Genomic DNA, 55,533 nt, shown 5'->3' with positions numbered 1-55,533 from the left:
TACGGCAATCACTTCCAGTCCTAAACGCTGGCATTCGATGGCAACTTCTTTACCCAGCTCGCCGGAGCCGAGCAGCATAACGCGAGTGGCGGACGGGCGCAGGGCGGTTCCAATAGTTAACATAGTCTCGTACCTGGATCTGTGGATTTAAGGCGGTCTGATAACGGGTGTGCAGTATATACGAAAACGTTTGCGCGTGCAGGCGGGGGATGGGGCCGGCGATGTTATTGCCAAAAAAATGCATCCGGTGGCTTTTTTTATGCGTGAAATCCGTAATTCCTACTATCTCTGTTATCATCTGCGGTTGATTCGGCGCCAGCCCGTGGGCGCGCCGCCATTCCATTTGTCATATAAGAGTTATCGCCGTGAGCACAGTATCTTTTTCTTCCCTGCCGCTGCCAGCCGAACAGTTGGCCAACCTCAACGAACTGGGGTATGCCGAAATGACGCCGGTGCAGGCCGCCGCGTTGCCCGCCATCCTGAAAGGGCAGGACGTACGAGCCAAAGCAAAAACCGGCAGCGGTAAAACGGCTGCGTTCGGTATCGGCCTGCTGGATAAAATCAATGTTTCCCAGGTGGCGGCACAGGCGTTGATCTTGTGCCCGACACGCGAGTTGGCTGACCAGGTAAGCAAAGAGCTGCGTCGGCTGGCGCGCTTTACCCAGAACATCAAAATTCTGACCCTGTGCGGCGGCCAACCGATGGGGCCACAGCTCGATTCGCTGGTGCATGCGCCGCATATCGTGGTGGGCACACCGGGGCGTCTTCAAGAGCATCTGCGCAAGAAAACGCTGGTGCTGGATGAACTGAAAGTGCTGGTGCTGGACGAAGCCGATCGCATGCTGGACATGGGCTTTGCCGATGATATCGACGATGTGATCAGTTACACCCCGCCGCAGCGCCAGACTCTGTTGTTCTCCGCGACCTACCCGAGCGGCATCGAGCGCATCAGCGCCCGCGTGCAACGTGAACCCTTGAATGTGGAAGTGGACGATGGCGATGATCAGACCTCCATTGAACAACGCTTCTACGAAACCACCCGCGATCAGCGCCCGGCGGTGCTGGTATCCGCCATCCGCCATTACCAACCTTCTTCCTGCGTGGTGTTCTGCAACACCAAACGCGATTGTCAGAGCGTATATGAAGCGCTGGAAGCCCGTGGTATCAGCGTATCGGCGCTGCACGGCGATCTGGAACAGCGCGATCGCGATCAGGTGCTGGTGCGTTTTGCCAACCGCAGTTGCCGGGTGCTGGTAGCGACCGACGTTGCCGCTCGCGGGCTGGATATCAAAGAGCTGGAGCTGGTAGTCAACTATGAGCTGGCGTTTGATCCGGAAGTACACGTACACCGTATTGGCCGTACTGGCCGCGCGGGCCTGAACGGCCTGGCGATCAGTCTGTGTACGCCGCAGGAGATGGAGCGTGCGCATGCGGTCGAGGAGTACCAGCGCAAGGCGGTCAACTGGGCGCCGGTGTCTGAACTGAGCGGTGCTTCCAATACCACGCTGGAGGCCGAAATGGTCACCCTGTGCATCGACGGCGGGCGCAAAGCCAAAATTCGCCCTGGCGACATTCTCGGCGCTTTGACCGGCGACGCCGGGTTGACGGCCGCTGAAGTGGGCAAAATCGACATGTTCCCGGTACACGCCTATGTGGCGATCCGCAAGGCCAGTGCTCGCAAGGCGCTGCAACAGCTTCAGCAGGGCAAAATCAAAGGCAAGAACTGCAAGGTGCGGTTGTTGAAATAATCCGCGTCAGGGGTGTGCTTGCATCCCTGCGTAAAATCACCGTATACTGTATATAAATACAGTATTCTAACCTTTGAGGAATGCACACATGGCGGTCGAAGTAAAATATGTGGTGGTGAGAAACGGTGAGGAAAAGATGACTTTCGCAACCAAGAAAGAAGCCGATGCATACGACAAAATGCTGGACCTGGCGGACAGTCTCGGTGAATGGCTGCAGCAGGCGCCTCTGAACCTGGACGACGAGCAGCGTGAAGGGCTGAGCTTCTTCCTGGCGGAGCATAAAGAGGTGCTGGGGCAGATTCTGCGTGGCGCCGCGCCGGCGGAAGCACCGAAGAAACCGACCAAAGTGAAAACGGAAAAATCCGTCGCTACCTCAAAAGAGGGATCTGCGTCAGAAAAGCAGGCAGCATAATGACTTATGTTGCGGCAATGTGATGAAAAAGGATCTAGAATGACGCGTGGAATAACTTTCTTCAGTCGCTTTGAGCAAGACATTCTGGCCGGGCTCAAGACCATTACTCTCCGGGATGCCAGTGAATCCCACTTTCAGCCCGGTGAGGTATTGCGCGTTAGCCGTAATGAAGACGACGTATTCTTCTGTTTTATTGAAGTGCTGTCAGTCACACCGGTTCACCTGGATGCGCTAACCGAACAGCATGCCAAACAAGAAAATATGTCGCTCAGCGAGCTGAAGCAGGTGATCAAGGAAATCTATCCGGGGCTGGATGAGCTGTTTGTCATCAGCTTTGTAAAACGCTGATCCTTTGCCAGACCTGTTGTGAGCCAGGGGGCAAATACCCATGGATAGTGTCAATCACAACTGGAGGGCATATGAAAAGAACGGGACTGAGTTTGGCCGTAACGCTGTTGGCCATGGCAGGTTTGACGACGGCGGTACAGGCACAAGAGCAACGCACGGCCAAAGTGGCGCAATGCATCGGCCTGCAACCGACAGACGTCGCCGCTCAGGTAAAACGCGATTATCTGCAGAACCGCATCACGCGCTGGGCATCGGATAAAAAGTTGCTGGGCACAGCCACCCCGATAGCCTGGATCAGCCCGGAAGCCATCACCGGCAAGGACGCAGTCTGGCAGGTGCCGTTGACGGTAAGGGGCACCAAACAGGATAAAACCTATAACGTTACCCTTAACTGCAATACGGGTGAAATCACCTACAGCGAACCGCAGTAACGCCACTGCTTTCAGGCTATCGCCTGCCTGAAAACGAATAAACCCGCCTTATCAGCGGGTTTTTTAGTTTTAGCGGTTTGCCTTAGTCAGTGAACGGAATAACCAGTTCACCGGGTTTCACTTCCAACCCTTTTGCCAGCTTCTTCGCCAGCGCTTCGGTCTTGCTGTTATCCGGGTTCAGCACGTAGGCCGGTTTTTGATCGAAGTAGGATTTCAGCGACTGATTCAGGTAAGGGGTCAGCGCCTTCATCACCGTCTGCATTTTTTCCGGCTGCACGCTATAGTCGGTCAGCTCCATGTCCTTCAGGAATACCGCACCTTGTTCACGGTCATAGACCGGCTGCGCCTTTAGCGTCAGTTTCAGGTCCGCGGTCTGCGGGCCGAGGATTGAGCTGATATTCACCTTGGCATCGCCGGAAAGGGTGACCTTACCCGGCTCACTGCGGCCAATCTGGCTTTTTAACTGGGTTAGCACAATATTGGCATCCAACAGCCCCGGTACGCCGATTTGCTTCTGATAATCGTTGTGCTTTTGCAGGTAATCGTTCACTTCCTGCTCGCTGAGCGTGTATTGGGTGAGTTGATTACAACCGGCCAATACGCCGGCGAACAGCAGGGCGGCTGCGCCCATCAGAATCTTCTTCATTTGTGCCTCGTAGCTACTGCCAACAACATGCTGCAGATAATTGATTTGTCATTATAAACGGCTACCGCCTGCGAGGGAAATCGCTGACGGTGGCAAGCAGAATGATAGTGCGCGTGAAAGAGGGTATCACCTATCGGATAACGCTGAAACTGCTCAGCGCCGCAGACGCAGCGCCAGCAACAGCACACCGCCCAGGCAGGCAAGCCCACCCAACGCGGGAAACAGCGGAATGCCCCAAAGCCGTGGCGAAGCGTGCATCAGATAAGGTGCCAGCCCTAGCGCGAAAGCTGCGGTGACAATGGCGATGGCCAACGTGACAGCAGCTCGCTCCAGCGCCTTGCTCAATTGATCGATGTTCTTGATGTTGATGTCGGCACCGATTTGCCCGCGCTTCAAACGGCGCATCAGCAGCCGCAGGGTTTGCGGGATCTCTTCACCGGCATCCAGCGCTTCTGCACCCAACGCCAGCATGCGTCGCTGTACCGCGTCAGGGGAGTAACGCTGCAACATCACCTGCTGAAGCAGGGGTTTCAACGTGGCGATAATATCAAAGTTGGGATCGAGCCGGTGCAGTACGCCGTCAGCGGTGATCAGCGCCTTGAACAGCAGCACCAGGTCCGGCGGCATCGCTAACTGATGCTCACGTGCCATCACCAGCAGATCGGTCAGCGCCTTGCCTAACGTCAGGGTGGAAGAAGTTTGCTTATCGAGGAAGTTCTGCGCCGCCAACTCCAGATCCAACAGATCAAGCGGATCGCTGTCCGACCAGGCAATCAGGGTATTGACGATACCGCCGGATTCGCGTTCAGCGATGGCTTGCAACAGAAGTAACAGTTGGTTGCGACGCCGTTCGGAAAGTTGCCCCACCATGCCGAAATCGATAAAGCCGACGCGATTACCCGCTAGCGCCATGACGTTGCCGGGGTGAGGATCGGCGTGGTAAAGGCGATGCTCCAGCACCATTTTCATAAAGGCTTGTGCGCCGCGCTGGGCCAGCAACGGGCCGTCAAAACCGGCAGTTGCCAACTGTTGCGGGTTCTCCGGCGCGGTGCCGGGCAAGAATTCCTGGACCAGCAAGCGTTTTGACGACCATTGCCAGTAAATTTTTGGAATTGCTACCTCAGGGTGTTGGGTAAAGCATTCGGCAATGCGTTCGCAGTTATTGCCTTCGTGGGTCAGATCCAGCTCGTGATTGAGCGCGGTCGCCAGCGCTCGCACCATCTGGCGCGGGCGGTAACGGGCCAGCGCGGGGCTTTGCTGTTCTACGGTTTCCGCCAGATAAGTCAGCAGGCGCAAATCGGCGTGAATGGTTTTCGCAAGGTTTGGTCGCAGCACCTTGATTACCACCGCTTCACCGCTATGCAGGCGTGCGCGGTAAATTTGCGCCATCGAAGCGGCAGCCAGCGGCGTGCTGTCAAACTCGGCAAACAAGCTGTGCGGATCGCTGCCCAGATCGGCCGTGATTTGCGCTGCCAGCTCGCTCCATGGCAGGGTAGACGCCTGACTGTGCAAGCGATCAAGTTCGTCGGTCCAACTTGAGTCAAGCAGGTCCGAACGGGTAGCCAGAATTTGCCCGAATTTGACAAAGGTCGGGCCCAGAGCTTCCAGCGCGGTGCGCAAACGTTCCGGCAGGGTTTGATTGTCTTGTTGAGCAACGCCACTTTCGGCCCCGCTCAACAGGGAGCCCAGGCCCAGCAGACGAATGATATCCTGCAGTCCGTAGCGGATTAACACCGAGGAAATCTCTTTCAGCCGCGCCCGGTCGCGGGCGGTGACCAATACCATTTTTAGCATAGGCGCGCTATATCCTTATTGCGAAAGGGTTCACTGTTCCATATCGAGCAGCAGTGGAATATCACTGAGTTGCGCCATACGGTTGCGGTAGGCCTCCACGTTTTCCGGCAGCGTGACCCCGGCGACAATCGACAGAGAACGCAGCAGTGGAAACAGCTGAATATCATCTTCCGACAGCGTGCCATTCACCGCATCAGGGGTGATGATCAGGCTGGAAAGCGCCTGGAGATCGGCTTCCAGCTCAGCAATGAGATCGGCGCTGTTGGCCAGGTGTTCGGAGAAATCACCTATCGAAGCCTGCTTTTTGTGGGCAAAGTATTGGCGCGCGCTGTCAGTGGCGAACTCTTCGAAATCGGCATTGGCAATGCGTGGCAACAGTAATTTTGCGGAGTAACCGCCGACCCGTTGCAACCAGTCGGCGATCGCCGGGTTGGTCTTGCCGGTCAGCAGCGGCCGGCCGTCGAGATTATCGACATAGCGTACGATATCCATGCTTTCCGGCAGATAGCTGCCATCATCTTTTTGCAGAATGGGCGCCATTTTCTTGCCAATCATGCTGATGGGCGTGGCTTCATCATCGCTCAGCAAGGTGACGAGGCGGACGGGCAGGTTTTTCAGGCCGAAAATCATGCGGGCTTTAACGCAGAATGGGCAATGATCGTAGATAAACAGTTTCATGCTTGCTCCGGTTTTAGGTTTGAACAGCAATAGTTATCACAGCATACTGAGGCTGTCGCGAAGAGTTGTGTTGGAAGGTGCGTTATTGTGGCGTGGCCCGCGCATTACACGCGGGCCGGGGCAGCGATTATTTTTTTGTGGGCACGGAATTGATGACGTCTATCAGGTGCGTACGCGCCTCTTCCAAATCGATTTTATCGCGGTCGTTGGCTGCGTTGACTATTTGCAACTGTTTGATGATGTCACTCTTCAGCGTCGCATTTTCCGCAATGATGTGGGCCAGGGCTTTTTCTACCAGGGTTGAGCGCGCGTAGATCATGCGCAGGTTCAGTACCATGTGTTCCAACAGTTGCGGTAATTTATCTTCGTCACTCATCGCCAACTTCTCCCGTTTATATTTTTACTATCAGGATAGCAGCTGTGGGTAATTTAGCTGATTTTCTGGCAACTTAGAGAAAAAACTCAGCCGCCGCGCACGATCGCCGGCGCGGCACTGCGCGGATTGAACTGCCAGTACAGAGCGAACAGCGTAATAAAGCCTACGACCCCGAGCAATATCCACGGCAGTTCGGGCATGTTCATTGTCTTGCCTGTGTCGTACATCCAACCGCCGCCGGTGTAACCGAGCGCACCGCCCAGAGCCAGCCCGAGGCGGCTGAATCCCATGTAGCTGCCGCGCGCGCGCGGATCCGCCAGCGAGGCGCTGAGGGTTTCCCGCGCAGGTTCGGCGATGATGGACCCCAGGTAGAAACAGCAGATCAGAGTGAAGACGCCCTGCAGACTGGTCGCCAGGCCGACGGGTAACAGGCTGAGGGTCATCAGCAGCAAGCCCGCCATCAGCCGTTGTTCCAGGCGAAAACGTTTTTCGCTCCAGCGCGCCAGCGGGTAGAGCAATGACAGCGACAGCGCGGCCTCAATGGCGTACATCCATTTTACCGCTGCCGGCGAGCCGGCGATTTCATTGACCACGATAGGCAGCATCAGCATGACCTGAACCGACAGCATGTAGTAACCGGTCAGCGTCAGCACATAAGTCAGGAAACGGCGGTCGCGCAGCACGCGCATCATGCCTTCTTTCATCGGGGCGCGAACGGTGGAAATACGGTAAGCCGGCAGCAACCAGGCGTTCCAACCTGCCGCCAGCACGAAAATGGCCGCGCCAACCCAGCAGACAAAGTGGAAGTCATATTGCAGCAGCCAACTGCCGATCAGGGCGCCAATCACCGCACCGGCGCTGTCTTGCATCATCAGCAGAGAATAAAAACGGCCGCGCTCATGCGGGCGGGTGAGCTTAATCACCAGTGCGGTGCGCGGTGGATCAAACAGGGTGCCGCCGAGTGCGGAAAGGGCGCAAGAGAACCACAGCAGCCAGGGTTCATCGGCCATCGCCATGGTGGCGAAGCCTGCCGCGCGCATCAGCATGCCGGTCACGATCATCGGTTTGGCGCCGAACCGGTCGGCGATTGCGCCGCCGAAGATCCCCAATCCTTGCTGAATCAACTGCCGTAAGCCCAGAGCGACGCCCACCACTACCGCAGCCCAACCGAGTTGATCGACAAAGCGGATCGAAATAAGCGGGAAGACCACAAAAAAACCCAAAACCACTAACAGATTATCGAGTAACAAGAAATATTTACCCAAGCTCCGAGCTTGCGATACCAGAGACATGCTTCACCACGAGCAATTAAGAGGGAGAGGAGTGCAACCCGTCTAGTTTGTACCCAATCTCCGGCTACCGATAGGGGCCGGGTAGATAATATTTTTTTATCGTCAATACGTTACCTGCGCGGCAAAACCGCACGAAAATAGCCGTAAAATGGCTAATCGCTTATTTACTGAGCTGTCGGGATTTTACCTCCGGGGCAGGCTACGGTTATATTAAATGAGGGTAAGTGCGGTTCTGCGCCGGTCGTTGAAAAATAATGGCTCAGGATATGATCGTTACGGGATTATTATCCGGACGCGCCCCAATAAATACTTCTTATCGAACCGTTCTGACCGCGGGGGAAATGATGTTTGGCTACCGCTCTGCATCACCAAAAGTACGTCTCATCACCGACCGACAGGTCGTGCGTTTAGTTCATGAACGCGATGCCTATCGTCTGGCGGAATACTATGCCGAGAACCGGGCTTTCCTGAAACCCTGGGAGCCGGTGCGGGATGAAAGCCATTGTTATCCTTCCGGCTGGCAGGCGCGGCTGGGGATGATCACTGAAATGCAAAAGCAGGGCAGCGCGTACTATTTTATCCTGCTCGATCCGGAAGAAAATGAAGTGCGGGGCGTGGCCAACTTCAGCAACGTGCTGCGCGGTTCGTTTTATGCCTGTTTCCTTGGCTATTCGTTGGCTGAAAAATGGCAGGGGCAGGGCCTGATGTATGAAGCGCTGCAGTCGGCGATCCGCTACATGCTGCGTCAGCAGCGCATGCACCGCATTATGGCCAACTATATGCCGCACAATCAACGCAGCGGCGCGTTGCTCACTCGTCTGGGATTTGAACGTGAAGGTTATGCCAAGGATTATCTGCTCATCGACGGGCAGTGGCAGGATCACGTCCTGACGGCATTCACCAATAAAGAATGGCTACCGCCACGCTGAGGCCAAATCAAATAATGAAATACGAATTAAGCGCTAAAGAAGCCAGAGTGATTGGATGCCTGCTGGAAAAACAGGTCACCACTCCAGATCAGTATCCTCTTTCCCTGAACGGCATCGCCCTGGCGTGCAACCAGAAAACCAACCGCGACCCGGTGATGGATCTGACGGAAAGCGAAGTGCAGCAAGTTCTCGACCTGCTGTTAAAAAAACATTTTCTGCGTACGTTGAGCGGTTTCGGTAACCGGGTGGTCAAGTATGAACACCGTTTTTGCAATTCTGAGTTCGGCCAACTGAAACTGTCTGCCGCCGAACTTGCGGTGATAGCCACGTTATTGCTGCGCGGGGCGCAAACCCCCGGTGAACTGCGTACCCGTACCAATCGCATGCATGAATTCAGCGATGTCTCTGAAGTGGAACAGGTGCTGCAGCAGTTAAGCACTCGTGAGGATGGCCCGTTCGTCGTGCGTTTGGCGCGGGAGCCGGGCAAGCGAGAAAGCCGTTTTATGCATCTGTTCAGCGGCGAGATTGATGAGACGACGGCGGAGGTTGCGCAGATTGATGATGCGGATTTGAGTGAGCGCGTCAGCGTGCTGGAAAGCGAAGTCGCAGAATTGAAACGGCAGCTGCAGGCATTACTGGCCCGGGGGCAGCATGACTAAGTTACGCGTTGGTGTCGTGGGGCTGGGCGGCATCGCGCAAAAAGCCTACTTGCCAATCCTCTCTCTGGCAGCAGATTGGACGCTGGTCGGCGGTTTTTCCCCTAATCAGCAAAAAGCGCAGCCGATATGCGACAGTTATCGCATGGCCTGTTTTTCCAGCCTGGATAGCCTGGCGCAGCAGTGTGACGCGGTATTTGTTCACAGCAGCACAGCCAGCCACTTTCAGGTGATAAGCGAGCTGCTGCGTCATGGCGTGCATGTTTATGTCGATAAACCGCTGGCGGAGACCGTGGAGCAGGGCGAACAGTTGATCGCACTGGCGGAGAAGCAGGGCAAAACGCTGATGGTGGGCTTTAACCGCCGTTTCTCGCCCTTGTATCTTCAGTTGAAACAGGAAATGCAGCAGCCGGCGTCGATTTGCATGGATAAGCACCGGGCGGACAGCGTAGGGCAAAACGGCCTGCGCTTTACCCTGTTGGATGATTATTTGCATGTGGTCGATACCGCGCTGTGGCTGGGAGGAAGCGCGGGGCAGCTACTCAGCGGCCACCTGCGCGCCACAGACGCCGGTGAACTGCTGTTCGCCGAACACCATTTTACCTGTGGCGAAACGCTGGTGACTACCAGCATGCATCGTCGGGCCGGCAGCCAGCGTGAAAGCGTGCAGGCGGTGGCCGAGGGGGCGGTGTATCAGGTGAACGATATGCGGCAATGGTTGCGGGAAGATCCGCAGGGCGTGCTGGAGCAACCGGCTCCGGGTTGGCAGACCACGCTGGCACAGCGCGGTTTCGATGGCGCTATTCGGCACTTTATCGCGTCTGTCAGCAACCAGACCGTGCCGGAAACGGCCGGGGAACAGGCCATCGCCGCTCAACGGGTGATCGAACGGTTGCTGCAGGATGCCGGTTTGTAAGGCAACTCCCCCGCGTGGGGCGCACGTGCTATTGCGGAATGCGCTTATAACTCTATGTAACATATGGCGGTAGCTATTCTGCTGTGGATGCGTAAACTTATCCGCTAGTTTTACGGACGCCTGCTGATGCAGGCGTCGACATTTACGGGACACATCAGACAACCACATGAACCTACTAAAATCACTGGCCGCCGTGAGCTCTATGACGATGTTTTCACGGGTGCTGGGCTTTGCCCGTGACGCCATAGTGGCGCGCGTGTTTGGTGCCGGAATGGCGACGGATGCCTTCTTCGTGGCGTTCAAACTGCCCAACCTGCTGCGCCGTATTTTTGCCGAAGGCGCATTTTCTCAGGCCTTTGTGCCGATCCTGGCCGAATATAAAACTCAGCAGGGTGAGGAGGCGACTCGGACCTTCATCGCCTACGTTTCCGGTTTACTCACGCTGGTGCTGGCGGTGGTCACCGTATTGGGGATGCTGGCTGCCCCTTGGGTGATCTACATTACTGCACCAGGCTTCGTTGATTCGCCGGACAAGTTCGCGCTGACGTCGTCGCTGCTGCGCATCACTTTCCCTTATATTCTGCTGATTTCACTGGCTTCGCTGGTGGGCTCGATCCTCAATACCTGGAACCGTTTTTCGATCCCGGCCTTTGCGCCGACGCTGTTGAACGTCAGCATGATTGGCTTTGCGCTGTTTGCCGCACCTTATTTCAACCCGCCGGTGCTGGCGTTGGCCTGGGCGGTGGTAGTGGGTGGCGTGCTGCAACTGGGCTACCAGCTTCCACACCTGAAAAAAATCGGCATGCTGGTATTGCCGCGCCTCAAGCTGGGCGATGCCGGCGTATGGCGTGTGATGCGCCAGATGGGGCCGGCGATCTTTGGCGTTTCGGTAAGCCAAATATCGCTGATTATCAATACCATTTTCGCCTCGTTTCTGGTCTCGGGCTCGGTATCCTGGATGTACTATGCCGATCGCCTGATGGAGTTTCCTTCCGGTGTGCTGGGCGTAGCCTTGGGGACCATCCTGCTGCCGTCGCTGGCCAGGAGTTTTTCCAGCGGTAATCACGATGAGTATTCGCACCTGATGGATTGGGGGCTGCGTCTGTGCTTCCTGCTGGCGCTGCCTAGCGCTATTGCCTTGGGGATATTGGCCAAACCCCTGACCGTATCGCTGTTCCAGTACGGCAAGTTCAGCGCTTTCGACGCGGCCATGACCCAACGTGCGCTGGTGGCGTACTCGATAGGCTTGATGGGATTGATCGTGGTGAAGGTATTGGCGCCGGGCTTCTATTCGCGACAGGACATCAAAACGCCGGTGAAAATTGCCATTATCACGTTGGTCATGACGCAGGTGATGAATCTGATGTTTATCGGCCCGCTAAAACATGCCGGCCTTTCGCTGTCGATTGGGCTGGGAGCTTGCCTTAACGCTTCGCTGCTGTACTGGCAGTTGCGTAAACAGAAGATTTTCCACCCGCAGCCTGGCTGGGCAAAATTCCTCACCAAACTGGTGATTGCGGTAATCGTGATGTCAGTGGTATTGGTTGGCGTAATGTGGCTGATGCCGGCGTGGGATCAGGGCAATATGCTGGAGCGCCTGCTGCGACTGGCGGTGGTGGTGGTGGCCGGCGTGATCGCCTATTTTGGCGTGTTGGCCGGTTTGGGTTTCCGCCCGCGGGACTTTGCGCGCCGGGTGGCATAAACGGGAATTCCCAACTGCCATTGCACAAAAAAAGGGTCGCCTCGGCGACCCTTTTTCGTCTTCAGACCTTGGCTTACATGCGTTCGACGGTGTCGATACCCAGCGTATCCAGACCGGTTTTCAGCGTTCTGGCGGTCAGCAATGCCAGTTTCAGGCGGCTTTGACGCGCCTCTTCACTGTCTGCATTCAGGATTTGGCAATGTTCGTAGAAGCCGGAGAACAGGCCTGCCAGGTCGTACAGGTAAGTACACATCACGTGCGGGGTACCTTCGCGTGCTACCGTGGTGATAACTTCCTCAAATTGCAGCAGGCGGGTCGCCAGCGCAATCTCACGCTCTTCGGTCATCACCAGCGGCAGGGTCAGGCTGCTCTCATCGAGACCGGCCCGCTTGAATACCGAGGCCACACGGGTATAGGCATACTGCATATAAGGGGCAGTGTTGCCCTCAAACGCCAGCATGTTGTCCCAGTCGAAGATATAGTCGGTAGTACGGCTTTTTGACAGATCGGCGTATTTAACTGCGCCGATACCGACGACATTTGCCAGGTGCTGCATTTCTTCTGCCGGCATATCCGGGTTTTTCTCGGCAATCAGTTTGCCGGCGCGATCGATAGCTTCATCCAGCAGATCGGACAGCCTCACCGTACCGCCCGCACGGGTTTTGAACGGCTTGCCGTCTTTGCCCAGCATCATGCCGAACATATGGTGTTCCAGCGAGAGGGAGTCCGGGATGTAACCGGCTTTACGCACAATGGTCCATGCCTGCATCAGATGCTGATGCTGGCGGGAATCGATGTAATAGAGTACGCGGTCAGCACCCAGCGTTTCGTAGCGGTATTTGGCGCAGGCGATATCGGTGGTGGTGTACAAGTAGCCGCCATCTTTCTTCTGGATGATGACGCCCATAGGTTCGCCGTCTTTATTCTGGTATTCGTCGAGAAAAACCACGGTGGCGCCTTCACTTTCTACCGCCAGCCCCTTGGCTTTCAGATCGGCGACGATGCCCGGTAGCATCGCGTTATACAGGCTCTCGCCCATTACGTCGTCTTCGGTCAGGGTGACATTCAGGCGGTTATAGGTGAGCTGGTTTTGCGCCATGGTAATGTCGACCAGCTTACGCCACATCTTCAGACAGTATTGATCGCCACCCTGTAATTTCACCACGTAGGCGCGGGCGCGTTCGGCGAACTCCGCATCTTCGTCGTAGTGTTTCTTCGCTTCACGATAGAACTGTTCCAGATCGGCCAGGCCCATGTCGCTGGCGTTTTCGTTCTGCATTTTTTCCAGGTAGGCAATCAACATGCCGAACTGGGTGCCCCAATCGCCGACGTGGTTGGCGCGGATCACTTTATGGCCCAGAAACTCCTGAGTCCGTGCAGCGGCGTCGCCGATAATGGTCGAACGCAGGTGGCCGACGTGCATCTCTTTCGCCACGTTGGGCGCGGAGTAGTCGATCACGATAGTTTGTTGTTTAACCGGTGCAATGCCAAGCTTCGGCGCATTCAGCACCTGATCAACCTGTTGCGCAACCCATTCGCCGTTCAGGAAGATATTAATAAAGCCGGGGCCGGCGATTTCTACTTTGCTGGCGATGTCGCCGAGATCAAGCAGCTGTACCACTTTTTCCGCCAACTGGCGTGGTGGCATGCCAAGTTTCTTGGCTACGGACATCACGCCATTGGCCTGGTAGTCGCCAAATTGTGCTTTTGCTGACTGACGGACCTGTGCTTCGCAATCGGCTGGCGCGCCTGCGGCAATCAGCGCCTGGCTGACTTTATCTGAAAGAAGAACCTGAATATTCACCGGGTTACCTTAATGACGAACGAGGGGCCGTATGCCATGCCCCTGCGGGATTCAAAGGTGGTTTTCTGGCTGCGCGTCAAGACGGCGGCCCACCACAAAACAGCCTGTAATTGTAACCGATCTGATGTGTTACGTCAGCAGTTGGCGCGGGGGAGAAGGCGAAAGGGCAGCTTTGAAAATACCGGGCCAACAAAGAGAGCGTGTTTTAAAGGAGGGAATATGCAGTGCAGAAGGTCAAGATGAGCGAAAAGGAATAGGTGAGAAGGAAACGAAATAAGCGGTTCTAATGCTTTTTGTTATGACGTCGGGAGTCCAGAGTGTTAATGCGACGTGATTTGAAATGGCGATATATCGCGTACGCGGCAATAACGACCAACAGCAAAGATATGATTAAAAGAAGCATGGGTATTATCTCAAGTTTTGATTTTAGCCAAGGTAGCTTAATTGGTTTTTATAAGCAATTATTAAAACTCCATTTAAGATAAGTCTCACTTTTTTGTGGGGTAAAAACCAGTAAAAACAATAATCTGATGCCATTTTTTACTGGGTTTCATCGTATCACGTTGTTAATTTGTTGTTTTTATGGCGAGTTCTCGAGTGGGTTTAGTGATTTTTTGGATTCAGTACGGCTTGTTAAGCTAATAATTTCAGAAATGTTTCCGTCATAAGAAAAAGCTATCTGTGACATGCGAAGATTCCGATTTTTAATTAATCAGGCTCGGATTTTAACGGTGCTCTTAATAAGGGTAATTAACGCTTGTTCTTTTGTGCTCTTTATCAACGTTAGTCAAAATATTTTACGCGACGGTAATGTGACGGATACATATGTTACATTTTCCTGGGCAAAACGTGGATAGCCGCGTCTCAGCCGTGTAAATTAGCCCCCCTGAATTCGCTTTCCTTCGTATCGAGGCCCCTATGACGATCTTCCCGGCCATTGCCGAGCTTAATGACTTGGCGTTGGACCTGCCGCGCTTTGAACAGGCGCTGAGCCAGTTTGCGGAAAAACTGCATCTGGATTTGTCGCAGTTCAGCGCGGATCACATTTCGGTTCGTTGCCACCAAAACACCACCGCTGAACGCTGGCGGCAGGGGTTGCAGCAGTGCGGCTCGTTGTTGTCTGAAGCGACGATCAATGGCCGCCCGATTTACCTGTTCGATCTGCATCAGCCACTGCAGGTGGGGCCGTGGCTAATTGACTGCGTGGAACTGCCTTACCCGGGGGATAAGCGCTATCCTCACGAGGGATGGGAACATGTGGAACTGGTGCTTAGCGGCGAACCGGCCTCGCTGTATGCGCGCGCGCTGAGCCATTTGCCCGACGAGGCGCTGTTGGCGCCTGGGATCAAGTTGAAACAGAGCTCGCCGAAGGGTGAGGGCGAACGATTGCCGAACCCGACGTTGGCGATCACCGACGGCAGCGTAACGATTAAGTTTCACCCGTATTCCATCCGGGAAATCGTTGCCAGCGAGCAAGGTTAACCGGCCATCAGCGCCCGGGTGGCCAGCATCATGCGATCCAGCGCCTGATCAAGCAGTTCGCGCCGGCAGCCGAAATTCAGACGTACAAACCGGCGGTCGCCGAAATCCAGGCCTGCGCTTAAGCCCACCCCTGCCTGCTCGAAGAAAGCGTGCGGATTATCGGTCGCCAGTTGGCTGCAATCGATCCAGGCCAGATAGGTGGCTTCTATCGGGTGCAGCAACAGGCCGGGCATGACGTTAATGCGCTCGGTCACCAAATCGCGGTTTGTGCGCAGATACGCCAACTGGGCGTCCAGCCAGTCTTGCCCGTCCTGGTAGGCGGCCTGTGCAGCGACCAGAGCCAGCACGTCAACTTCCGGGACTATGCCGCTGCGCGCCCGGGCCAGCTTTTGGCGCAGGCCGGCGTTGGGAATCACCGCCATTGAGGCCCCTAATCCGGCAATATTGAAGGTTTTCGATGGCGACATCAGTGTGATGGTGCGCTGGGCGGCGTCTTCATTCAACATGGCAAAGGGGAGGTGCTTGCAACCCGGTTCAAGCAACAGATCACAATGAATTTCATCCGAACAGACGATCAAATCATGTCTACGGGCGAATTCATGCTGTTGCAACAACTCCTCTCGCCGGTAGACGGTACCGCCCGGATTTTGCGGGTTGCACAGCAACAGCAATTTTTCGCTGCCGCTGAGCTGGCCTGCTATCGTGTCGAAATCCAGCAGCCAGCGCCGGTCGTGCAGCTTGAGCGGTACCGGCAGATGCGGGCGTCCGGCGAATTTCGCCGCTTTGCGAAACGGCGGGTAGATGGGGGACGGCGCCAGAGTGCCTTCACCCTCATCGGTAAAGGCACGGACGCACAGATTGAGCCCACAAACCAGACCGGGCAGGAAAATCAGCCATTCGGGCTTGATGTGCCAGCCATAGCGCTCTACCATGCGGCGGGTAAAAACCTCAATAAGTTCAGGGGATGGATGGCCGTAGCCGAACACGCCATGCGCTACGCGCCGCTGCAATGCGTCGATGATCGCGGGCGGTGAGCGGAAGTCGGTGTCGGCGACCCAAAGAGGAATAATGTCGCGGTCGCGATATTTATCCCACTTAACGCTGCCACTGTGACTACGGTCTACCCATTGATCAAAATTGAATGCCATAGTTATTACCCTGAACCGGTTCATGTCTATCAATGAGCCTACGCGAGAAATTCTGAAGTTAACAAACTGCCGTCACATTTTGGCCGTCATCTGGGGGTGACAATGATTAAACTGGAAGTTTGCTGCTTTAGCGTCGATTGCGCGCTGACGGCTGAGCAGGCAGGCGCTGATCGCATAGAATTATGTGCCAGCCAGAGCGAGGGCGGTTTGACGCCCAGCTACGGTACGCTGCGCCTGGCGCGCGACAGGGTATCCATCCCGGTGCATCCGATCGTCCGCCCACGCGGAGGCGACTTTTGCTACGGTGCGGTGGATTTCGACGTGATCAAGCAGGATATCGTGCAAATCCGCGACATGGGTTTTGCCGGCGTAGTGGTGGGTATGCTGGATGAAGAAGGGCATATCGACCTGCCGCGCATGCGTGAAGTGATGCGGTTGAGCGGCAAGATGGCGGTTACCTTCCATCGCGCTTTTGACATGTGTCAGAACCCGATGGTAGCACTTGATCAACTGACGCAACTGGGGGTTGCGCGGATATTGACCTCCGGTCAACAACAAAACGCCGAGCTTGGGCTACCGCTGCTGCGCGATCTGGTGCAGGCCAGTCAAGGGCCGGTGATTATGGCCGGTGCCGGCGTAAGGCTCAGTAATCTGCACAAGTTTGTGGACATTGGCGTTCAGGAGGTGCACAGCTCCTCCGGCCACGCGGTACCTTCGACCATGCGCTATCGCAAAGCCGGCGTGACCATGTGTTCAGACAATGAGTTTGATGAATTTAGCCATTATTGCGTGGATGGCGAAATGGTAGAGGCGATGAAAAACGCGCTGGCCTTGGTTGACCCTTTGGCGCAAAGCGCATAAACACGCAGCTAACCGCGTTCTGATTACCGGTTTCCGGGCTAAAAGCCCCTTGGCGTGCAACTGAACCCTCGGTGATCACGCGAGTACCAGGCCCCGACGTTTTGTCGGGGCTTTTTTTATGTCCGAAAAAGCCCGATGACTGGCAATATAGATAGATTAAACGGCAGCCATCCTTCATCTGGATTCGTTATTATCGGATGCCTTGGGTATTCCCTTGTCATTATTATTATCAACTGATAAATTTAATTTATACCGGTCGTTTAATATCATTAATTTAAATGTATTGCACTATGATTATAAATATAGTGAATGAGTGAGACTTAATCTAAGAAATAACCTGGATTATATTTTTACCACTCGGTGATTTTAACCATTTTATTTTCAACAACCCTGTTCTCTATAACCAATGGTTTTCAGTTACAGCCAGCAACGCTGCCACTGAGAAGCGACGGAGATAGATGAGATCGCGCTAATGTTGAAAGTATCGTAATACCACTAAGGAAGCCTGCCACAGGGCGCCGAATGGCCGTCACGGCTACAAACGGAAGTGCTTGTCAGGTTTAACAAGGAGATAAAGATAATGACCAGAACGGCATACCACCTAACAGCTTCACTTTTATTGACCATGACATTAGCCGGATGCCAAAACGTCAAACGACCTGTGCCCATGGTGAATAAAGAGAGTGCAACAGAAGCGGTGGAGCAAGATAAAAAACAGCGTGAGGCCGAGCGTATGCAGCAATGCCAACATGAGCTTGAGGCAATGCGTAATATGGATCCCGAGAAGCATCAAAAGTTCAAACGCGAATTTGATACCTTGATGAGTGGCGCGGCGCAATATGCCGGGATGCGGACAAGGGTAAATACTGACACTCAGGAAACCGTTGATGCGTTATACCGTTATCGCACCAACCGCCTTTGCGCTGATATCAGCACCACCATGATGACCGGCCTCGCCGAGCGGGGAGAACGTACTCAATGATCTCTTGCTCCCGACAGACTTTTTTTAGCCTGATGCTGCCGCTGATGACGGTATCGGGTGTGCTTTATGCGGATGACGGCGTGCCCGTTTTGCTGCAGTTTGCCGAACAATATCACCAACAGGGGGGGCAGGAAATGCCGGCAAACAAGCAGCAGCCACCCCAGATGCCGGTTAAAAAGCCAACGGTTGAGGTGAGTCAAGTTCGGGAGCCTGCCGCTAATCAACGGCAACAATTGATCGCAGCCCACAAGGCGTTGCGGGCGAAAGAAGCTCAACTGGAGCGTCAACAGGCCGTCATTCAGTCCCTGCAGCAGGAGTTAACGGCGCTGCGCGTCGCTTCAACGTTGACGATTCCAAACACTGTGCCTTCGCAACAAGATTTCACCGCCTTGAGTGAGTTTGCCCGCGATGTGCGGCAGGCGTTAAATCTGACGCTGACGGAACGGCAGGCGCAGGCGTTGATAGCCGAGGCGCACAAGACGATGAGTGAACTTCAAGTACAGTTGACGCAGCTTCAGGATAAAAACCGGAAGCAGGCGAAACAGCTTGAAGATAATGGTCTGCAGCTTGCTGCAGCGCTTGAAGAAAATGCTAAATCAGCTCAGCAATTCGAGCAGGTAAGCAAGCGGGCAAGCGAAGCTGAGCAAGAAAGGGTTGCCGGCAATCAGGTGGAGAAGCGTTTGCGCAAAGAAATTGACGGTCTGCGTTCGCAGGCCAGTCTGTTGCCGGATCAGCTGGCGCTGATGAAACCTCAGCAGCAGCAGAGTTATGCCGCCGGGGTAGCGCTGGGGCGCGATATCCAGATTCTGCTGGCAGAGCGTAAAACGTGGGGAATCGATCCCGATAAAACGGCGTTGTTGGGCGGCATGATCGACACCTTCAATGGCCACTATCAATTGAGTGAGGCGTTGTTGGCAAGCGCGTTGGCTGAATCGGAAAAAACGGTGAATGCCGCCAGAACCAAGGCGGCGAAAGACCAACGGGCCAAAGGTGAGTCTTTTGTTTCTGAGTTCAGGAAGAAAAAAGGCACAAAGAAATCGTCCGCTGGCTTCTGGTACCGGGTCGATTACCTGGGCGATGAAGCCATTGCTGAAACCTCTTCGGTAGATATCGTGGTGAAAGAGATGCTGACCGATGGCCGGGTGATTCAGGATATGGATCGCAGCGGGAAGGTGCTTTCTCAACCGCTGTCAGCCTATCCGCCGTTATTCCGCGAGGCCATAGGGTACCTGAGAAATCATGGTTCGCTGACCATGGTGGTGCCGCCAGAACTGGCTTACGGTGAAGTGGGCTATGCGCCGCAGATCCCGCCGAACGCTACCATGGTGTATGAGCTGCGGGTAGTGGATGCCGATAAGGGATAATACGGGGCCTGGTCTCCCAGGTCCCCGTTTGGCAAGAATTAAGGCTTCTTGGCCACCAAAACCGCACGCAACGGGGCCGGGTAACCTTCGATCGTCTTGCTGTTATCCTTGGGATCAAGGAATTCGGCCAGTGATTCGCTGGTCATCCAATCGGTGCGGCGCTGCTCTTCGGTGCTGGTTACGCACATGTCGGCAATCTTGACGTCGACAAAACCGCATTTCTCCAGCCAAGACTTCAGCGCTTCGGCTGAAGGAATGAAGTAGACATTGCGCATCTGGGCATAACGATCACCCGGCACCAGCACCTGGTTGCGATCGCCTTCCACCACCAGGGTTTCCAATACCAACTCGCCTTCGGAAACCAACTGATTTTTCAACTGATACAGATGATCCAATGGCGAACGGCGGTGGTACAGCACACCCATGGAAAATACCGTATCAAAGGCGGCCAACTCGGGCAGTTGCTCAATACCTAGCGGCAGCAGATGAGCGCGTTGATCGCCACCCAGCAGTTTGCGAACCGCTTCGAACTGGCACAAGAACAGCTGCATCGGATCAATACCCACCGCCATCTGTGCGCCGGCACCCACCATTCGCCACAGGTGATAACCGCTACCGCAACCGACGTCCAGAATGGTGCGGCCGGCCAGCGGCGAAATGTGCGGCAGAACGCGATCCCATTTCCAGTCGGAGTGCCATTCGGTATCAATGTCGATGCCGTACAGCGAGAACGGGCCTTTACGCCACGGCATCAGGGTCCGCAGCATCTTTTCGATGCCTTCCAACTGGCCCGGCGACAGCGGTATCTCCATCTCGGCGCGCACGCCGTGCAGCAAATCGAGACGGCTTGGCGTCAGTTCCGGCAAGTGTTCAACCGAGTTAAACCACTGTTTGAACTTGCCGTGCAGCGACTCGCGTTGCCAGGCGCTGAGCTGCGCGGGCAGGGTATCCAGCCAGTGGCTAAGGTTGCCTTTAGCGATGCGCTGATAGAAATCGCCAAACTCAATCATTGCTCAGTTCCCGCTTTCAACGCGATCAGTGAACCGAAGTTAAAGCACTGAAACCACACTTCGGCATGTTTAAAACCGGCCTGTTTCAGGCGGGACTTGTGGGCTTCAACCGAGTCGGTCAGCATGACGTTTTCCAGCATGCTGCGCTTTTGGCTGATCTCCAGCTCGCTGTAGCCGTTGGCACGCTTGAAATCGTGGTGCATGTTGAACAGCAGTTCGCCGACGTCAGCATCTTCAAAACTGAACTTCTCCGACAGCACCAGCGCACCGCCTGGGCGCAAACCGCGATAAACCTGCTCCAGCAACCGCAGACGGTCAGCCGGCTCGAGGAATTGCAGGGTAAAGTTCAGCACCACCATGGAAGCATTTTCGATCTTGATATCGAGGATATCGGCTTCGATAACCTCTACCGGCGTATCGGCGCGGAAAGCGTCAATATGGCGGCGGCAGCGTTCGACCATCGCCGGAGAGTTATCGACGGCGATGATGTTGCAACCCGCCACCTTGATATTCCGACGCATCGACAGCGTTGCCGCGCCCAGAGAACATCCCAGGTCATACACCTGGCTATCTGGCTGCACAAAGCGTTCGGCCAGCATGCCAATCATCGAAATGATGTTGGAATAGCCGGGAACGGAACGCTGGATCATGTCGGGGAACACTTCAGCGACGCGTTCGTCGAAGGTCCAATCGCCCAGTTTGGCGATGGGGGCAGAAAAAAGAGTATCGCGGTTTGGCATAGCGGGAAGTCAGTTCAGAATTCGAAGGCGCGTATTCTAACAGATAACGGCAAGAAAGCGGAGCGGAAGCAGGCGGCGGGGCCGCCTGATGACGAACAGAAGATCAATACAGGCTGAAAATAAGATCCCAGGGCAGATAGAAAATGTTGGCCAACACCATCAGGACCAACGAAATATAGGTTGCCGCCATACCTGAACGGCGCCAGCGGACTTCACGGTTACGCAAACCGTAGTAGTGTACCAAACGCCCGGTCATCAGCATCAGACCACAAATATGGATCATCCATATTCCTGCGCCGTTCATTTCCATGATCACCAGCAGCACGGCGGCGATAGGAATATATTCTACGGCATTGCCGTGAACGCGGATGGCGGTCTGCAGCTCATAAAAGCCGCCGTCTCCGTAGGCGACACGGTATTGCATCCTTAACTTAACCACGTCATAAGAGAGTTTGATCAACAACAATGCGCCGAGCACGACATAAAGCGCGCTTACCATTTTTAACTCCATTCCCTAACCAAAACTGGCAGCGAGCATCATAGCGGCCATTGCAATCACTGTCGCGAGGAAAAATCTGATGTAATCGGTCAGATTAATCGGTCAAAACAGTGCATCCTGCTCCGGCCAGTCCGGCGGTGGGGGTAAATTAGGAATAGCCTGATGAAGCTGCTGCCAGATTTTTTGCGCCTGTTGCGGTGAATCGCCATTATCCGGCGTATGAATAAACAGGAAGGGGGTGGATTGCTGTTGCCAGGTGGGCAGTTTTTGCTGCCAGGCGTCAAACCAACGCAGATTATCTTGCAACACGTCGCCGCCGATAAAACGGACCAGCGGGTTGTGGGCGGTGACCAGCGCATGCACCGGCAGCTTGGGTTTCTTTTGCTGGGCGTCACGCACCGCGGCGCTGTCAGGGGCGGCATGATGCACCGGCCGACTGTCGAGGATCACCCGGTTGATACCACGTTGATGCAGTCCCTGATTCAACAGGCGCTCTTCCTCTCCCTTGGCGAAGAAAGCCGGATGACGTACTTCTACGCCGTAGGTGAACGCTTTCGGCAACCCGTCAAAGAACTGCCACATGCGCGGCAACTCATCCGGCCCAAATGCCGAGGGTAACTGCAACCAAAGCTGCCCTATACGCTGATGAATCGGGCTCAGGCAGTGATAAAATGCCTGCAGCTCGGCATCGCAGTTACGTAGTGCTGCCTTATGGCTGATCTCTGAGGGGAACTTGAAACAAAAGCGAAAATCATCGGTGGTCATGTCGCGCCAGCGCAGAACGATCTCCGGCTTGGGCAACGCGTAGAAAGTCGTGTTGCCTTCCACGCAGTTAAAATAGCGGCTGTAATCCGCCAGATCGCGCAGCCCGATACGATTCCAGGCTGTGTGCTGCCACTGCGGTAGTCCGATGTAGATCAACGCGCCATCTTCCTTAATGTCCTTGTGAGGTAAACGTGGGCGCGGCATGCGACGCCCCTGCAATGTTATTCGCCGAGTGCGGCAAGAATTTCACCGGTGCTGCGTACGCGAGCCAGACGTGGGAAGATATTGTCGAAGGCAAACCGGTGCATCTCGGTATTTTGCGCGCTGCACAGGTCTTCGGCTATCACTAACTCGTAACCGTGCTCCCAGCCGGCGCGAGCGGTGGATTCAACGCCGATATTGGTGGCGATCCCGCCCAGCACCAGAGTTTTAATGCTGCGACGGCGTAATTGCAAATCAAGTTCGGTACCGTAAAACGCGCCCCATTGACGTTTGGTCACCAAAATATCGTTGTCGCTGACCGCCAGAGATTCCGGGAATTCCCACCAGTTCGCCGGTAATCCACCCGCCGGTGAGGGCGCGGGTCTGTCCACCGGCTGTTTCAGCGCATCGGCAAATGTGTCGGACCAGCCGACGCGCACCAGGATCACCGGCGCACCGAGCGAGCGAAAACGCGCTGCAAGTTGCGCGCCGTGGGCTACCACGCTTTCGGCGCTGTGCGGCCCACCGGCGTAGGGCAGGATGCCGTTTTGCAAATCAATCAGCACCAGCGCTGTGGTTTGAGCATCAAGTTTTAACATCGGGGTCTCCCGTTACTGGGTGAATAAAATATGCGCAGCCAGAACGGCGCACTAAAACCAGGGTGAATTCAGGCTACGTGAAAAAAGGGTCACCGGTTAATGAGAAATTTGTTAATCAATGTGTTACTTCGGACAAAAACACGCCATTTAGTGCTGCAACAAAGCTGTGTTCGCACTTATCTGGAGCATGAATTTCCTTTATAATGATCGCCTTTTTTCAACACACTTTACTCCAACGAACTATGCCGATTTATGAATATGCATGTGGTGCTTGCAGCCTTCGGTTAGATAAATTGCAAAAATTTTCCGATGCGCCGCTGACTGACTGTCCGGCGTGTGGGCAGCCCGCGTTAACCAAGTTGATTTCTTCCACGGGTTTCCAGTTAAAGGGCACCGGTTGGTATGCAACAGACTTCAAACCGGGTAATAAATAGATTTCATCAGTTAACAGCCGCGTGGCCGGCGCAAAAGCCCGCGCGGAATCGGCTTAAGCCAAAAGGATAGCGTATGCGTACTGAATATTGCGGGCAGTTGAATCTGTCCCACGTGGGCCAGGAAGTCACTTTGTGTGGTTGGGTCAACCGTCGTCGCGATCTGGGCGGCCTGATCTTTATTGATATGCGCGACCGCGAAGGCATCGTGCAGGTGTTCTTCGATCCGGACCAGAAAGCCGCATTTGACAAGGCATACGACCTGCGCAACGAGTTCTGCATCCAGATTGTCGGCACCGTGCGCGCGCGCCCGGACAGCCAAATCAATAAAGATATGTCCACCGGAGAAGTGGAAGTGTTCGCCCATGCTCTGGAGATCATCAACCGCTCCGAACCGTTGCCGCTGGACTCCAACCAGGTCAACACTGAAGAAGCGCGCCTGAAATACCGCTACCTGGATCTGCGTCGCCCGGAAATGGCCGATCGCCTGAAGACCCGTGCCAAAATCACCAGCTTCGTGCGTCGCTTTATGGACAGCAACGGCTTCCTCGACATCGAAACCCCGATGTTGACCAAAGCCACGCCGGAAGGTGCGCGTGACTACCTGGTGCCGAGCCGTGTGCACAAAGGTAAATTTTATGCGTTGCCGCAGTCGCCACAGCTGTTCAAACAGCTGCTGATGATGTCGGGTTTTGATCGTTACTATCAAATCGTCAAATGCTTCCGCGATGAAGATTTGCGTGCTGACCGTCAGCCTGAGTTTACCCAAATCGACGTTGAAACCTCTTTCATGACCGCCGATCAAGTGCGTGAAGTGATGGAAAAGCTGGCGCGTGATCTGTGGCTGGATGTGAAGGGCGTGGATCTGGGCGATTTCCCGGTCATGACCTTCGCCGAAGCGATGCGCCGTTATGGCTCCGACAAACCGGATCTGCGTAACCCGCTGGAGCTGGTGGACGTTGCCGATCTGGTGAAAGACGTTGAGTTCAAGGTGTTCTCCGGTCCGGCTAACGACGCCAAAGGCCGCGTAGCCGCTATCTGCGTTCCGGGCGGCGCGCAGCTGACCCGTAAGCTGATCGATGAGTACGGTACCTTCGTTAACATCTATGGCGCCAAAGGCCTGGCCTGGCTGAAGGTCAATGACCGTGCCGCCGGCATGGAAGGCGTACAAAGCCCGATCGCCAAATTCCTCAGTGCGGAAGTGCTGGAGGCTATCCTGACGCGTACCAACGCGCAGACCGGCGATATCCTGTTCTTCGGCGCAGACAGCTTCAAGATTGTGACCGATGCGATGGGCGCGCTGCGTCTGAAACTGGGCCGTGACCTGCAACTGACCAAACTGGACAGCTGGGCGCCACTGTGGGTGGTGGACTTCCCAATGTTCGAAGAAGACGGTGAAGGCGGCCTGGCGGCGATGCACCATCCGTTCACCGCACCGCGCGACATGAGCCCGGAAGAGCTGAAGTCGGCGCCAACCACGGCCATTGCCAATGCCTATGACATGGTGATCAACGGCTACGAAGTGGGCGGCGGTTCCGTGCGTATTCACCGCAGCGAAATGCAGCAGACGGTCTTCAGCATTCTGGGCATTAACGACCACGAACAGCGCGAGAAATTCGGCTTCCTGCTGGATGCATTGAAGTACGGCACACCACCGCACGCCGGCCTGGCCTTTGGTCTGGACCGACTGGTGATGCTGCTGACCGGCACCGACAACATTCGTGACGTGATTGCCTTCCCGAAAACCACCGCTGCTGCCTGTCTGATGACCGAAGCGCCAAGCTTCGCCAACCCGGCGTCGTTGCAGGAGTTGGGGATTTGCGTGGTCAAGAAAGCCGCGTTACCGGAAGAGAACGAGTGATGAGTTACAAGCGGCCCGAGTCCATTTTGGTAGTGATTTACGCCAAATCCAGTGGACGGGTGCTGATGTTACAGCGGCGCGACGATACCGAATTCTGGCAGTCGGTTACCGGTAGCCTGGAGGAAAATGAGTCGCCGCCGCATGCCGCACGGCGTGAGGTCATGGAAGAAGTCGGCATCGATATCGAAGCAGAGAATCTGCCGTTGTTCGATTGCCAGCGCTGTGTGGAGTTTGAACTCTTTGTCCATTTGCGACATCGCTATGCCCCGGGAACCACGCGCAATAAAGAGCACTGGTTCTGTCTGGCGTTGCCTGAAGAGCGCGATCCGGTGATTACCGAGCATCACGCCTACCGCTGGCTTGAGGCGGCGCAAGCCGTGAAGTTGACCAAGTCCTGGAGCAATCAGCAGGCGATTGAAGAGTTTGTGATTAATTCAGTCCAGTAATTTTTTTCGGAGATTTTTTATGGCAGGTCATAGTAAGTGGGCCAACACAAAGCACCGTAAAGCCGCACAGGATTCCAAGCGCGGTAAAATTTTCACCAAAATTATTCGCGAGCTGGTGACCGCCGCGAAACTGGGCGGTGGCGATCCAGGGGCTAACCCACGTCTGCGTGCGGCGATCGACAAGGCGCTGTCCAACAACATGACGCGCGACACCCTGAACCGCGCCATCGCGCGTGGCGTAGGCGGCGATGATGATTCCAACATGGAAACCATCATTTATGAAGGTTACGGTCCGGGCGGCACTGCCGTCATGATCGAATGCCTGAGCGACAACCGCAACCGTACCGTGGCCGAAGTGCGTCATGCCTTCACCAAATGCGGCGGTAACCTCGGCACCGACGGTTCCGTGGCTTATCTGTTCACCAAGAAGGGCGTGATCACTTACGCACCGGGCCTGGATGAAGACGTGGTGATGGAAGCGGCGCTGGAAGCCGGTGCTGAAGATATCGTCAGCTACGACGACGGTGTTATCGACGTGTTCACCGCCTGGGAAAATCTGGGCGAGGTGAAAGATGCGCTGACTGCGGCCGGTTTCACCGCCGACTCGGCGGAAGTTTCCATGATCCCATCGACCAAGGCCGATATGGATGAAGAAACCGCGCCGAAACTGTTGCGTCTGATCGACATGCTGGAAGACTGTGACGACGTGCAGGAGGTTTACCACAACGGCGAAATCTCCGACGAGGTTGCAGCGACGCTGTAATAATGAAATTGAAGTACGGCGCTGCTCTGTGGCAGCGCCTGGCGATGTTAATGCTTAACGCAAGGTGGGTGTAGGGATGACGATCATACTGGGTATCGATCCCGGATCGCGCGTCACCGGTTATGGCCTCATTCGCCAGCAGGGTCGCCAGCTGAGCTATATCGCCAGTGGCTGCATTCGTACCGTGGTGGATGACATGCCGACGCGGCTGAAGTTGATCTACGCAGGCGTCAGCGAAATCATCACCCAGTTTAAACCGGATTTTTTCGCTATCGAACAGGTGTTTATGGCGAAGAACCCGGATTCGGCGCTCAAACTCGGGCAGGCGCGCGGCGTGGCGATTGTTGCTGCCGTGAACCAGGACCTGGAAGTGTTCGAATATGCGGCGCGTCAGGTGAAGCAAACGGTGGTCGGCACCGGCGCGGCAGAGAAGGCGCAGGTGCAGCACATGGTTCGTTCGCTGCTTAAACTGTCGGCCAATCCCCAGGCGGACGCCGCGGATGCGCTGGCCATCGCCATCACCCACTGCCATCTCAGCCAAAACGTGCTGCGAATGAGCGAAGGGCGGTTAAACCTGGCTCGTGGTCGTTTAAAGTAGTGCTTGGTCAGTGACAACTCAGGCTGGATATTCATCCAGCCTTTTTTATGTTATAAGCTTTACCAGCACGGCATGACAGTCGGTCATGCTCAAGAATTCTGCAGGAGGGTAAATGATAGGTCGTCTCAGAGGATATATTCTGGAAAAGCAGCCGCCGCTGGTGTTACTGGAGGCAAACGGCGTGGGTTATGAAGTGCATATGCCCATGACCTGCTTTTATGAGCTGCCGGATCTGGGGCAAGAAGCCATCGTGTTTACCCAGTTTGTGGTGCGCGAAGACGCGCAGCTGCTGTACGGTTTCAACGATAAACAAGAGCGCGCACTGTTCCGTGAGTTGGTTAAAGTGAACGGTGTGGGACCGAAACTGGCGCTGGCTATCCTGTCCGGGATGTCCGCACAGCAGTTTGTCAGCGCGGTAGAGCGTGAAGAGATCACCACATTGGTGAAATTGCCGGGCGTGGGCAAGAAAACCGCTGAGCGCCTGGTGGTCGAAATGAAAGACCGCTTTAAAGGGCTTAATGGCGATCTGTTCAATAACAGCAGCGAAATCACGCTGCCCGCTACGGCAACGCAGGCGGCCGAGCTGGATGCTGAAGCAGAAGCCGCTTCTGCGCTGGTGGCATTAGGCTATAAACCGCAGGAAGCCAGCCGCATGGTCAGCAAAATCGCCAAACCGGGCGCCGATTGCGAAACCCTGATCCGCGACGCGCTGCGCGCCGCCCTGTAAGGTTGATAAGGGATAGAGAATGATTGAAGCCGATCGCCTGATTTCTGCTGAGCCGATCAACGAAGAAGAAATTCTTGATCGCGCCATTCGACCAAAGCTGCTGACGGAATATGTCGGCCAGCCGCACGTGCGTGAGCAGATGGAAATCTTTATTCAGGCGGCCAAGCAGCGTGGCGACGCGCTGGACCATTTGCTGATCTTCGGCCCGCCAGGGCTGGGTAAAACCACGCTGGCGAACATCGTCGCCAATGAAATGGGCGTTAACCTGCGCACTACCTCCGGCCCGGTGTTGGAGAAGGCGGGCGATCTGGCGGCGATGCTGACCAACCTCGAGCCGCACGACGTCTTGTTTATCGATGAAATCCATCGGTTGTCGCCGGTGGTCGAAGAAGTGCTGTATCCGGCAATGGAAGATTACCAACTGGATATCATGATCGGCGAAGGCCCGGCTGCGCGTTCGATCAAACTCGATCTGCCGCCCTTTACGCTGGTGGGAGCTACCACCCGTGCCGGTTCTCTGACCTCGCCGCTGCGCGATCGCTTCGGCATTGTGCAGCGCCTGGAGTTCTATCAGGTCGCCGATTTGCAGCATATCGTTTCACGCAGTGCCAACTGCCTGGGGCTGGATCTCTCGGAAGAGGGCGCTCATCAGGTGGCTCGTCGGGCACGCGGAACGCCGCGTATCGCCAACCGCTTGCTGCGCAGGGTGCGCGATTTTGCCGAAGTCCGTGCCAACGGCGTGATCAATGGCGAAGTTGCGATGCAGGCGCTGGACATGCTGAACGTTGATGCCGAAGGTTTCGACTACATGGACCGCAAGCTGTTGCTGGCGATAATCGACAAGTTCATGGGCGGGCCGGTGGGCCTGGATAACCTGGCTGCGGCGATTGGTGAGGAGCGGGAAACCATCGAAGACGTTATAGAACCCTTCCTGATCCAACAGGGCTTTATCCAGCGAACCCCGCGTGGACGAATGGCGACCAATCATGCCTATAAACACTTTGGTATTGCGCGCGAAGAGTAAGTATTAAAAAGGGCCGCTGATGCGGCCCTTGTCACGTCTGCCGGCAGCCCGGAATCAGGCCTGCTGCTTCCTGAATAAACTCAGCACAAACAGCACCGCAGCGCTCAGCACCACCGAGGGGCCGGCCGGGGTATCGTAAAAGGCCGAGAAGGCCAGCCCGCCAGTGACGGCCAGCATGCCTACCAGCACCGCATAACCGGCCATTTGCTCAGGCGTACGGGCGAATCGGCGTGCCGTAGCCGCCGGTATAATCAGCAGTGAAGTGATGATCAGCGCGCCGACGAACTTCATTGCCAGACCAATGGTCAGAGCGGTGACCAGCATCAGCACTGTGCGCGCCCGCACCAGATTAACGCCGTCTACGTGCGCCAGCTCAGGACTGACGGTCATCGACAGCAGGTTGCGCCATTGCCACCACAGGATCAGCAGCACGATGCTGACGCCGATGCCAATCATCCAGATATCGGTAAAGGTGACAGACAACAGATCGCCAAACAGATAGGCCATCAGATCGACCCGCACGTTGGACATTAACGCCACTACCACCAGGCCCAGAGACAGCGCGCTGTGCGCCATAATACCGAGCAGGGTATCAACGGAAAGCTGCGGCCGACGCTCCAGCCACACCAGCACCAGAGCCAGCACCAGCGTTACGGCAATCACCGCATAGAAAGGGTTCACATCCAACAGCAGGCCGAAGGCCACACCCAGCAGTGAGGCGTGCGCCAAGGTATCGCCAAAGTAGGACATCCGCCGCCAGACAACAAATGAGCCTAGCGGACCTGCGGCCCCCGCCAACAACACCCCGGCCAGCCAGCCGGGTAATAACAGTTCGATCATGCCTCACGGCCCCCGGTTTTCTTCAACACAATTCGGCCTTGCAGGTCGTGACGGTGGTTATGGTGGTGGCGATAAACCGCCAGCTGTTCCGCTCCCCGGTTACCAAACATGGCGATAAATTCAGGGTGCATCGACACCACTTCCGGTGCGCCGGAACAGCAGATATGTTGGTTGAGGCACAGTACCTCATCGGTTTTCGCCATTACCAGATGCAGGTCATGGGAAACCATCAATACCGCGCAGCCCAGCTCTTTACGCAACTGATCGATCAGATCGTACAGCGCCAGTTGGCCATTGACGTCGACTCCCTGCGTCGGTTCATCCAGCACCAGCAACTGAGGCTTATTCAACAGCGCACGTGCCAGCAGCACCCGTTGGTTTTCGCCGCCGGAAAGCTTTTGCATCGGTTGATCGAGTAGATGGGCCGCCTGCACGCGTTTCAGCGCAGGCAGGATATCGGCCTTTTTGACGCCGGGTTTCAAGCGCATAAAACGGCTGACGGTAAGCGGCAGGGTGGCATCAAGGTGCAGTTTTTGCGGCACATAGCCGATGCGCAGGCCCGGCTCGCGTTCAAGCGTGCCTTGGGTTGGCGCAACGAGCCCCAGTACCACCCGCACCAGCGTAGATTTGCCCGCGCCGTTTGGGCCGAGCAGCGTCAGAATACGGCCCGGCTGGAGGCTGAGCGAAATATTCGACAGGACCTTGCGGCTACCAAAGGAGACGGTGATATTTTTTAGCGTTGTCAGTGTAGACATCTCGTGATTACATTTTGCAGAACTAACCGAATGTTATAATATCACGCCTCGCTGATGAAAACGACGGGATTACTGAGAATGGCACAGAAAAATAAATGGCTGCAACGCACGCTGCTGGCCAGCGCATTGATGATGGCCGGGCCGCTGAACAGCGCTTATGCCACGGTGGTGACTTCCATTCGTCCGCTGGGGTTTATCGCCTCTGCGATAGCCGACGGTGTGACGCCCACCGAGGTATTGCTGCCGGATGGGGCTTCGCCGCATGATTTCGCTCTGCGGCCTTCCGATATCCAGCGCCTGCGCGCCGCCGATTTGGTGGTGTGGGTAGGGCCGGACATGGAAGCCTTTCTGACCAAATCGCTCACCCCGGTATCGGCCAATCGTCAGTTGGCCATCAGTGAATTGAGCGGGGTGAAACCCCTGTTGATGAAGGGCGATGATGACGATCATGAGCATGAACATGCTGGGGATGCGAATAGCCATGCAGATCATGACGAAGATGATGGACATCATCACGGCGAATATAATATGCACGTCTGGTTATCCCCGGAAGTGGCAAAAGTGACCGCGATCGCGATTCACGACAGGTTATTGGAACTTATGCCGCAAAATAAGGACAAATTAGACGCAAACCTGCGCCAGTTCGAGAATCTGCTGACGCAAACTGACAAAAATGTTGGTAACATGCTTAGGCCTGTGCAAGGCAAGGGATATTTTGTTTTTCATGATGCTTACGGCTACTTTGAAAAACACTTCGGCTTGAGCCCACTGGGCCATTTTACCGTTAATCCCGAAATACAGCCTGGAGCACAGCGCCTACACCAAATTCGAACACAGTTGGTTGAGCAGAAAGCAGTCTGCGTTTTTGCTGAGCCACAATTCAGGCCGGCCGTAATCAATGCCGTTGCCAAGGGTACCAAAGTGCGTTCTGGAACGCTGGACCCGCTGGGCACCGGCATCGCACTGGGGAAAGACAGCTACGGGAACTTCCTGACTCAGCTGTCTAACCAGTACGTGAGCTGCCTGAAGTAAAGATTATGAGGAAAATATCGAGTGCAGCAGATAGTCCGAACTATCGCTCTGGCGTATAACAATCTGCCACGGCCCCATCGCGTCATGCTGGGGTCGCTGACAGTGGTTACACTGGCCGTTGCCGTTTGGCGGCCTTTTGTTTATCACCCAGAACATAACCCCATCGTTAAGAACATCGAGTTAGAATCCAGCCAGTTACGGTCCTTACTGCCAGAAGCCAGTGAGCCGATCGACCTTGACCAAGCCACTCCCGATGATGACATCCCACAGGATGAGCTGGACCAGAAGGTCGCCGGCGAAGATGGCGTGCATGAATATGTAGTTTCTACCGGCGATACGCTGGGCAGCATTCTGACCCAGTACGGCATAGATATGTCAGACGTCTCTCTGCTCGCATCGCAAAATCGCGACCTGCGTAATCTGAAGATTGGTCAGCAACTGTCGTGGACGGTAAATGATGCCGGCGATCTGCAACGTTTGACCTGGGAGGTTTCCCGGCGTGAAACCCGTACCTACGATCGCGTAGGCAATAGTTTCAAAGAAACTCAGGAAGCCCAGCAGGGTGAATGGCGTAATAACGTGATCAGCGGCCGCCTCAACGGGAGCTTCGTCAGCAGCGCCAGTGCTGCCGGCTTAAGCCGCGCTGAAATCAACGCGGTAATCAAAGCGCTGCAATGGCAGTTGGATTTCCGCAAACTGCGCAAGGGCGACCAATTCTCGGTATTGATGTCCCGCGAACACTTTGACGGCAAGAGCTCGCAAAGCCAGTTGCTGGGCGTACGCATGCGTTCCGGTGGCAAAGATTACTACGCCATCCGCGCTGAAGACGGCAAGTTCTATGATCGTCAGGGCTCCGGCCTGGCGCGCGGCTTTATGCGTTTCCCAACCATGAAACAGTTCCGCATCTCTTCAAACTTCAATCCGCGCCGGGTGAATCCGGTGACCGGGCGCATTGCGCCGCACAAAGGCGTCGACTTTGCGATGCCGGTTGGTACTCCGGTACTGGCGGTGGGTGACGGTGAAGTATTGATAGCCAAACGCAGCGGTGCCGCAGGCAACTATGTGGCGATCCGTCATGGCCGTCAGTACACCACACGTTATATGCACCTGAAAAAACTGTTGGTTAAGCCGGGACAGAAGGTCAAACGTGGCGACCGCATCGCGTTATCGGGTAACACCGGCCGTTCTACCGGGCCGCACCTGCATTTCGAAATGTGGACCAACCAACAGGCGGTCAACCCGTTGACGGCGAAACTGCCGCGTTCCGAAGGGTTGAGCGGTAAAGACCGCAGCGATTATCTGGCGCAGGTGAAGGAAGTGGTTCCTCAACTGCAGTTGGACTAATCCTTTTATTCGGGCGCACTGCCGCGCCAGTGATTCCATCGGCCTGATTGCGGGCCGATGCTGTTTTATATTGGCGCTTCGTCGTTGTTAATTGCAAAATCAGTCTTTGCAATTATGATTAGCCGAACCGCTAAGTTAAGAGCTTGTGCATGCAAAACGAGAAAAAATCGAACGTAGAGTTCATCCCGCAATTTCAAAAAGCCTTTTACCATCCACGCTACTGGGGCGTTTGGCTGGGAACCGGGCTGATGGCAGGCATCTCACTGATCCCTGCGCGCTTGCGCGATCCGGTGCTCGGTGCGGTTGGCAAACTGGTCGGCAAGGTGGCAAAAAGCGCCCGCCGCCGTGCGCGTATCAACCTGCTGTATTGCCTGCCGGAAGTGCCGGAAAACGAACGCGAGCACATTATTGACGAGATGTTTGCCACCGCGCCGCAATCAATGATTCTGATGGCGGAACTGGCCTGCACCAAACCGGAAAAAGTGCTGAAGCGTGTGCGTTGGCACGGCGAAGAGGTGCTGGATAAGATCCGCGAAGAAGGCCGCAACGTGATTTTCCTGGTGCCACACGGATGGGCGGTGGATGTACCCGCCATGCTGATGGCGGCACGTGGTCAGCCGATGGCGGCGATGTTCCACAACCAAAGTAACCCTTTGGTGGATTATCTGTGGAATGCGGTGCGCCGTAAGTTTGGCGGCCGAATGCATGCGCGCAATGACGGCATCAAGCCGTTTATCAGCTCGGTGCGTCAGGGTTATTGGGGCTATTATTTGCCCGATCAGGATCACGGCGCCGAACATAGCGAGTTCGTCGACTTTTTTGCTACCTACAAAGCGACGCTGCCCGCGGTGGGGCGCCTGATGAAGGTGTGCCGTGCGGCAATTGTGCCTTTGTTCCCGGTGTATGACGGCAAAACCAGCATGCTGGATATCTATATTCGCCCGCCGATGGATGATTTGGCCACGGCTGATGACCCCTATATTGCGCGTCGCATGAATGAAGAAGTGGAGAATTTGGTGGGGCCGAACCCAGAGCAATACACCTGGATCCTCAAACTGCTGAAAACGCGTAAAGAAGGGGAGACTGAACCCTATTCACGCGACGATTTGTATCGCTAAGCGGCACAGTCGCTTCCGGTCGTAAGGGCCAGCCATCGAAAGGGGGCTGGCCCTTTGTTTTTAATGCCTTATATATGCACCATACAACCCTGCGCCATCAATGGCTCCAGCACCGCCGGCATCTGGGCGAAGTTGTTCCAGCGCAAATCTAATCGTCGCAGGCGAGTCAATGCCGCCATGCTATCCGGCAGCTCACTCAACCGGTTAGCGCGCAGGTCAAGCGTGGTGAGCGCCGTTAGTTGACCAAAACAGCCTGGCAGCTGCCGTAGCTGATTAGCGCGCAGATTGAGGTCGGTCAGGCTGGCTAAGTGACAGAATGCCGCAGGCAGCCTGCTGATGGCGTTATTTTCCACGTCCAGCACCGCCAGTTCAGACAATTGCGAGATCTCTTCCGGCAACGTTTCCAGACGATTATTCATCAGGTGCAGTTCCCGCAGCGCGCTCAATTGGCCGATGGCGGCCGGCAACGCGGTAATCTGGTTGTTATACAGCCTCAGTTCCTGCAGGCCGCTCAATTGAACGATAGCAGCCGGCAGTTCGCTCAGTAGGTTATCGGTCACGTTTAGATAGCGCAATTTATGCAAACGGCCCAGCTCTATGGGGAGCGTGCTGAAAGCGTTGTCGCTCAGATAAAGATAGGTCAGTTCGCGGAGTTGGCCGATGCTGGCGGGCACGCGCTCGGCTTTGTTGTGACCGCAATCCAGCATCGCCAGTTTTTGCCATTGGCCGAGATCTTCCGGCAGCTCATTGAGTTGGTTACAGGAGATATTCAGTACCTGCAGCGCACGATGCTGAAAGATTTGCGCCGGGAACTGGCGGAGGCGATTGTCGTATAGGCTGATTTTCAGCAATGCGTTGCCCTGCAGGCGGTCATCATCCAGGCTTTCCAGCCCTTGGCCGTCGAGATCCAATGCCAGCGAGCTGCAGTTTTGCTGTGGGTGTTGATGAAGCATCGATGGTTCTCCATTTGCCGTAGTGGCGACTGGAGATGAGTTTAACAGGGGGGAAGGGCGGAGCGGGAAAAAATGCCGGCCGTGTTAACGGCCGGCGGCAAGCGAGGTTATTCTACGCGCAGGATACGGCTGGTGTTGGTGGTGCCAACGGTTTCCATCACGTCGCCCTGTGTCACGATCACCAGGTCGCCGGAAACCAGGAAGCCTTTGTCGCGCAGGCGATTCACTGCGTCATTGGCCGCGATGACGCCGTCGTTATGGCTGTCGAAATAAACCGGCGTAACGCCGCGATACAGCGCCGTCAGGTTCAGCGTGTGCTCATGACGTGACATGGCGAAGATCGGCAGCCCGGAGCTGATACGTGACATCATCAGCGCAGTGCGGCCCGATTCTGTCATGGCGATCAGTGCAGTCACGCCTTTCAGGTGGTTGGCGGCGTACATTGAAGACATGGCAATGGCTTCTTCGATGTTGTCGAACTGTACGTCCAAACGGTGTTTGGAGACGTTGATGCTTGGGATTTTTTCAGCGCCCAGACAAACGCGCGCCATCGCCGCCACGGTCTCCGCCGGGTACTGGCCCGCAGCGGTTTCGGCAGACAGCATTACGGCGTCGGTGCCATCCAGCACGGCGTTCGCCACGTCCATGACTTCGGCGCGGGTTGGCATCGGGTTGGTGATCATCGATTCCATCATTTGGGTCGCGGTAATGACGGCGCGGTTCAGCGTGCGGGCACGACGGATCAGTTTTTTCTGAATGCCGACCAGTTCCGGATCGCCGATTTCAACGCCCAGGTCACCACGGGCGACCATCACCACGTCGGAAGCCAGGATGATGTCATCCATTGCTTCATCGCTGCATACCGCTTCAGCGCGTTCAACTTTAGACACGATCTTGGCGTTGCAGCCTGCATCGCGCGCCAGACGGCGTGCGTAGTTCAAATCTTCGCCGGTACGTGGGAAGGAGACCGCCAGATAGTCGACGCCGATTTTTGCTGCGGTAATGATATCGGCTTTATCTTTCTCGGTCAGGGCTTCTGCGGACAGGCCGCCGCCCAGTTTGTTGATGCCTTTGTTGTTGGACAGCGGGCCGCCAACGGTCACTTCGGTAAACACTTTCATGCCCTGAACTTCGAGCACTTTCAACTGTACGCGGCCATCGTCCAGCAGCAGTACGTCGCCCGGCACCACGTCGGCAGGCAGGCCTTTATAGTCGATACCGACTTTTTCTTTATCGCCTTCGCCTTTTGACATGTTGGCATCGAGCAGAAATTTGTCACCTATATTGAGGAAGATTTTGCCTTCCTTAAAGGTGGAAACACGGATTTTTGGCCCTTGCAGGTCGCCCAGAATCGCGACGTGACGCCCCAGTTTGGCAGCGATTTCGCGCACTTTATCCGCGCGAGCCTGGTGATCTTCCGCGCTGCCATGAGAAAAGTTGAGCCGAACCACGTTAGCGCCGGCAGCAATGATCTTTTCAAGATTATTGTCGCGGTCAGTAGCCGGGCCTAGGGTGGTAACAATTTTGGTTCTTCTGAGCCGTCTGGACATGTATTACTCCGTTGACTGGTGAAGCAAAGTATTGGTGTTGCGATAACGTCGGATAACGAAACCAAGAGTGAAATGTAATTTTACTACACTGATGTTTCACCCGGGTTACCCGCATGAGCGTTTTACAGGTACTGCCTCTAAGACTGCCGTTCAAACTTTTCGGCAGGTTTTTTTACATCGGTTACGAGTCGAAATTATTCGGGATAACCGCACCCTTATCAAAGCGCGATTCTTTTAACGCTTCCTTGACCCGCTTCAAGTTATCTCTGAATTTAGCCCCTCTGCGCAAGGTAAATCCGGTAGCCAGAACGTCGATGAGCGTTAATTGCGCAATTCGGGACACCATCGGCATATAAACGTCAGTGTCTTCCGGCACATCGAGCAGCAGAGACAGCGTCGCCGCATGGGCGAGGGGGGTATCGCGTGAGGTGATGGCGATCACCGTGGCGTCGTTTTCGCGCGCCAGTTGCGCCATTTCAACCAGGTTTTTTGTGCGGCCGGTGTGGGAAATTAATACCACGACGTCGCCTTCGCTGGAGTTCATGCATCCCATGCGTTGCATGACGATGTCATCGAAGTAGACCACCGGGATATTAAAACGGAAAAATTTGTTCATCGCGTCGTGGGCGACTGCCGCCGACGCGCCCAAACCAAAGAAAGAGATCTTTTTTGCCTGCGTGAGCAGGTCAACCGCACGATTGATTGCGGCAATATCCAAATTTGCCTTTACTGTATCCAGGCAGGCCATCACCGATTCGAATATTTTACCGGTGTAGGAATCCACACTGTCATCTTCCTCCACGTTACGATTTACGTAAGGGGTGCCGTTGGCCAGGCTTTGCGCCAGATGCAGCTTAAAATCGGGGAAGCCCTTGGTATCGAGACGGCGACAAAAACGGTTGACGGTGGGTTCGCTGACGTCCGCCATTTTGGCCAGCGTGGCGATACTGGAGTGAATGGCGGTTTGTGGGGAGGCCAGGATCACCTCGGCGACTTTCCTTTCAGATTTGCTCAGGAGCTCCAGATGGCTCTGGATTTTTTCCAGCGTATTCATATAACGAGAGTCACTCATGGTTTTATACCCGCAGTCTTTCAAGCTGCCACTTGGAATCCATCGGATATGTCGATTTCAATCAAAGGAGAAATCAATGCCGGTTTAATGAAAATATACTACGTGCCGGTAACCGTTGGCAGTCTCGACAGAGGGTATGCAGACTTTTTTCATCAGAACATGACCTGTGTCTAACTTTCATAATGGTAAAAGAGCGTCAAAAAAGACAGAAAATTACAGTTTTTAGTTTCGTCAGCGGCGTTTACGCCCGATCACGCTTAACACTGGAGTTTCTGGGGCTTTTTTTCTGCTTTTGATCCGGGTTTACTGGCCGTAGTCAAAGAGAGTACATTAGTAATGTAAGAAAATTACAAATATCCTGCAACGAGGAGATGAACATGGCGGTAACCTCTACAGCCCAGGCGTGTGACCTGGTTATTTTCGGCGCGAAAGGCGATTTGGCGCGTCGTAAGCTGCTGCCTTCCCTGTACCAGTTAGAAAAAGCCGGCCATATCCACCCGGAAACCCGGATTATCGGCGTTGGCCGTGCGGAGTGGGATAAAGAAGCCTATATCAAGGTGGTCAAGGAAGCGCTTGGCACCTTTATGAAAGAAACGCTGGATGACGAACTCTGGGCCACGCTGAGCGCGCGCCTGGATTTCTGCAACCTGGATGTGAACGACAGCAAAAACTTTACCAAACTGGGTAAAATGCTGGACCAGAAGCATCGCACTACCATCAACTACTTCGCCATGCCGCCAAGCACCTTTGGCGCGATCTGCAAAGGGTTGGGCGAGGCAAAACTGAATCACGACCCGGCGCGCGTCGTGATGGAAAAACCGTTGGGCACCGATCTGGCGTCTTCCCGCGTGATCAACGATCAGGTGGCGGAATACTTCAACGAGTCCCAGGTTTACCGTATTGACCACTACCTCGGTAAAGAGACGGTACTGAACCTGCTGGCGCTGCGTTTTGCCAACTCGCTGTTTGCCTCCAACTGGGACAACCGCACTATCGATTCCGTACAGATCACCGTGGCGGAAGAGGTGGGTATCGAAGGGCGCTGGGGTTACTTTGACCAGGCCGGCCAGATGCGCGACATGATCCAGAACCACCTGCTGCAAATTCTGACCATGATTGCCATGTCGCCGCCGGCGGATCTGACCACCGATCGCATTCGTGACGAGAAAGTGAAGGTGCTGCGCTCGCTGCGCCGTATTAATCAGACCAATGTGCGTGAAACCACGGTGCGCGGCCAATACACCGCCGGTTTTGTGCAGGGTAAAAAAGTGCCGGGCTATCTGGAAGAGGAAGGGGCGAACAAAAGCAGCAACACCGAAACCTTCGTCTCGATCCGCGTGGATATCGACAACTGGCAGTGGGCCGGCGTGCCGTTCTACCTGCGTACCGGTAAACGCCTGCCGACCAAATGTTCTGAAGTGGTGGTTTACTTCAAGAACCCGCCGTTGAACCTGTTCAGCGACTCTTACCAGCAACTGCCGCAGAACAAGTTGACCATTCGTCTGCAACCGGATGAAGGTATCGAGATCCAGGTGCTGAACAAGGTGCCGGGGTTGGATCACAAGCACCGTCTGCAAACCACCAAGCTGGATCTGAGCTTCTCGGAAACCTTTAACCAGGAGCACGTGGCAGACGCCTACGAGCGTTTGTTGCTGGAGACCATGCGCGGTATTCAGGCGCTGTTCGTGCGCCGTGACGAGGTGGAAGAAGCCTGGAAATGGGTAGACTCCATCATGGACGCCTGGAAAGCGGACAACGAAGCGCCGAAGCCTTACCAGTCTGGTACCTGGGGCCCGGTAGCTTCGGTCGCGATGATCACCCGCGATGGCCGTTCCTGGAACGAGTTCGAGTAACGACGCCGCCGGCAGCTTATCTGCCGGCATTTTTTTGCCCGCAGAACGCGGGATAGCAACCTCACTTAGGGTACGGCCGGACGCCCGCATACACTTGCGGAGCCCTGTGGCAGGGGCGTGCCATTTATAAACCGTAAGTAGTGGAGAAGTAATAATGAAAAACTGGAAAACCAGCGCAGAACAGATCCTGACTGCAGGCCCGGTGGTTCCGGTCATTGTGATCAATAAACTGGAACATGCGGTGCCGCTGGCCAGGGCGCTGGTCGCCGGTGGCGTTCGCGTGCTGGAGGTGACATTACGCACCGCCTGCGCCATGGAGGCGATCCGCGCCATTGCCAAAGAAGTACCGGAGGCGATTATCGGCGCAGGTACGGTAATTAACCCCCAGCAGTTGCAAGAAGTGACCGAGGCCGGTGCGCAATTCGCTATCAGCCCAGGCCTTACTGAGGCGTTGCTGAAAGCTGCTACCGCAGGGACCATTCCGTTAATTCCGGGCATCAGCACCGTTTCAGAACTGATGCTGGGCATGGATTACGGCCTGCGCGAGTTCAAGTTCTTCCCGGCAGAAGCCAACGGCGGCGTGAAGGCGTTGCAGGCGATCGGCGGCCCGTTCCCGCAGGTGCGTTTCTGTCCGACCGGCGGCATCACGCCGAATAACTACCGCGATTATCTGGCGCTGAAAAGTGTGCTGTGCATCGGTGGATCCTGGTTGGTGCCAGCCGACGCTTTGGAGAGCGGCGACTACGAACGCATTAGCGAATTGGCGCGCAGCGCCGTCAAGGGTGCGGCTTTGTAACTCGCTCCGAGCCTGGGTTTGGCGATTGTTTGCCCACTCGTGACGTCATCAAGGTTCAACGGCTCGTTGAACCTTTTTTTATTTTTAAAATGCTTAACTTTCTTATTTTTAACCCGTTTTTTTCTGCTTTTTGTGAAAACGGCAATTTGCTTTCTTATTTTGGCTATGGTACAAATATCTCAGTTGAAAATTTTACTTTTAAGAGGATATTGGGCAAATCGCACGGTGTGCGGCTGAGAATAGAGAATAATTATGATGAAACTTAATGGAATTACCCTCAGAACCTCTACTTGCCAGCTTTTCCTGTCTGCCATCCTTGCCAGTGAGCATCACTGGTGCAGCGAGCTATAGCGTCTTTCTCCCTTAACCGGTGCTGGTGACAGGCTCAGTCCTTCGTCATTCCGCGTAACCGGGCAAACATTTTTATTACGTTTGGGTCAGTTTATCCCCAGGGATCTCTGCGTCGTCAGCGTCTTACTGCGCCTGTCCGACGAGATACATCGGGATAAATACGCCTTAGCGTGCGTTATTCGCCGTTTGGGAGAAAAATCATGATTTATTGGATCTTTTTAGGCTTGGCTATCGTGGCCGAAATTATCGGTACCCTGTCAATGAAATACGCCAGCATCAGCGGCGGCATGACCGGGCATATTGTGATGTACGTGATGATCACCGCTTCTTACGTAATGCTGTCGCTGGCGATAAAACGCGTCGCCCTTGGCGTGGCTTATGCGCTGTGGGAAGGTATCGGTATCCTGTTTATTACGCTGTTCAGCGTGTTGTGGTTTGATGAGCCGATCTCTGCGTTGAAAGTGTTGGGTCTGGTGACGCTGATTGCCGGCATCCTTCTGGTGAAATCCGGTACCCGTAAGGGTCGAAAACAGGTCAGCCCGCGAGGTAACAACCATGCAACAGCTTGAGTTGTACCACATCGGGTTTCTGGCACTGGCGATCGTCCTGGAAATTGTCGCCAACATCTTTCTGAAAATGTCGGACGGCTTCCGTAAAGTGTGGATGGGTCTGCTGTCTCTGCTGTCGGTGCTGGGCGCGTTCAGTGCGCTGGCGCAGGCGGTGAAGGGGATTGATCTGTCGGTGGCTTATGCGCTCTGGGGCGGTTTCGGTATTGCCGCGACCATCGCCGCCGGTTGGATCCTGTTCGGCCAACGGCTCAATGCCAAGGGCTGGATTGGCTTGGCGCTGTTGTTGGTGGGAATGGTGATTATCAAACTGGCTTAATCAGCGCGCTGAATGACAACATAAAAACCGCAGGGGGTAACTCCCTGCGGTTTTTTGTTTACAGCGCGGCGATAATCTTGATTTCAACCTTGTACTTCGGGTTCATCAATTTGGCCTGCACGGTGCAGCGCACCGGTGCGCTGCCTGCAACCACCCAAGCATCCCAGGCGGTGTTCATCGCGGCGAAGTCTGCGGCGTCTGCCAGGAAAATAGTGGCGTCCAATACCCGGCTCTTGTCCGAGCCAACGCGGGCCAGCAGCACGTCAATGGCTGCCAGGGTATTTGCCGTCTGTGCGGTGGCGTCGTCATCCAGATTTTCCGGCACGCTGGTGTAATAGACGGTGTCGTTGTGCACCACGGCTTCGGACCAGCGTTGGTCGGGATCAATGCGTTCGATGTTCATTCAGTTATCTCCATATCATCATCACCTTAAGGGTAACACAGCCGTCGGCAGAAATACGTGATGATAAATCCGTTGTCTTTCAAGCAGCAGTGCGGCTTGGAAGCCATAGGGTAAAAGTCTGTGGTAGCCGTGCGGCAGGATTGGCATAATCACCGCTGAATTACACTGGCAGAGAGATAGCGTGACGGACGATTTCGCAACAGACGGCGCACTGGCGCAGGCAATCAAGGGTTTCAAACCGCGCGAAGCTCAGCGGCAGATGGCGGAAGCGGTCACCGAGGCCATTAATTTCAAACAGGAACTGGTGGTCGAAGCGGGCACCGGTACCGGTAAAACCTTCGCCTATTTGGTGCCGGCGCTGCGTGCCGATCGCAAAGTGATTATTTCCACCGGTTCAAAAGCCTTGCAGGACCAGCTTTATGCGCGCGATCTGCCTACCGTCGCCAAAGCGCTCAAGTACAAAGGCAAGATGGCGCTGTTGAAAGGGCGTTCCAACTACCTGTGTCTGGAGCGTCTGGAGCAACAATCGATGGCCGGCGGTGAGCTGGCCGGACAGACGCTTATCGATCTGGTCCATTTGCGCAAATGGTCATCATTGACCAAAGAGGGCGACATCAGCAGTTGCAGCGACGTGGCGGAAGACAGCTTTATCTGGCCGCTGGTGACCAGCACCAACGACAACTGCCTGGGCAGCGACTGCCCGTTGTATAAAGATTGCTTTGTGGTCAAAGCTCGCCGTCGTGCCATGGATGCTGACGTTATCGTGGTGAACCACCATCTGTTTCTGGCGGATATGGTGGTGAAAGAGGGCGGATTTGCCGAGTTAATCCCCGAGGCTGACGTGATGATTTTCGACGAAGCCCATCAGATCCCCGACATCGCCAGCCAATATTTCGGCAAGCAGCTGACCAGCCGCCAACTGATGGATCTCGCTAAAGACATTACTATTGCCTATCGCACTGAAGTGCGTGACGCCGCACAGTTGCAAAAAAGCGCCGATCGCCTCAGCCAGAGTACCCAGGATTTCCGTTTGATGTTGGGAGAACCGGGGTTTCGCGGCAACCTGCGCGACGTGCTAAGTCAACCGAACGTGCAGCGCGCCCTGCTGCTGCTCGATGACGCGTTGGAGCTGTGCTACGACGTGGTTAAACTGTCCCTTGGCCGCTCGGCCTTGCTGGATGCCGCCTTCGAGCGCGCCACGCTGTATCGCGCACGCCTCAAAAGATTGAAAGAGGTCAACGAGCCGGGCTTCAGCTACTGGTATGAATGCAATTCACGCCATTTCGTGCTGGCATTGACGCCGCTGACGGTGGCGGATCGTTTTCGTGAGCTGTTGGATGAGAAACCGGGCAGCTGGATTTTTACCTCGGCAACGCTGTCGGTCAACGAACAGATGGGGCATTTTACCGAGCGGTTGGGCCTGACCAAAGCCAAAACCTTGTTGTTGGCCAGCCCGTTCGACTACGCCAACCAGGCGTTGCTGTGCGTGCCGCGTTTTCTGCCTTCGCCGAATCAGCCCGGCGGTGCCCGCCAGTTGGCGCGCATGCTGCGGCCGCTGATTGAAGCCAATAACGGCCGCTGTTTCTTCCTTTGCACTTCGCACCAGATGATGCGCGAACTGGCGGAGGAGTTCCGTGCCACCATGACGCTGCCGGTACTGTTGCAAGGGGAAACCAGTAAAGGCCAACTGTTGGCGCAGTTTGTCGAGGCCGGCAACGCGTTGTTGGTGGCGACCAGCAGTTTCTGGGAAGGGGTTGACGTGCGCGGTGACGCTTTGTCGTGTGTGATCATCGACAAGCTGCCGTTTACCTCACCCGACGATCCGCTGTTGAAGGCGCGAATTGAAGATTGCCGGCTGCGTGGCGGCGATCCGTTCAACGACGTGCAATTGCCGGATGCAGTCATTACCCTGAAGCAGGGTGTCGGACGCCTGATCCGCGATACTGACGATCGCGGTGTGCTGGTGATCTGCGATAACCGTCTGGTGATGCGGCCTTATGGCGAGGTGTTCCTCAATAGCCTGCCGCCGACGCCGCGCACCCGGGATATCGCGCAGGCGATTGCCTTCCTGCAGGCTGAACGTTAGCGGATAGGCGCGGACACGGGGCTGTGCTACAATGCGCGCCCTGTTTTTTTCCCGCCAGAGGTTGGTATGTCCACGCGAATTTTAGCGATCGATACGGCGACGGAAGCCTGTTCCGTTGCCATCTGGAATCAAGGCGAAACCCACGCCCTGTTTGAGCTGTGCCCACGTGAGCATACGCAACGCATTTTACCGATGGTGCAGCAAGTGCTGGCGGAATCCGGTTTAACCCTTAATCAACTCGACGCGCTGGCTTTTGGCCGCGGGCCCGGCAGCTTTACCGGCGTACGTATCGGTATCGGCATCGCGCAAGGGCTTGCGCTGGGAGCCGAGTTGCCAATGCTGGGCATTTCAACGTTGCAAACCATGGCTCAAGGTGCCTGGCGCGTTACCGGCGCCGATCGAGTGTTGGCGGCGATTGATGCGCGAATGGGTGAGGTCTACTGGGGGCAGTTTGAGCGCGGGCAAGACGGCATTTGGCTGGAAAGCGAAGGTGAAGCGGTGCTTTCGCCACAGCAAGCGCTGGAACGCGCGCAAGGCCTGCAAGGCAACTGGGCGCATGTGGGCACCGGCTGGCAAACGTACCCGGACCTGATTGCCGGCTCTTCCCTGGGCCTGCGCGACGGGAAAATGCTGCTGCCGCAAGCGCAAGACATGCTGCCGCTTGCGCTGCATGCCTGGCAGCAAGGGCTGGCGGTGGCGGTAGAAAATGCCGAACCGACTTATCTGCGTAACGAAGTCACCTGGAAAAAACTGCCTGGGCGCGAATAACGACAGCCTATTGTGCAGCGGTTGAATCCGGGCTATGAATGAACTGCAACTTGCTCAGCGATTTGATGTCAAAGTTACAGCCATTTCAGGAGATTGCGACGATGTTAACCCGCACTGTAAGTAAAAAAATGTCGCTGCTGGCCATGGCCGGCGGCGCGCTGGCGTTGTCAGGCTGCGTAACCGTGCCGGATGCGATCAAAGGCAGTACGGCGACGCCGGTGCAGCAGTTGTCTTCGGTGCAAAATGCGCCGAACCTGTTTGCCGGAGCTGAAGCCCGCTTTGGCGGCACCGTAGTGAACGTCGCTAACGAGCAGGGACGCACGGTGCTCGAGATCGCGGCGGTACCGCTCGATTCTGGCGCCCGGCCGATTCTGGGCGAGCCATCACGGGGCCGCTTGCTGGCCACGGTCAACGGTTTCCTGGAGCCGGTCGATTTTAAAGGTCAGTTGGTTACCGTTGTCGGGCCAATCACCGGCGTGAAAGAAGGCAAAATCGGCATGACGCCGTACAAGTTTGTAACGATGAACGCCACCGGTTACAAGCGCTGGCGCCTGACCCAGCAGGTGATGATGCCACCGGCGCCGATGGGGCCATGGGGCTGGCGCAGCGGCACCTGGGGCCCGGGTTGGGGCGTAGGATACGGCTGGTACAATCCTGGTCCTACGCAGATACAAACCATCGTTACCGAATAGGGTTTTGCTTGCAGTTAACACATCTTAATAGGGCGGCTCCGGCCGCCTTTTCCTTTTGGCACAGGGAAATACCGCCAATTAGTGATGTACATCGCAACCTGAATAATGTTTAAAACCCAAACTGGTCTGCTGAGTTAAAATATTGTTATGGTTTGGCTGCGTGTTAGGGGCTGCGATGATAATGAGCAATGATTTCAGGAGTAATACCTTGGATAAGGTCTGGTTAAAACGTTACCCGGCAGATGTTCCGGCAGAGATCGACGCCGATCGTTATTCATCTTTGGTCGAAATGTTTGAAAATGCGGTTCAGCGCTATGCCGATCAACCCGCTTTCATCAATATGGGCGAGGTGATGACCTTCCGTAAACTGGAGGAGCGCAGCCGGGCTTTCGCCGCTTACCTGCAAAATGAGTTGGGCTTGCAGAAGGGGGATCGCGTTGCCCTGATGATGCCAAATCTATTGCAGTATCCGATCGCGCTGTTCGGCATTTTGCGCGCCGGCATGGTGGTGGTAAACGTTAACCCCCTGTATACGCCGCGCGAGCTGGAACACCAACTGAATGACAGCGGCGCCAGCGCTATCGTGATCGTCTCCAACTTTGCCCATACGCTGGAAAAAGTGGTATTCAATACCCAGGTAAAACATGTGATTCTGACGCGCATGGGCGACCAGCTCTCCACCGCCAAAGGCACGTTGGTCAACTTTGTAGTGAAGTACATTAAGCGACTGGTGCCGAAATACCATCTGCCGGCCGCGATTTCTTTCCGTAGCGCTTTGCAACGCGGGCGCCGCCTGCAGTACGTCAAACCCGATATCATCAATTCCGATCTGGCTTTCCTGCAATATACCGGCGGTACCACCGGTGTGGCGAAAGGCGCAATGCTGACGCACCGCAACATGCAGGCCAATTTGGCGCAGTGCAATGCCGCCTACGGGCCGCTGTTCCGCGATGGCCAGGAATTGATAGTCACTGCATTGCCGCTCTACCATATATTTGCGCTGACGGTGAATTGCCTGCTGTTTCTCGAGTTGGGTGGCCGCAATTTACTGATCACCAACCCGCGCGATATTCCGGGGATGGTGAAAGAGTTGGCCAAATACCCCTTCACTGCCATCAGCGGCGTCAATACGCTGTTTAATGCACTGCTCAATAATGAAGATTTCCACAAGCTGGACTTTTCGACTTTGCGTTTCTCGGTCGGGGGCGGGATGTCGGTGCAGAAGGCGGTGGCGGACAAGTGGGAGAAGGTCACAGGCAGGCATTTGCTTGAGGGTTATGGCCTGACAGAATGTGCGCCGCTGGTTACCTGTAACCCGCACGATCTGACGCACTACAGCGGCAGCATCGGTCTGCCCGTTTCGTCCACCGATATTCGGCTGGTGGACGATGATGGCCATGATGTGCCGGTGGGTGAGCCGGGCGAACTGTGGGTCAAAGGGCCGCAAGTTATGTTAGGCTACTGGCAGCGGCCGGACGCCACTGATGAAGTGTTAAAAGAGGGCTGGCTCGCAACCGGCGATATCGTTACAGTTGACGAGTCGGGCTTTGTACGCGTGGTCGATCGCAAGAAAGACATGATTCTGGTTTCCGGTTTTAACGTTTACCCGAATGAGATCGAAGACGTGGTCAGCCAGCATCCGAAGGTGCTGGAGTCTGCTGCGATTGGTGTGCCGAATGACGTGTCCGGTGAAACGGTCAAGATTTGCGTGGTAAAGAAAGACGCCTCTCTGACCAAAGAAGAGCTGTTGACCCATTGCCGTCGGTACCTGACCGGGTATAAAGTGCCTAAAATTGTTGAGTTCCGCGACGAGTTGCCGAAATCTAACGTCGGTAAAATTTTGCGGCGAGAACTGCGTGATGAACAGAAAAAAACGCGGGCGGCCGATGCCGCCTAGGTTATCATCCACGCCTTACAGATCAACGACGCCGGTGAATGCCGGCGTTGTTGTGTTTGAATCATGAAAGCGACCAAGAGAATGACGTTTTGAACTATCAGTTGATCACTACCGATGCCGGATTGCAGCAGGTCTGCGAGCAGGCAAGAAACCATGCCCAGATTGCGTTGGACACCGAATTTGTCAGAACGCGCACCTACTATCCGCAGTTAGGCCTGATTCAGTTATACGACGGTGAACAACTCTCCCTGATCGATCCCTTGCCGATCAAGCAATGGCAGCCGTTTATCGATCTGCTGAGCGATACCCAGATTGTGAAATTTCTGCACGCCGGCAGTGAAGACCTTGAGGTGTTCCTGAATGCGTTCAAAACGCTGCCGACCCCGATGGTCGATACTCAGATCCTGGCAGCCTTTACTGGGCGACCGCTGTCTTGTGGTTTTGCGACCTTGGTGAAGGAGTATATGCAGGTAGATCTGGATAAAAGTGAATCCCGCACAGATTGGCTGGCGCGTCCGCTGACGGAAAAACAGTGCGTATACGCCGCAGCCGACGTGTTCTACCTGCTGCCGATGGCCAAACAACTGGTGCAGGAAACCGAAGACGCCGGTTGGACTGCTGCCGCCGCCAATGAGTGCCTGTTGCTCTGTCAGCGCCGCAGCGAGTCGCTGGCGCCGGAGTTGGCCTACCGTGAAATCACCAACGCCTGGCAGCTGCGCCCGCGCCAACTGGGTTGTTTGCAGAAACTGGCGGAATGGCGACTGCGTCAGGCGCGTGAGCGTGATTTGGCGGTGAACTTTGTGGTACGCGAGGAAAACCTGTGGCAGGTAGCGCGCTATATGCCAACTTCGCTGGGAGAATTGGATTCGCTCGGCCTGAGCGGCCCGGAAATTCGTTATCACGGTAAGACGTTGCTGGCGTTGGTGGCCGAGGCCAGCGAGCTGGATGAAGCTGCACTGCCCGAGCCGTTGTCCAACCTGATCGACCAGCCGGGTTATAAGAAAGTGTTCAAGGATATCAAAGCGGCGATCGTTATTGTCAGTGAACAAAGCGGGTTAAGCAGTGAATTGCTGGCATCGCGTCGGCAGATTAACCAACTGCTGAATTGGCATTGGAAATTGAAAAGCGGTGACAGCCTGCCGGAATTAGTCAGCGGTTGGCGCGGTGACTTATTAGCGACGCCACTTCAGGACATTCTGAAAAATTATTAATCGATGGGTAGAAAAGTCGAGGGCAGGGTAAGGAAACGCTGCTCTGATTATTTATTAGGAATAGTCGAAGAAAATACTTTTATCGCTATCATTTACTTTAAACAACTGCGGCGCAAGATTAATTGAGATTAATCTCAAAGGGAGAAAACGGTTAATGGATGGTTTTTATCCCAATAACTGGATGTGCATACAGTTACCCCCTGTAAAAAATATACAGGGGGTAATTAATGCGTCGCAATCATTTAGCTGCTTCTTCCGATTCCGGTAATGTCACGTTGAGTTCAAGTACCGAAATATCATCCCCTTTCTGCTCAAACTGCACGTGCAGCATTTCAGGGTCGATTTGAATGTATTTGCAAATTACCGCCAGAATATCGCGTTTTAAATCAGGCAGATAGTGGGGCTCGCTGTCCCCACGACGACGCTCTGCGACGATAATTTGCAGCCGTTCCTTGGCTATATTGGCTGTCGGTTTTTTGCGGGACAGAAAGAAGTCTAGTAATGCCATGGTTTATCCCCCAAAAAGGCGTTTCAGGAAGCCCTTCTTCTCTTCTTCAATGAAGCGGAAGGGGCGTTCTTCTCCTAACAAGCGGCTAACGGTATCGTCATAGGCCTTACCGGCATCAGACTCGATATCAAGAATAACAGGCTCGCCCTGGTTAGACGCGCGCAGCACGGACTGGTCTTCAGGGATAACGCCGACCAATGGAATGCGCAGAATTTCCAGCACGTCTTCCATGCTCAACATATCGCCACGGCTGACGCGGCCTGGGTTGTAACGGGTGAGCAGCAGGTGTTCCTTAATAGGTGCTTCGCCTTTCTCGGCGCGACGGGATTTGGAAGACAGGATGCCCAGAATACGGTCAGAGTCACGCACCGAGGAGACTTCCGGGTTAGTGGTGATCACGGCTTCATCGGCGAAGTACAACGCCATCAACGCACCGGTTTCGATGCCGGCAGGTGAGTCACAGACCACGAAATCAAAATTCATCTCGCCCAGATCGTTGAGGATTTTCTCGACGCCTTCGCGGGTCAGTGCGTCTTTGTCGCGGGTTTGCGACGCCGGCAGGATATAAAGGTTATCAGTGCGTTTGTCTTTGATTAACGCCTGATTCAGCGTGGCGTCACCCTGAATCACGTTGACGAAATCGTACACCACCCGGCGTTCGCAGCCCATGATCAGGTCAAGGTTCCGCAGACCGATATCGAAATCGATCACGACGGTTTTCTTACCTTTTTGGGCTAAGCCGGTAGCGATGGCCGCGCTTGAAGTGGTCTTGCCAACGCCCCCTTTACCCGATGTAACAACAATAATGCGTGCCATGAAATGGATTCCTTGTCAAAAGGGCTTAATTTAAAGGTTGTATGGTTAAAGCGTTATCCAACAGGCTGAGTCGTGCTGCCTGCCCGAGAAAATCGGACGGGATTTGGTCGCTCAACCAGTACTGCCCTGCGATAGAGACTAGCTCAGCACCCAGGTGCGTGCAAAAAATCTGGCACTGCGTATCTCCTGAGGCACCGGCCAGCGCACGACCGCGCATCATGCCGTAAATGTGAATATTGCCATCGGCAATTAATTCGGCCCCGGCACTGACGCTGCTGGTCACGATCAGATCGCAGTTGCGGGCATAAATTTGTTGGCCGGAACGGACCGGGGCACTGATGATACGCGTTTTGGCAGGGGCGTTGAGATCCACCACCGGGGCAGGCGCAGGGGCCGGTTCCGGGGCGGCCATCTTCTGGCCTTTGCCTTCGTTCAGTAACGGCAACCCGGCACGGGTTATAGCACGCTTCTGACGCTCATCTCTGCAACCGCTGATGCCAACAACGCGCAGACCCGCAGCCGTGACAGCCTGTTGAAGTTCTTTCCAGTTTGCATCGCCGTTCAGCGTTGCAACGTTGATAACAACAGGGGCGTTTTTCAAAAAAGCGGGCGCTTGCTCCACTTTTTCCAGTAACGCCTGACGAATTACCTCGGGTTCCGAATTATGCAAATGAACAACCGATAGGGTAAAACTGCTGCCTTTTAGCTCAATTGGCGATTGTGACATCTATCCTGACTCAGTCTCAGCAACTTTAAATCCCCGGAATACCAATCGGGGTGCGATATTCCGAAGTACTATAAGCATGTTATAGTCAGAGTTATATCCAGGCAAGACGCTGCCCCAATTAAATAGAGTTAAAAAAATGCTTTGTGTGATCTATAGAAGCCCAAAACGGGATCAAACTTATCTTTATGTCGAAAAAAAAGACGATTTCTCCCGAGTGCCGGAAGATCTGATGAAAAGTTTCGGCACGCCGCAATTGGCGATGGTGATTTCCCTCGAAGGACGGGAAAAGTTAGCCTCGGCGGATATTGAGAAAGTGAAGGAAGCCTTGAAAGAGGAAGGGTTTTATCTGCAATTCCCGCCGCCAGTGGAAAATTTATTAAACCAGCATTTGTCAGAGGACAAAAAATAATCACTGCCGGCGCGCAGGGGCCTGGCTGAATCAGTACCCGAAAACGACTAAGGAACAGTGTGATGAAATTGTCGGCGATAACGGTGGCGTTAACTCTGTTGATGCTGGGATGTGGTGTCTGTCAGCAGACAACGGCGCAGGCCGCTGCTCTGGAAGAGGCCGCTCCGTCGGGTGCGCCTGCGCCGACAACGACCGCTACTGTGGGCACACTGGCTGAAACTGGCCGCGATCCGGCGCAATTCCCGGCTTATGTAGAGCAACTGAAGCGCCAGGCGTTGGCGCAAGGGATTAGTCAGGCAACCATCGATAATGCCTTCGCCAACGCGCATTTTGTTGACCGTGTAATCAAGGCCGATCGTAATCAGCCGGAAAAGAAAATCACGCTGGATGATTACCTTAAACGCGTACTGCCACCCGCCAAAATCGAGCAGGGCCGAACTTTGTCCCGGCAATATCGGCCGCAACTGATCCGCGTCACCGCTCGTTATGGCGTTCCTGGGCGTTATATCGTGGCGTTGTGGGGAATGGAAAGCGCCTTCGGCAAGATTCAGGGGCGTGAAGATGTTATTTCGGCGCTTGCCACGCTGGCGTTTGAAGGCCGGCGCGAAACCTTCTTCACCCAACAGTTGATGGCGGCGCTGCAGATCGTGGAGCAGGGCCATGTCAGCAGTGCCCAGCTAAAAGGTTCCTGGGCCGGCGCGATGGGTCAATGCCAGTTCATGCCGACCTCATTCCTGAGTTATGCGGCGGACGGCGACGGCGATGGCCGCATCGATATCTGGAACAACCCTGACGACGTGTTTGCTTCTACCGCCAACTATTTGGCGAGTGAGGGGTGGCAGCGCGGCATTGGTTGGGGCAGGGAAGTGACGCTGCCGGCCGGTTTCGGCGCCGATAGCCTGGGGTTGAAAGATCGTCAGGCTCGCAGCGTAAGCGAATGGCAAAAACGCGGTGTACGGCGGCCTGACGGTTCAGCGCTTCCGCACTCAACCCTGCGCAGTTGGGTTATCACACCAGATGACATGCAGGGCCGCGCGTTTCTGGTTTATGATAATTTTCGGACCATCATGCACTGGAATCGCTCTTACTATTTTGCGATAGCTGTGGGTATGATGGCTGACGGTATCGGGCAATAAATTAGCGCTACGGTACCCCACCAGAGCGTGGAATAACGGGCTTAGCATGCTAAGCCCCTACATGATTGTAGGGAGAGGCGGTATGTATCAACATAGAGACTGGCAGGGTTCACTACTTGATTTCCCGGTTAATAAGGTGGTCTGTGTCGGCAGTAACTACGCCGATCATATTAAGGAAATGGGCAGTGCGGCCTCGGCAGAGCCGGTAGTGTTTATCAAGCCTGAAACAGCGCTGTGCGACATTCGCCAGCCGGTGGCGATCCCCAAAGAGTTCGGGTCGGTACACCATGAGGTGGAGCTGGCCGTACTTATCGGTACGCCGTTAAAGCAAGCGAATGAAGATCGCGTAGCGCGTGCTATCGCCGGTTATGGTGTGGCGCTCGATCTGACGCTGCGCGAATTGCAGGCGGGTTTCAAGAAGGCCGGGCAGCCTTGGGAGAAAGCCAAAGGTTTTGACGGTTCATGCCCGATCTCCGGTTTTATTCCGGTGGCGGAGTTTGGCGATCCGCAAAATGCCGAGCTGTCGCTGACGGTGAATGACCAACTGCGTCAGCAGGGTAACACCCGCGATATGATTACGCCGATTTTGCCGCTGATCAGCTATATGAGCCGTTTTTTCACGCTGCGCGCGGGCGACATCATTCTTACCGGCACGCCGCAGGGTGTAGGTCCGATGAGCTCTGGCGATATGTTGAAGATTACCCTTAACGGTAAATCACTGAGCACTCGCGTGATTTAAAACCGCCGGCGACACAACATTAAAAAAGGCCCGAAAGGGCCTTTTGTCTGCCTGTTTCCGCTCTGGCACCGGATTATTTACGGCCCAACAAGAAACCGAAAACGATACCTACGGCTGCGGCGATAGCTACGCCGGCAAGCGGGTTGGACTCAACCTGGGTCCGCACCGTGTCAGCCGCGTCGCGAGCCGCATAGCTGGCTTGAGAGGCATACTTGCGGGCCGCACCTTTAACCTGATGCTCCGGCGAATCTGTTGCCTCACCGAAGGCTTCCTGAACAGCGCCAGCAGCTTCATTGACCTTGTCTTCTGCTTTTCCAAACATGTTTAGCTCCTTATCTCTGTTCTAAAGGCGAACATTAAACATAGCAGCATTATTCCGTTCCAGGCGGCATAACGTGCTTAATGAGATGAATCCGAACATTGTCGCAGGGAAGGCCGATGGCGTCAGACGGGATGCACCAAAAGGTATTGGACCTGTAATTTGTACGTATAATTGAGGACAGTGGGTGTGATTTTATTCGCCGGATAAAACCGGTAACACCATGATATTCTTGTTGCTCAATGGCGGACGTTATTGTTTTAAATAGCGTTTTTTTTAAGCGGCATTGTGGTTATCATTATGATTATATTGTATTTTTGGCCTTTCCAATTGGCTCTGATATCTATATAGTGCACCCTCAAAACCTGTACGCAGGTTATCTATTCATTTACCTATACCGGACGCGAACATGTCACAAATCCCTTTTTGGCAACAAAAAACGCTGGCGGAAATGTCAGAACAAGAGTGGGAATCGCTGTGCGACGGTTGTGGGCAGTGCTGTCTGAATAAGCTGATCGACGAAGATACCGACGAGATTTATTTCACCAACGTAGCCTGCAACCAGTTGAATATTAAATCGTGTCAGTGTCGCAACTATGAACGCCGCTTCGAGTTGGAAGAAGACTGCATCAAGCTGACGCGCGACAATCTCACCACGTTTGATTGGCTGCCGCCGACCTGTGCGTATCGCCTGATTGGCGAGGGTAAACCACTGTTTTCATGGCACCCGCTGGTAAGCGGTTCCAAGGCGGCGATGCACGGTGAACGTATCACGGTACGACACATTGCGGTGCGTGAGAGTGAAGTGGTGGACTGGCAGGACCATATTTTGAACAAGCCGAGCTGGGCAAGATAAGGAAAAAAGCCCCTGCAAAGAGAGAGGGGCAAGACACACAACAACACCAGGGAAATCGGGATACAACTTGCGGTTACTATAAGGATTTTTTGACAGAAGTTCATCAAAATATTGATGCAATAATGCATCACCATGATGAGTTTTTTTGTATGAACTTAATGAGTGTAAAAAATCACCGCTCTTGTTCCTCGATCTTAGGGACGATCGGGTAATACATTACCCCTGCGATTAACGTGTCATACCGTTCAAACTTAATGTTATGTAAATTACCCGCCAAATCCTGTCTGAGTGCTTCTTTATCGTTGTGATATTAGGTAGTTTGACCGCTCTCCCGCCAAGTTCCGAGAGTACAATAATGAAAATGATACGACTGTTTGCCGTAGCTGGGGCATTGATAGTGCTCGTTTATTACCTTACGCATACTTGACGTCGGATTACCTCTGAAAATCACAAGCAATCCCATGCAAAACGGCGCCCTGAGGCGCCGTTTTCATTATGCCGCAATGCCGCATTTAGCGACCGAACAGGTCACGGCGACGCGGGCGGACAAATTGTGCGATCAACACGACGATGGCGATCAGCAGATAGGCCGCAAAGATACCTACCAGCCACTGAGGCATTTCCAGCGACAGGAACTGCCATTGGCGCACTGAACAGTCGCCGGAAGCGTGAAACACCGCCGGCAGCCATTTATCCAGCGGCAGCCAGGACGGGAAGCTGACGAAGAAATCACAGGTATTGAACGGCGAAGGGTGCAGTTGGATCATGGTGTGCTTCCATGCCAGCTGTAAACCTTCCCAGGCGCTGTAAATCCACAGCAGGATAGCGACATAGCGCAGCGGCGTTTTCGGCGCGATGGCACCGACCAGCGAAGCGCCCAGAATGCCAAACAGCGCGCAGCGTTCATAGATGCACATCACACAGGGTTGCAGCAGCATTACGTGCTGAAAGTAGAGCGCGACTAATTCCAGCGCCAGCGCAGTCAGGGCCATTAGCAGCCAAGCACCGCGCCCCTGCGAGCAACGGTTAAAGAATTGCAACATATATTTATTCTTCCATGCAGTAAGCAATTGAACCGGCAGTGTAAACCAATTCAACCCCGCTGCCAGCCACCTGGGCCGTATTCAGCACAAAAATAGTCGCCGACAGCAGAGTGGGTTAGCACCGTTAATGCGCAGCGGTTT

At 54.9% G+C, this 55,533-nt stretch carries 60 protein-coding genes (2 of these 60 running past the window's edge); 35 read left to right on the top strand and 25 right to left on the bottom strand.

All coding sequences use genetic code 11. The features are described 5' to 3' along the window. Positions 1–123, bottom strand: the 5' end (the start) of a protein-coding gene (gene purT / locus SERAS12_RS14480) for a formate-dependent phosphoribosylglycinamide formyltransferase (RefSeq protein ID WP_013813355.1). Its footprint begins 1,056 nt before the window's first position; 123 of the gene's 1,179 nt are visible here — the first part of the coding sequence; the start codon lies at positions 121–123; its stop codon lies beyond the left edge, outside the window. Between the two features lie 242 nt (positions 124–365). Between purT and dbpA the strand changes: the two genes are divergently transcribed. From dbpA to yebF, 4 genes are all read left to right on the top strand, one after another. After that, positions 366–1,748: an ATP-dependent RNA helicase DbpA gene (dbpA, locus tag SERAS12_RS14475; RefSeq protein WP_013813354.1), complete on the top strand. Its 1,383-nt coding sequence runs from the start codon at positions 366–368 to the stop codon at positions 1,746–1,748. 88 nt (positions 1,749–1,836) lie between these two features. After that, a complete protein-coding gene (locus SERAS12_RS14470; RefSeq protein ID WP_013813353.1) occupies positions 1,837–2,160 on the top strand; it encodes a YebG family protein in 324 nt (107 codons plus the stop codon). A 39-nt stretch (positions 2,161–2,199) separates the two neighbouring features. Next, the gene (gene yqfB, locus SERAS12_RS14465; protein ID WP_013813352.1) at positions 2,200–2,508 is read left to right on the top strand and encodes a N(4)-acetylcytidine aminohydrolase; all 309 of its coding nucleotides are present in this window, start codon (positions 2,200–2,202) and stop codon (positions 2,506–2,508) included. Positions 2,509–2,579: 71 nt separating this feature from the next. Beyond that, positions 2,580–2,939: a protein YebF gene (yebF, locus tag SERAS12_RS14460; protein ID WP_013813351.1), complete on the top strand. Its 360-nt coding sequence runs from the start codon at positions 2,580–2,582 to the stop codon at positions 2,937–2,939. A gap of 82 nt (positions 2,940–3,021) precedes the next feature. Here yebF and SERAS12_RS14455 read toward each other — a convergent pair whose 3' ends face one another. The 5 genes from SERAS12_RS14455 to mdtH all read right to left on the bottom strand — a co-directional run bounded on the left by SERAS12_RS14455 (position 3,022) and on the right by mdtH (position 7,725). Then, the gene (locus SERAS12_RS14455) at positions 3,022–3,585 is read right to left on the bottom strand and encodes a lipoprotein (protein ID WP_004945593.1); all 564 of its coding nucleotides are present in this window, start codon (positions 3,583–3,585) and stop codon (positions 3,022–3,024) included. Positions 3,586–3,738: 153 nt separating this feature from the next. Then, positions 3,739–5,379, bottom strand: a complete 1,641-nt coding sequence (locus tag SERAS12_RS14450) for an AarF/ABC1/UbiB kinase family protein (protein ID WP_013813350.1) — start codon at positions 5,377–5,379, stop codon at positions 3,739–3,741. A gap of 30 nt (positions 5,380–5,409) precedes the next feature. Then, a complete protein-coding gene (gene grxB, locus SERAS12_RS14445) occupies positions 5,410–6,057 on the bottom strand; it encodes a glutaredoxin 2 (protein ID WP_013813349.1) in 648 nt (215 codons plus the stop codon). A 127-nt stretch (positions 6,058–6,184) separates the two neighbouring features. Further along, positions 6,185–6,433 carry a hypothetical protein gene (locus SERAS12_RS14440; protein ID WP_013813348.1) on the bottom strand — a complete coding sequence of 83 codons (249 nt, stop codon included), beginning with the start codon at positions 6,431–6,433 and terminating at the stop codon, positions 6,185–6,187. 86 nt (positions 6,434–6,519) lie between these two features. Beyond that, positions 6,520–7,725: a multidrug efflux MFS transporter MdtH gene (gene mdtH / locus SERAS12_RS14435; RefSeq protein WP_013813347.1), complete on the bottom strand. Its 1,206-nt coding sequence runs from the start codon at positions 7,723–7,725 to the stop codon at positions 6,520–6,522. A 344-nt stretch (positions 7,726–8,069) separates the two neighbouring features. On the opposite strand from mdtH, the gene rimJ reads away from it, so the two are divergent. The 4 genes from rimJ to murJ all read left to right on the top strand — a co-directional run bounded on the left by rimJ (position 8,070) and on the right by murJ (position 11,928). Then, entirely contained in the window at positions 8,070–8,654 is a 585-nt protein-coding gene (gene rimJ / locus SERAS12_RS14430; protein ID WP_013813346.1) for a ribosomal protein S5-alanine N-acetyltransferase, read from the top strand. A 14-nt stretch (positions 8,655–8,668) separates the two neighbouring features. Continuing rightward, positions 8,669–9,313 carry a YceH family protein gene (locus SERAS12_RS14425; protein WP_013813345.1) on the top strand — a complete coding sequence of 215 codons (645 nt, stop codon included), beginning with the start codon at positions 8,669–8,671 and terminating at the stop codon, positions 9,311–9,313. After that, positions 9,306–10,226 (top strand): Gfo/Idh/MocA family protein, encoded by a 921-nt coding sequence (locus SERAS12_RS14420; RefSeq protein ID WP_013813344.1) that lies wholly within the window; start codon positions 9,306–9,308, stop codon positions 10,224–10,226. Before SERAS12_RS14425 ends, SERAS12_RS14420 begins: the two co-directional genes overlap by 8 nt. 166 nt (positions 10,227–10,392) lie before the next feature. Next, positions 10,393–11,928, top strand: coding sequence for a murein biosynthesis integral membrane protein MurJ (gene murJ / locus SERAS12_RS14415; RefSeq protein ID WP_013813343.1), 1,536 nt, complete (start codon positions 10,393–10,395; stop codon positions 11,926–11,928). A 73-nt stretch (positions 11,929–12,001) separates the two neighbouring features. Here the strand turns inward: murJ and argS are convergent, their stop codons facing one another. Beyond that, complete coding sequence (gene argS / locus SERAS12_RS14410) at positions 12,002–13,732, bottom strand: arginine--tRNA ligase (protein ID WP_013813342.1); 1,731 nt, start codon at positions 13,730–13,732, stop codon at positions 12,002–12,004. A gap of 918 nt (positions 13,733–14,650) precedes the next feature. On the opposite strand from argS, the gene SERAS12_RS14405 reads away from it, so the two are divergent. Beyond that, a complete protein-coding gene (locus SERAS12_RS14405; RefSeq protein WP_013813341.1) occupies positions 14,651–15,214 on the top strand; it encodes a VOC family protein in 564 nt (187 codons plus the stop codon). Here the strand turns inward: SERAS12_RS14405 and SERAS12_RS14400 are convergent. Further along, positions 15,211–16,362, bottom strand: a complete 1,152-nt coding sequence (locus SERAS12_RS14400; RefSeq protein WP_013813340.1) for a MalY/PatB family protein — start codon at positions 16,360–16,362, stop codon at positions 15,211–15,213. The genes SERAS12_RS14405 and SERAS12_RS14400 overlap by 4 nt on opposite strands. A 102-nt stretch (positions 16,363–16,464) precedes the next feature. Here SERAS12_RS14400 and cutC point away from each other — a divergent pair, with 102 nt between their 5' ends. The 3 genes from cutC (at position 16,465) to SERAS12_RS14385 (ending at position 19,569) form a co-directional block, all read left to right on the top strand. Beyond that, positions 16,465–17,223, top strand: a complete 759-nt coding sequence (gene cutC / locus SERAS12_RS14395; RefSeq protein ID WP_013813339.1) for a copper homeostasis protein CutC — start codon at positions 16,465–16,467, stop codon at positions 17,221–17,223. Between the two features lie 580 nt (positions 17,224–17,803). Next, positions 17,804–18,205 (top strand): hypothetical protein, encoded by a 402-nt coding sequence (locus SERAS12_RS14390; RefSeq protein ID WP_013813338.1) that lies wholly within the window; start codon positions 17,804–17,806, stop codon positions 18,203–18,205. Next, on the top strand, positions 18,202–19,569 hold the full coding sequence (locus tag SERAS12_RS14385; protein ID WP_013813337.1) for an FKBP-type peptidyl-prolyl cis-trans isomerase N-terminal domain-containing protein: 1,368 nt from the start codon (positions 18,202–18,204) through the stop codon (positions 19,567–19,569). The genes SERAS12_RS14390 and SERAS12_RS14385 overlap by 4 nt, the downstream gene beginning before the upstream one ends. A gap of 38 nt (positions 19,570–19,607) precedes the next feature. Here SERAS12_RS14385 and cmoB read toward each other — a convergent pair whose 3' ends face one another. From cmoB to SERAS12_RS14360, 5 genes are all read right to left on the bottom strand, one after another. After that, positions 19,608–20,579 (bottom strand): tRNA 5-methoxyuridine(34)/uridine 5-oxyacetic acid(34) synthase CmoB, encoded by a 972-nt coding sequence (gene cmoB / locus SERAS12_RS14380; protein ID WP_013813336.1) that lies wholly within the window; start codon positions 20,577–20,579, stop codon positions 19,608–19,610. Beyond that, positions 20,576–21,319 carry a carboxy-S-adenosyl-L-methionine synthase CmoA gene (gene cmoA / locus SERAS12_RS14375; protein ID WP_013813335.1) on the bottom strand — a complete coding sequence of 248 codons (744 nt, stop codon included), beginning with the start codon at positions 21,317–21,319 and terminating at the stop codon, positions 20,576–20,578. The genes cmoB and cmoA overlap by 4 nt, the downstream gene beginning before the upstream one ends. Before the next feature lie 103 nt (positions 21,320–21,422). Continuing rightward, positions 21,423–21,818, bottom strand: coding sequence for an MAPEG family protein (locus SERAS12_RS14370; protein ID WP_004945554.1), 396 nt, complete (start codon positions 21,816–21,818; stop codon positions 21,423–21,425). A 102-nt stretch (positions 21,819–21,920) separates the two neighbouring features. Further along, positions 21,921–22,736: a DUF72 domain-containing protein gene (locus SERAS12_RS14365; RefSeq protein ID WP_143760066.1), complete on the bottom strand. Its 816-nt coding sequence runs from the start codon at positions 22,734–22,736 to the stop codon at positions 21,921–21,923. A gap of 68 nt (positions 22,737–22,804) precedes the next feature. After that, complete coding sequence (locus SERAS12_RS14360) at positions 22,805–23,383, bottom strand: hydrolase (protein WP_013813333.1); 579 nt, start codon at positions 23,381–23,383, stop codon at positions 22,805–22,807. A 203-nt stretch (positions 23,384–23,586) separates the two neighbouring features. Here SERAS12_RS14360 and SERAS12_RS25685 point away from each other — a divergent pair, with 203 nt between their 5' ends. From SERAS12_RS25685 to ruvB, 7 genes are all read left to right on the top strand, one after another. Continuing rightward, positions 23,587–23,817, top strand: a complete 231-nt coding sequence (locus tag SERAS12_RS25685) for a zinc ribbon domain-containing protein (protein WP_338053727.1) — start codon at positions 23,587–23,589, stop codon at positions 23,815–23,817. A gap of 73 nt (positions 23,818–23,890) precedes the next feature. Then, on the top strand, positions 23,891–25,675 hold the full coding sequence (gene aspS, locus SERAS12_RS14350; RefSeq protein WP_013813331.1) for an aspartate--tRNA ligase: 1,785 nt from the start codon (positions 23,891–23,893) through the stop codon (positions 25,673–25,675). Beyond that, entirely contained in the window at positions 25,675–26,121 is a 447-nt protein-coding gene (gene nudB, locus SERAS12_RS14345) for a dihydroneopterin triphosphate diphosphatase (RefSeq protein WP_006325886.1), read from the top strand. The genes aspS and nudB overlap by 1 nt, the downstream gene beginning before the upstream one ends. 19 nt (positions 26,122–26,140) lie before the next feature. Continuing rightward, the gene (locus SERAS12_RS14340; RefSeq protein ID WP_012145503.1) at positions 26,141–26,884 is read left to right on the top strand and encodes a YebC/PmpR family DNA-binding transcriptional regulator; all 744 of its coding nucleotides are present in this window, start codon (positions 26,141–26,143) and stop codon (positions 26,882–26,884) included. 76 nt (positions 26,885–26,960) lie between these two features. Further along, the gene (ruvC, locus tag SERAS12_RS14335; RefSeq protein WP_004945529.1) at positions 26,961–27,482 is read left to right on the top strand and encodes a crossover junction endodeoxyribonuclease RuvC; all 522 of its coding nucleotides are present in this window, start codon (positions 26,961–26,963) and stop codon (positions 27,480–27,482) included. Between the two features lie 112 nt (positions 27,483–27,594). Then, positions 27,595–28,209 carry a Holliday junction branch migration protein RuvA gene (gene ruvA / locus SERAS12_RS14330; RefSeq protein WP_013813330.1) on the top strand — a complete coding sequence of 205 codons (615 nt, stop codon included), beginning with the start codon at positions 27,595–27,597 and terminating at the stop codon, positions 28,207–28,209. Positions 28,210–28,228: 19 nt separating this feature from the next. Beyond that, the gene (ruvB, locus tag SERAS12_RS14325; RefSeq protein ID WP_013813329.1) at positions 28,229–29,233 is read left to right on the top strand and encodes a Holliday junction branch migration DNA helicase RuvB; all 1,005 of its coding nucleotides are present in this window, start codon (positions 28,229–28,231) and stop codon (positions 29,231–29,233) included. Between the two features lie 54 nt (positions 29,234–29,287). Here the strand turns inward: ruvB and znuB are convergent, their stop codons facing one another. Together znuB and znuC are read right to left on the bottom strand one after the other, a co-directional pair. Continuing rightward, positions 29,288–30,073, bottom strand: coding sequence for a zinc ABC transporter permease subunit ZnuB (znuB, locus tag SERAS12_RS14320; protein WP_013813328.1), 786 nt, complete (start codon positions 30,071–30,073; stop codon positions 29,288–29,290). Then, positions 30,070–30,828: a zinc ABC transporter ATP-binding protein ZnuC gene (gene znuC, locus SERAS12_RS14315; RefSeq protein WP_013813327.1), complete on the bottom strand. Its 759-nt coding sequence runs from the start codon at positions 30,826–30,828 to the stop codon at positions 30,070–30,072. Before znuC ends, znuB begins: the two co-directional genes overlap by 4 nt. A gap of 78 nt (positions 30,829–30,906) precedes the next feature. Here znuC and znuA point away from each other — a divergent pair, with 78 nt between their 5' ends. From znuA to lpxM, 3 genes are all read left to right on the top strand, one after another. Then, positions 30,907–31,860: a zinc ABC transporter substrate-binding protein ZnuA gene (znuA, locus tag SERAS12_RS14310; RefSeq protein ID WP_013813326.1), complete on the top strand. Its 954-nt coding sequence runs from the start codon at positions 30,907–30,909 to the stop codon at positions 31,858–31,860. A 21-nt stretch (positions 31,861–31,881) separates the two neighbouring features. Next, entirely contained in the window at positions 31,882–33,204 is a 1,323-nt protein-coding gene (gene mepM, locus SERAS12_RS14305; RefSeq protein WP_013813325.1) for a murein DD-endopeptidase MepM, read from the top strand. A 149-nt stretch (positions 33,205–33,353) separates the two neighbouring features. Further along, positions 33,354–34,322 (top strand): lauroyl-Kdo(2)-lipid IV(A) myristoyltransferase, encoded by a 969-nt coding sequence (gene lpxM / locus SERAS12_RS14300; protein WP_013813324.1) that lies wholly within the window; start codon positions 33,354–33,356, stop codon positions 34,320–34,322. A 68-nt stretch (positions 34,323–34,390) separates the two neighbouring features. Here lpxM and SERAS12_RS14295 read toward each other — a convergent pair whose 3' ends face one another. From SERAS12_RS14295 to SERAS12_RS14285, 3 genes are all read right to left on the bottom strand, one after another. After that, on the bottom strand, positions 34,391–35,275 hold the full coding sequence (locus SERAS12_RS14295) for a leucine-rich repeat domain-containing protein (protein WP_013813323.1): 885 nt from the start codon (positions 35,273–35,275) through the stop codon (positions 34,391–34,393). A gap of 107 nt (positions 35,276–35,382) precedes the next feature. Then, positions 35,383–36,825, bottom strand: coding sequence for a pyruvate kinase (pyk, locus tag SERAS12_RS14290; RefSeq protein ID WP_013813322.1), 1,443 nt, complete (start codon positions 36,823–36,825; stop codon positions 35,383–35,385). A gap of 181 nt (positions 36,826–37,006) precedes the next feature. Beyond that, complete coding sequence (locus SERAS12_RS14285) at positions 37,007–37,879, bottom strand: MurR/RpiR family transcriptional regulator (protein WP_006325867.1); 873 nt, start codon at positions 37,877–37,879, stop codon at positions 37,007–37,009. Between the two features lie 395 nt (positions 37,880–38,274). On the opposite strand from SERAS12_RS14285, the gene zwf reads away from it, so the two are divergent. The 4 genes from zwf (at position 38,275) to mdtI (ending at position 41,782) form a co-directional block, all read left to right on the top strand. Then, the gene (zwf, locus tag SERAS12_RS14275) at positions 38,275–39,750 is read left to right on the top strand and encodes a glucose-6-phosphate dehydrogenase (RefSeq protein WP_013813320.1); all 1,476 of its coding nucleotides are present in this window, start codon (positions 38,275–38,277) and stop codon (positions 39,748–39,750) included. Positions 39,751–39,904: 154 nt separating this feature from the next. Continuing rightward, the gene (locus SERAS12_RS14270) at positions 39,905–40,546 is read left to right on the top strand and encodes a bifunctional 4-hydroxy-2-oxoglutarate aldolase/2-dehydro-3-deoxy-phosphogluconate aldolase (protein ID WP_004945498.1); all 642 of its coding nucleotides are present in this window, start codon (positions 39,905–39,907) and stop codon (positions 40,544–40,546) included. A gap of 551 nt (positions 40,547–41,097) precedes the next feature. Beyond that, positions 41,098–41,466: a multidrug/spermidine efflux SMR transporter subunit MdtJ gene (gene mdtJ / locus SERAS12_RS14265; protein WP_013813319.1), complete on the top strand. Its 369-nt coding sequence runs from the start codon at positions 41,098–41,100 to the stop codon at positions 41,464–41,466. Further along, complete coding sequence (mdtI, locus tag SERAS12_RS14260; RefSeq protein WP_013813318.1) at positions 41,453–41,782, top strand: multidrug/spermidine efflux SMR transporter subunit MdtI; 330 nt, start codon at positions 41,453–41,455, stop codon at positions 41,780–41,782. The genes mdtJ and mdtI overlap by 14 nt, the downstream gene beginning before the upstream one ends. Positions 41,783–41,840: 58 nt before the next feature. On the opposite strand, the gene SERAS12_RS14255 is transcribed toward mdtI, so the two are convergent. Continuing rightward, positions 41,841–42,185 (bottom strand): RidA family protein, encoded by a 345-nt coding sequence (locus SERAS12_RS14255; RefSeq protein WP_013813317.1) that lies wholly within the window; start codon positions 42,183–42,185, stop codon positions 41,841–41,843. 181 nt (positions 42,186–42,366) lie between these two features. Here SERAS12_RS14255 and SERAS12_RS14250 point away from each other — a divergent pair, with 181 nt between their 5' ends. The 5 genes from SERAS12_RS14250 (at position 42,367) to rnd (ending at position 48,839) form a co-directional block, all read left to right on the top strand. After that, positions 42,367–44,271, top strand: coding sequence for an ATP-dependent DNA helicase (locus tag SERAS12_RS14250; RefSeq protein ID WP_013813316.1), 1,905 nt, complete (start codon positions 42,367–42,369; stop codon positions 44,269–44,271). A gap of 66 nt (positions 44,272–44,337) precedes the next feature. After that, complete coding sequence (gene tsaB, locus SERAS12_RS14245) at positions 44,338–45,039, top strand: tRNA (adenosine(37)-N6)-threonylcarbamoyltransferase complex dimerization subunit type 1 TsaB (RefSeq protein ID WP_013813315.1); 702 nt, start codon at positions 44,338–44,340, stop codon at positions 45,037–45,039. A 101-nt stretch (positions 45,040–45,140) separates the two neighbouring features. Then, on the top strand, positions 45,141–45,731 hold the full coding sequence (locus SERAS12_RS14240) for a Slp family lipoprotein (RefSeq protein ID WP_013813314.1): 591 nt from the start codon (positions 45,141–45,143) through the stop codon (positions 45,729–45,731). A gap of 208 nt (positions 45,732–45,939) precedes the next feature. Then, complete coding sequence (fadD, locus tag SERAS12_RS14235; protein ID WP_041416163.1) at positions 45,940–47,628, top strand: long-chain-fatty-acid--CoA ligase FadD; 1,689 nt, start codon at positions 45,940–45,942, stop codon at positions 47,626–47,628. 89 nt (positions 47,629–47,717) lie between these two features. Then, the gene (gene rnd / locus SERAS12_RS14230) at positions 47,718–48,839 is read left to right on the top strand and encodes a ribonuclease D (protein WP_041416600.1); all 1,122 of its coding nucleotides are present in this window, start codon (positions 47,718–47,720) and stop codon (positions 48,837–48,839) included. Between the two features lie 238 nt (positions 48,840–49,077). Here rnd and minE read toward each other — a convergent pair whose 3' ends face one another. From minE to minC, 3 genes are read right to left on the bottom strand one after another with little or no spacing between them, the layout of a single operon-like run. Beyond that, complete coding sequence (gene minE / locus SERAS12_RS14225; protein ID WP_004945472.1) at positions 49,078–49,347, bottom strand: cell division topological specificity factor MinE; 270 nt, start codon at positions 49,345–49,347, stop codon at positions 49,078–49,080. Between the two features lie 3 nt (positions 49,348–49,350). Beyond that, positions 49,351–50,163 (bottom strand): septum site-determining protein MinD, encoded by an 813-nt coding sequence (gene minD / locus SERAS12_RS14220; RefSeq protein WP_013813311.1) that lies wholly within the window; start codon positions 50,161–50,163, stop codon positions 49,351–49,353. Positions 50,164–50,188: 25 nt separating this feature from the next. Next, positions 50,189–50,890: a septum site-determining protein MinC gene (gene minC / locus SERAS12_RS14215; protein WP_013813310.1), complete on the bottom strand. Its 702-nt coding sequence runs from the start codon at positions 50,888–50,890 to the stop codon at positions 50,189–50,191. Between the two features lie 136 nt (positions 50,891–51,026). Between minC and SERAS12_RS14210 the strand changes: the two genes are divergently transcribed. From SERAS12_RS14210 to SERAS12_RS14200, 3 genes are all read left to right on the top strand, one after another. Next, positions 51,027–51,299, top strand: coding sequence for a YcgL domain-containing protein (locus tag SERAS12_RS14210; protein ID WP_013813309.1), 273 nt, complete (start codon positions 51,027–51,029; stop codon positions 51,297–51,299). Between the two features lie 62 nt (positions 51,300–51,361). Further along, a complete protein-coding gene (locus tag SERAS12_RS14205) occupies positions 51,362–52,435 on the top strand; it encodes a lytic transglycosylase domain-containing protein (RefSeq protein WP_013813308.1) in 1,074 nt (357 codons plus the stop codon). 82 nt (positions 52,436–52,517) lie between these two features. After that, entirely contained in the window at positions 52,518–53,174 is a 657-nt protein-coding gene (locus tag SERAS12_RS14200) for a fumarylacetoacetate hydrolase family protein (RefSeq protein WP_004945462.1), read from the top strand. A 73-nt stretch (positions 53,175–53,247) separates the two neighbouring features. Here the strand turns inward: SERAS12_RS14200 and SERAS12_RS14195 are convergent, their stop codons facing one another. After that, the gene (locus tag SERAS12_RS14195; protein ID WP_004945460.1) at positions 53,248–53,496 is read right to left on the bottom strand and encodes a CsbD family protein; all 249 of its coding nucleotides are present in this window, start codon (positions 53,494–53,496) and stop codon (positions 53,248–53,250) included. A gap of 406 nt (positions 53,497–53,902) precedes the next feature. Here SERAS12_RS14195 and SERAS12_RS14190 point away from each other — a divergent pair, with 406 nt between their 5' ends. Further along, on the top strand, positions 53,903–54,349 hold the full coding sequence (locus SERAS12_RS14190; protein ID WP_006325851.1) for a YcgN family cysteine cluster protein: 447 nt from the start codon (positions 53,903–53,905) through the stop codon (positions 54,347–54,349). Positions 54,350–54,861: 512 nt separating this feature from the next. On the opposite strand, the gene dsbB is transcribed toward SERAS12_RS14190, so the two are convergent. Continuing rightward, positions 54,862–55,392 carry a disulfide bond formation protein DsbB gene (dsbB, locus tag SERAS12_RS14185; protein WP_004945454.1) on the bottom strand — a complete coding sequence of 177 codons (531 nt, stop codon included), beginning with the start codon at positions 55,390–55,392 and terminating at the stop codon, positions 54,862–54,864. A gap of 124 nt (positions 55,393–55,516) precedes the next feature. Then, positions 55,517–55,533 carry the 3' portion of a sodium/proton antiporter NhaB gene (gene nhaB / locus SERAS12_RS14180; RefSeq protein ID WP_013813307.1) on the bottom strand. It continues 1,555 nt past the right edge of the window, so 17 of the gene's 1,572 nt are visible here — the last part of the coding sequence; its start codon lies beyond the right edge, outside the window; the stop codon is at positions 55,517–55,519.

This window comes from Serratia sp. AS12 (assembly GCF_000214195.1).
GTDB lineage: Bacteria > Pseudomonadota > Gammaproteobacteria > Enterobacterales > Enterobacteriaceae > Serratia > Serratia plymuthica.
This window is presented reverse-complemented; position numbering and strand designations above follow the sequence as displayed.

Bases quoted from the DNA above. Each gene is read 5' to 3' on its own strand.
- zwf (WP_013813320.1), top strand. From the start codon at position 38,275: ATGGCGGTAACCTCTACAGCCCAGGCGTGTGACCTGGTTATTTTCGGC.
- SERAS12_RS14340 (WP_012145503.1), top strand. From the start codon at position 26,141: ATGGCAGGTCATAGTAAGTGGGCCAACACAAAGCACCGTAAAGCCGCA.
- ruvA (WP_013813330.1), top strand. From the start codon at position 27,595: ATGATAGGTCGTCTCAGAGGATATATTCTGGAAAAGCAGCCGCCGCTG.
- znuC (WP_013813327.1), bottom strand. From the start codon at position 30,828: ATGTCTACACTGACAACGCTAAAAAATATCACCGTCTCCTTTGGTAGC.
- SERAS12_RS14390 (WP_013813338.1), top strand. From the start codon at position 17,804: ATGACCAGAACGGCATACCACCTAACAGCTTCACTTTTATTGACCATG.
- murJ (WP_013813343.1), top strand. From the start codon at position 10,393: ATGAACCTACTAAAATCACTGGCCGCCGTGAGCTCTATGACGATGTTT.
- SERAS12_RS25685 (WP_338053727.1), top strand. From the start codon at position 23,587: ATGATCGCCTTTTTTCAACACACTTTACTCCAACGAACTATGCCGATT.
- dsbB (WP_004945454.1), bottom strand. From the start codon at position 55,392: ATGTTGCAATTCTTTAACCGTTGCTCGCAGGGGCGCGGTGCTTGGCTG.
- SERAS12_RS14440 (WP_013813348.1), bottom strand. From the start codon at position 6,433: ATGAGTGACGAAGATAAATTACCGCAACTGTTGGAACACATGGTACTG.
- grxB (WP_013813349.1), bottom strand. From the start codon at position 6,057: ATGAAACTGTTTATCTACGATCATTGCCCATTCTGCGTTAAAGCCCGC.
- SERAS12_RS14190 (WP_006325851.1), top strand. From the start codon at position 53,903: ATGTCACAAATCCCTTTTTGGCAACAAAAAACGCTGGCGGAAATGTCA.
- ruvC (WP_004945529.1), top strand. From the start codon at position 26,961: ATGACGATCATACTGGGTATCGATCCCGGATCGCGCGTCACCGGTTAT.
- minD (WP_013813311.1), bottom strand. From the start codon at position 50,163: ATGGCACGCATTATTGTTGTTACATCGGGTAAAGGGGGCGTTGGCAAG.
- SERAS12_RS14240 (WP_013813314.1), top strand. From the start codon at position 45,141: ATGTTAACCCGCACTGTAAGTAAAAAAATGTCGCTGCTGGCCATGGCC.
- minE (WP_004945472.1), bottom strand. From the start codon at position 49,347: ATGGCATTACTAGACTTCTTTCTGTCCCGCAAAAAACCGACAGCCAAT.
- SERAS12_RS14255 (WP_013813317.1), bottom strand. From the start codon at position 42,185: ATGAACATCGAACGCATTGATCCCGACCAACGCTGGTCCGAAGCCGTG.
- SERAS12_RS14450 (WP_013813350.1), bottom strand. From the start codon at position 5,379: ATGCTAAAAATGGTATTGGTCACCGCCCGCGACCGGGCGCGGCTGAAA.
- yqfB (WP_013813352.1), top strand. From the start codon at position 2,200: ATGACGCGTGGAATAACTTTCTTCAGTCGCTTTGAGCAAGACATTCTG.
- cutC (WP_013813339.1), top strand. From the start codon at position 16,465: ATGATTAAACTGGAAGTTTGCTGCTTTAGCGTCGATTGCGCGCTGACG.
- SERAS12_RS14270 (WP_004945498.1), top strand. From the start codon at position 39,905: ATGAAAAACTGGAAAACCAGCGCAGAACAGATCCTGACTGCAGGCCCG.
- aspS (WP_013813331.1), top strand. From the start codon at position 23,891: ATGCGTACTGAATATTGCGGGCAGTTGAATCTGTCCCACGTGGGCCAG.
- SERAS12_RS14210 (WP_013813309.1), top strand. From the start codon at position 51,027: ATGCTTTGTGTGATCTATAGAAGCCCAAAACGGGATCAAACTTATCTT.
- SERAS12_RS14370 (WP_004945554.1), bottom strand. From the start codon at position 21,818: ATGGTAAGCGCGCTTTATGTCGTGCTCGGCGCATTGTTGTTGATCAAA.
- yebF (WP_013813351.1), top strand. From the start codon at position 2,580: ATGAAAAGAACGGGACTGAGTTTGGCCGTAACGCTGTTGGCCATGGCA.
- lpxM (WP_013813324.1), top strand. From the start codon at position 33,354: ATGCAAAACGAGAAAAAATCGAACGTAGAGTTCATCCCGCAATTTCAA.
- mdtI (WP_013813318.1), top strand. From the start codon at position 41,453: ATGCAACAGCTTGAGTTGTACCACATCGGGTTTCTGGCACTGGCGATC.
- SERAS12_RS14360 (WP_013813333.1), bottom strand. From the start codon at position 23,383: ATGTTAAAACTTGATGCTCAAACCACAGCGCTGGTGCTGATTGATTTG.
- cmoB (WP_013813336.1), bottom strand. From the start codon at position 20,579: ATGATTGAGTTTGGCGATTTCTATCAGCGCATCGCTAAAGGCAACCTT.
- SERAS12_RS14385 (WP_013813337.1), top strand. From the start codon at position 18,202: ATGATCTCTTGCTCCCGACAGACTTTTTTTAGCCTGATGCTGCCGCTG.
- SERAS12_RS14400 (WP_013813340.1), bottom strand. From the start codon at position 16,362: ATGGCATTCAATTTTGATCAATGGGTAGACCGTAGTCACAGTGGCAGC.
- SERAS12_RS14205 (WP_013813308.1), top strand. From the start codon at position 51,362: ATGAAATTGTCGGCGATAACGGTGGCGTTAACTCTGTTGATGCTGGGA.
- cmoA (WP_013813335.1), bottom strand. From the start codon at position 21,319: ATGCCAAACCGCGATACTCTTTTTTCTGCCCCCATCGCCAAACTGGGC.
- tsaB (WP_013813315.1), top strand. From the start codon at position 44,338: ATGTCCACGCGAATTTTAGCGATCGATACGGCGACGGAAGCCTGTTCC.
- SERAS12_RS14420 (WP_013813344.1), top strand. From the start codon at position 9,306: ATGACTAAGTTACGCGTTGGTGTCGTGGGGCTGGGCGGCATCGCGCAA.
- minC (WP_013813310.1), bottom strand. From the start codon at position 50,890: ATGTCACAATCGCCAATTGAGCTAAAAGGCAGCAGTTTTACCCTATCG.
- SERAS12_RS14470 (WP_013813353.1), top strand. From the start codon at position 1,837: ATGGCGGTCGAAGTAAAATATGTGGTGGTGAGAAACGGTGAGGAAAAG.
- rimJ (WP_013813346.1), top strand. From the start codon at position 8,070: ATGTTTGGCTACCGCTCTGCATCACCAAAAGTACGTCTCATCACCGAC.
- SERAS12_RS14285 (WP_006325867.1), bottom strand. From the start codon at position 37,879: ATGAATACGCTGGAAAAAATCCAGAGCCATCTGGAGCTCCTGAGCAAA.
- SERAS12_RS14455 (WP_004945593.1), bottom strand. From the start codon at position 3,585: ATGAAGAAGATTCTGATGGGCGCAGCCGCCCTGCTGTTCGCCGGCGTA.
- SERAS12_RS14200 (WP_004945462.1), top strand. From the start codon at position 52,518: ATGTATCAACATAGAGACTGGCAGGGTTCACTACTTGATTTCCCGGTT.
- pyk (WP_013813322.1), bottom strand. From the start codon at position 36,825: ATGTCCAGACGGCTCAGAAGAACCAAAATTGTTACCACCCTAGGCCCG.
- znuB (WP_013813328.1), bottom strand. From the start codon at position 30,073: ATGATCGAACTGTTATTACCCGGCTGGCTGGCCGGGGTGTTGTTGGCG.
- ruvB (WP_013813329.1), top strand. From the start codon at position 28,229: ATGATTGAAGCCGATCGCCTGATTTCTGCTGAGCCGATCAACGAAGAA.
- SERAS12_RS14295 (WP_013813323.1), bottom strand. From the start codon at position 35,275: ATGCTTCATCAACACCCACAGCAAAACTGCAGCTCGCTGGCATTGGAT.
- mdtH (WP_013813347.1), bottom strand. From the start codon at position 7,725: ATGTCTCTGGTATCGCAAGCTCGGAGCTTGGGTAAATATTTCTTGTTA.
- SERAS12_RS14425 (WP_013813345.1), top strand. From the start codon at position 8,669: ATGAAATACGAATTAAGCGCTAAAGAAGCCAGAGTGATTGGATGCCTG.
- SERAS12_RS14405 (WP_013813341.1), top strand. From the start codon at position 14,651: ATGACGATCTTCCCGGCCATTGCCGAGCTTAATGACTTGGCGTTGGAC.
- znuA (WP_013813326.1), top strand. From the start codon at position 30,907: ATGGCACAGAAAAATAAATGGCTGCAACGCACGCTGCTGGCCAGCGCA.
- nudB (WP_006325886.1), top strand. From the start codon at position 25,675: ATGAGTTACAAGCGGCCCGAGTCCATTTTGGTAGTGATTTACGCCAAA.
- SERAS12_RS14195 (WP_004945460.1), bottom strand. From the start codon at position 53,496: ATGTTTGGAAAAGCAGAAGACAAGGTCAATGAAGCTGCTGGCGCTGTT.
- mdtJ (WP_013813319.1), top strand. From the start codon at position 41,098: ATGATTTATTGGATCTTTTTAGGCTTGGCTATCGTGGCCGAAATTATC.